The following is a 56,331-nucleotide window of genomic DNA, read 5'->3' as shown; positions in this document are numbered from 1 at the left end:
TGCTGTGGTGGGGCACGATCATCGCCGTACCGCAGATGATTCCGCTGGCATTCATCCACTCGGCGGATCTGGCGCTGGTGCTGGCGGCGCCGACCGGCCTGATGGGGGGCATTGCCACCGCCGCCTACCTGGATCTGGCAATGCGATCCTGCCCGCCCGGCCTGCAGGGCACGCTGATGATGCTGGTGGATGGCGTGCTCGCGCTGTCCGGCCGTGCCGGCGACCTGCTGGGGTCGTGGATCTACAACAGCGCGCCGTCGCACGGATTCGTGTACTGCGTGATTGCCACCACGGCCGTGTACGCGCTGATCCTGGCGATCATCCCGTTCACGCCCAGGGCGTTGATTGCGACGCGGGATGGCGAGTCCGTCGCGGACGATCCGGCGTCCGCGCCGCCAGAGACCGGGAAGCCCGCCTGAGCGACGTCACCGGCGGGCCCGAGGGCGGTCCGGGCGGGCGACGGCTCAGGCCGTGCCGCCTCCCGACCTGGATGACCTGGCCCGCGCCTTGCGCGGGGCCGGTGCGCGCGGCGCGTCGCGGTCGGGCACGAGCGAGATGGCGTGCATGCCCTCCAGCCACGACAGCGCATCGACATACGAGAGGAACTGCTCCAGATAGCCGGGCGACACCTCGCGCATCAGCGACAGCGAGCGATGCACCAGGTGATTGGTGTTCAGCGGTCCGGCGTTTTCCGGCACACCGGCCTGCGAATCGCGCAACTGGCGATCGACGCTGACGCGCGCCCAGGTGTCGCGGAAATAGTCGGCCAGCGCCGGCTCGGCGTGGCGGGCGCGATGCCCGTTGCGGGCATCCGGCGTCCGGGGCGTGCCGGGTGCCTGGGACGCGGGCAGGGCGCCCCGGTGTGTGGCCGGATGCGCGTTCGGCGGGGCGTCCTCCGGAAGGGCGTCTTCCGGATGGGCGCCCTGGCCAAGCCGCGCCGTGAGGGCGGCCAGGTCGGAGCGTGTGTCGGCCCGCCGCAGCGACTTGCCGGACGCCGGCACTTCGGTCTGGACGCGTGACAACACATCGCCATAATCGGCAACCAGTGCCGCCAGCCGCTGCTCCAGCCGTCGCCGTGCCTCGCCATCGTAGGCGGACGCGCGCCGGGCCAGCGCCTCGATAAAGCGGAAGCGCACCGGGTCGGCGCGGTCGGCGCCACTGTCGCGCCAGCCGTCGATCCGGGCGCGGGCGTCGCGGCGGTCCTCGCGCGGGTCGGGACTTGGCGCGTCGTGCGATGCGTCGCTATGCATCGGGTTTGGGCTTGCCTGCCGTGGCCCCGGCACCCGCCGATATGCGCGGCACGGGCGCAATTTCCACGCGGCGGTTCTTCGCGCGGCTTTCTTCCGTGGCATTGGGCGCAACCGGCTGCTGCGATCCGAATGCCGCCGAGAACACCGACGCAGGCGGCACGCCCGCCTCGATCAGCGCACGGGTCACGGTCAGCGCGCGCTGGGCCGACAGTTCCAGGTTGTCGGCGAACCGCCGGTTACCTTCCCGGACCTGCTGGTCGTCGGTGAAGCCGCTCACCATCAGGATCTCGTCGCGTGCGCCCAGATAGGCCGACAGCGGCGCGGCCAGGCTCTTGAGCAGCGTGCGGCCCTCGGGCTGCAATTGGTCGGAGTTCAGCGCGAACAGCACGTTGCCGCTGATATTGATGCGGCCATCCTTGAGCGTGACGCGGCCGGCTGCAAGCGGCCCGGCCAGCGCCTGTTCCAGCGTCTGGCGCCGCTTCAGTTCCTCTTGCCGCTGCCTGACCTCGTTCTCCAGCCGCGCCGACAGTTCCATCTGCACGCCGATCACGCCCAGCAGGACCAGCACGAAGGCGCCCAGCATGACCGACATCAGGTCGCCGAACACCGCCCAGGCCGGGACGGTCGGCTCCACGCCGGCGTCGATATCGTCCGTCATGCCGCCTCGACCCCGGGCTGTTGCGCGGAAAACTGCTGCAGGTTCTCCAGGATCTGCTTCTGCGACAGCATGCTGAGGTCGACCACCTCACGGGCCTGCGCCACGTAGTAGGCCAGTTGTTCGTCGCTGCGGGTCATCGACCTGTCGAGCGCGGCCTCGATGCGCGCCAGGTGCTCGGCCAGCTTGTCGTTCGAGGCGCCGAACAGTTGCACCGCCGCGCCGAACGCTTCGCCCAGGCTCGCCACTTCCACGGCGCTGCCCGTGATCTGCGCGGCGATGCCGTCCAGCTTGCCAGTCTCCTGCGCCACCTGTTCGGTGAAGCGCGTGCCCACGCGTTCCAGCAAGTCGGCCGTGGTCGTGACCAGGCCATCCACCGCCGTGCGCTGTTCGGTGGAAGCGTGGTTCACGGCGTCGAGCAGCGTGCCCAGCGTCTCCAGCAGGCGGCCACGTTCCTCCAGCATCGCGTTGTCGCGCGCCATGCCGTCGGTCAGCTTCTGGCGCAGTTCGGCGATGACGTCGGCAGCCGCCTTGGGCGCCTCGGTTGCCACCTGGGCCAGGCGGGCCACCTCGGCGATGGTGCCGCTGGCCTGCTGCTGCGTATGCGTGGCGATGTCGCGGGCGGTCTGCGACAGGGCGTCGCGGATCTCGCGCTGGTGGTCGGCCGATGCGGCGCTGGCCTGCTGCCATTCGTCGCGCATGGTCGCGGCCATGGCGGCCAGCGTATCGCGCCAGACGGACAGGCGGGCTTCGTCGCGCGATGCCAGTTCGGCCTGCAGCGAGGACGCCGCCCGCAGCAGGCGGTTGATCTCGGCCACGGTGCCCGTGGCGTGGGTCTGGGCGTGCGTGGCGATGTCGCGGGCGGTCTGCGACAGGGCGTCGCGTATCTCGCGCTGGTGATCGGCCGATGCGGCGCTGGCCTGCTGCCATTCGTCTCGCATGGTCGCGGCCATGGCGGCCAGCGTGTCGCGCCAGGCGGACAGGCGGGCTTCGTCGCGCGATGCCAGTTCGGCCTGCAGCGAGGACGCCGCCTGCAGCAGGCGGTCGATCTCGGCCACGGTGCCGGTGGCGTGGGTATGGGCGTGCGTGGCGATGTCGTGGGCGGTCTGCGACAGGGCGTCGCGGATCTCGCGCTGGTGGTTGGCCGATGCGGCGCTGGCCTGCTGCCATTCGTCGCGCATGGTCGCGGCCATGGCGGCCAGCGTATCGCGCCAGGCGGACAGGCGGGCTTCGTCGCTCGCGACCAGTGCCGACTGGCGCGCTGTCTCCTGTGCGGCCAGCTTCGATTGCAGGTCGGCGTGCGACTGGCTGACCGTGCCGGCGATACCGGCGGCGTGCTGCGCGAAGGCCGCCGATGCGTCGGCCATGGCCTGGTGGCTGGCGCCGGTAATTGCGGCACCCGATTGCTCCAGGCGCGACAGCGCCGCATCCCACGTACGGGCCGCGTCGGCGTTGGCCGCGTCGAGACGGGTGCCGACTGCGTCCACCATTGCCGACGAGCGCGCCGTGAAAGCTTCCCCGAAGCCGTCCAGCGATGCCCGCAGGTCTGACGTCAGGGCCGTGTTCGCCTGCTGGTGCAGCGCCAGGGCCTGCTGCCAGGTATCGGTCACGGCGGCGGTCGTGGCCTCGAAGCGCGCGGACAGGCTGTGCAGGTGCTGCTGCACGGTCTGCGTGACGGTGTCGCGCACGGAGGCGGCTTCGTGGGCAAGGCCCGCCATCGTGGTGTCCACGGCGGGCTGGATGGCCGCGCTGGCGGCTCGCGCGCTGTCGGCAATGCCTTCCTTCAGCGACTGTCCCACGGTGTCGGCCAGCCGCGCATAGGCGGCGTCGGTGCGTGCGTGAAAGGCCTCCTGGTTGGCCGACAGGCGCTCGCCAAGCGCGTCGTTCTGGCGGGCCATCGCGGTGGTCATGGTGTCCAGTCGATCCACGAGCGCGGGCATCAGCTCGGCCTGCCGCTGCAGCAACGCATAGACGGCGTCATGCTGGTGATGGCGCGAATGCACGCGCAGCGTGGTGGCGATGCGTTCATCGAGCATTTGCGCCGCCTGCGCCCGCTCTCGGCGGACCAGCGCGGAAAGCAGGCCGAGCATGGCGGACGTGGCCACGCCCGCCACCGACGTGCCGAACGCGAAGCCCAGTCCCTTAACCGGAGCCGCCAGCGAGGCGCGGATGGCCTGCAGGTCTGCGGCGCTTTCCAGCGCCACGCCGGTGGTGCGCAGCGTGCCGACCATGCCGAGGAAGGTGCCGAGCATGCCCAGCAACACCAGCAGGCCCACCAGATACGGCGTCATGGCCGGGCCGGGCAGTGCCACGCGCTCACCTTCCACGCGCAGGCGCACGGCGTTGCGCAGGCTCGGATGCAGGCGGTCCAGCCACGCCGCAAGGCTGGCCGGCGGCGTGGCCAGGTCGGCCAGCGCGGCGGTCAGCGTGGGCGTGGCCTCGCGGTAGCGGCGCAGTTCCAGTGCGCCGCCCACATAGAAGCCGCCGATGATCAGCGTGACGGCCAGCGCCAGCGCATTCGTGCCAGCGTAGCCGGCACCGACCCAGCCGACGACGGCCAGACCCGCGAGGAAGACCGCCAGTGGTGCGGCAACGGTTGTGGAAGGTTTCTTCATGTCGATTCAGCTTTCGCGCAGGGCAGCGAGCAGCGCGTCCACCGGCTGGAAGCGGATCTCCAGCTCGGCCAGCAGCACACTCTGCATGTCCCTGCGAAATTCGTTGAGCCACGCGCCCTCGGCGCCGCGCAGCCGTGTGAAATGCGGTTCCAGCATCCCCGGCACGGCCGCCAGCACGGCCTGTTCGCGCGGGCCGAGCACCTGCTCCATGACGGTATCCAGCATGGCGAGCCGTCCCGCCGACGTCGTGCGCGCCGCCAGGGCCGTACGCAACCGCGCACGCAGCCCGGCGATCTCGTGTTCCATCTGCTGCTGCAGCGCCACGTAGCGCTGGCGATGCACGCCGAAATCGGTTTCGGCCGGATCGGGCGCGGCGGAGCGCGCCGGCATGCGGCGGCGGGTGTCGGCCGACGTGGCCTGCCCGGTGATCGCCGCGGTCAGCATGGCGCGCACATGGGTGCCGGCGGCGTCGCCAATGGCCACGGGCCTGCCGCTGCCCGCCCGCGCGGGTGCGCTGGACGGCGCTTCCGGCGGACTGCCATTGAGCGCGGCCGACAGCGCGATGGCGTCGGTCCAGCCAAGCCACCGGCTCATCACGGCAGACAGCGATGGCGGGGCGGCAGCGGCTCCGGCATCGGTCAGGCGAGCCAGCAGGCGAAGCAGTTTCGGGCCGCTGAGACCCGTGCGCTGTGGCACTTGCATCATGTCGGCTGGATGAAAAAAACGGGGAGTTTACACGGTCGGGGCCGGGTGGAGCCGTCAAATCAGGGAAGACGATGAAGATCGCCGGCTAACGGGCGGACTCGCCACCTCGCGCGGTCGCGGAGAAAGTCGGCCAGCACATCGACACCACGGCCCGATATTCGGTGCGGCGGCCGGGAATGGCGGGGAGCCATCGAGGACGTGCCCGTCAGCCAGCCTGGCGAACCGGAGCCATCCATTGCCGAAAGCCGCGGTCGAAGCTGGCGGCGCCGGCTTCAGTCGTGAGTGAAGTGGTCCGTGCCGTAGATCTTTTCGCACCAAGCCGGACTCGCGCCCAGCAGCCTTGACAGTTTGGTGGCAGCCACCAGCTGCACGCGGGCGATCTCGGTACGGTCCGCCGCCTCCAGGCGCGAGGCCGGGCCGGAAAGCGCGAGCGCGGCGATGAACTTGTCGCCGGCGCCGAACAGCGGCGTGGCGAAAGCCGCGGTGTAGATATCGCGCACCCCGGCGGTGAACCACGGCAGCGGCTCGTCGCGCCGGGCCGACTCGTCTTCCTTGCCCCAGTACTTGAGCACCGATGCGATCGCCGTGTCGTCGAGCGGCAGGATGGTGCCCGGCAGGCGCGTCTCGCGCAGGCCTTCGCTTGGCTCGGCGCGATACGGGCACATGCGGTGCTCGTCGCCGTGCAGTACGTAGTACGACGCGCTTTCGCGGGTGGCCAGCGCCAGTTCCTGCAACACCGGTTCGATGACCGAACCGAGCTGGAACGATTGCTCGTACAGCTTGCCCAGGTAGAGCACACGCGGCCCCAGCGCATAGCGCCCATCGGCCGTGCGCACCACATAGCTCATCCGCTCCAGCGAATTCAGCAGACGAAACACCGTCGTCTTGTGCATGCCCGACGTGCTGGAAAGCTGCGCCAGCGACTGGATTTCGGCGCCCAGGCGGAAGCAGTCCAGCAAACCAAGCGCCTTTTCGACGGCGGCTACCCCGTGGTTACTCATCTTCTGATCCGGTCCGTATTTTTGGCGATTGTACTGTGTACAACGCCGTTTTGCATCGTACCGGGTAAACGCCAAGTGGAGCCGCGCCTTTTACGAACTATAGTTATCTCAAATTTATGAAACGACGTTGTACAGAGTACAACGCAGCAAGCAGCGGAGACAAACCATGCATCAAGTCCGGTCCCCCCGATCCTTCCGATCGCTTTTCGTCGCGGCATTTGCGATGACGGCGATGTCCGCGCACGCGGCCTGGCCCGACGACCGGCCCATCGAGGTCTACGTCGGCTTTGCCGCCGGCGGCGGCACGGACCTGCTGGCGCGCGCCATGGCGCCGTACCTGCAGAAGCATCTGGGCGGCAAGGCCCGCATCGTGGTGGTGAACAAGCCGGGCGCCTCGGGCGAGATCGCCTACTCGGCGCTGGCGCGGGCGGCGGCCGATGGCTACACGATCGGCATCGTATCGACGCCTTCGCTGCTGACGATTCCGATCCAGCGCAAGCCCAAGTACGACCCGGCCGGCATCGTGCCACTGGCGCGCGTGATCGACGATCCGGCCATGTTCGTGGTGGCCGGCGACAGCAAGCTGGGGTCGCTGGCCGATCTGGTGAAGCAGCTCAAGGGCAACCCCGAAGGGTTGTCGATGGGCAGCAACGGTATCGGCACCAATGGCCATATGGCCGCGCTGGCCCTGCAGCAGGCGACTGGCGCGCGCGTCAACCACATTCCGTTCGCCGGCACGTCGCAGACCAAGACGAGCCTGCTGGGCCACCACATCGACGTGATGGCCATGAGCACGACCGAATTCACCGAGGCTGACCGTGCGTCGAAGGACGTGAAGGTGCTGGCGCAACTGGGCGACGAGCGCCGCCCCGGCCTGGTGGCCGACGTGCCGACGGCCCGCGAACAGAAGCTCGACATCACGATTTCGTCCGAGCGTGGCTTCGCGGCGCCGCGTGGCCTGCCGCCGGAGATCGCCAGGCGTCTGCAGGACGCCATCGAGGCCACGACGAAAGACCCCGAATTCCTGGCCCGCGCCGTCAACGAGGCGCGCGGCATCTCCTACCTGTCCGGCGCGGCGTGGACCCAGCACATGGCCACGCAGCGCGGCAAGTTCGAAAGCCTGTGGAAGCTCGCTTCCACCAGGTAAGCCCCCTGAGCTGGACCCCTTGTTTGTCCGTCATATCTGGAGTCGTACATGAGCACCCAAGCCAAAGCATCCCCCGCCATCCGTCGTGATTTCGAGCGCGTTTCGCCCGAACTGGTGGCGCGTGCGTCGAAGTTCCAGGCCGCCATCCTGGCCGATGTGGTGGGCCGTCGCGGCACGCTGAACGCCCGCGTGCAGGGCCTGTCGCCGGCCATGAAGGTGTGCGGCCCGGCGCTGACCGTCGAGGTGCGTCCCGGCGACAACCTGATGTTCCACGTGGCCCTGGCGCTGGGCAAGCCTGGCGATGTGATCGTGGTGGACGGCAAGGGTGACCAGACGGCCGCGCTGTGCGGCGAAATCATGGCCACGCAGGCGCAGGCCTCGGGCCTGGCCGGCTTTGTGATCGATGCCGCCGTGCGGGATTCGCACGAACTGGCCCATGGCGCGTTCCCGATCTTCTCGGCCGGCACCAATCCGTGCGGCCCCACCAAGGCCATTGGCGGCCTGGTGAACTGGCCCGCATCGGTGGCGGGCGTGGCCGTCAATCCGGGCGACCTGATCGTGGGCGACGCCGATGGCGTGGTCGTCATCCCGCGCGAAGACGTGCCGGCCATCCTGGAACTGGCGCAGAAGAAGGTGGATGCCGAAGCGAAGCGTATTGCAGCGATCAAGGCCGGCGACCTGCGTCCGGGCTGGCTCGACAAGGAACTGCGCGCCGCCGGCGTGCTGGCCGAGGGGGAATCGCTGTGAGCGTCGCGAAGAAACCCGTCCTGCTGGTCACGGGCAATGACCTGGCGCCGCAGGCGCTCGAACTGCTCAAGGATTTCGAGGTGGTTTTCGCCGGCAAGCAATGCAGCGAGGAAACCGTGCTGGCATTGGCCAGGGAGAAGGACCCGGTGGCCATCATCGTGCGCTACGGCAAGGTGGGCGCGACGGTCATGGACGCCGCGCCGTCGCTGAAGGTGATCTCCAAGCACGGCAGCGGCATCGACGTGATCGACCAGAGCGCCGCCGCCCAGCGTGGCATCGCCGTGAAGGCGGCGGTGGGCGCCAATGCCGCTGCGGTGGCCGAGCACGCATGGGCGCTGATCCTGGCCTGCGCCAAGGCCGTGCCGCACCTGAACGCCCGCATGCGCGCCGGGCATTGGGACAAGTCGATCCACAAGACCATCGAGCTGAACGGCCGCACGCTGGGCATCGTGGGCCTGGGCGAGATCGGCCGTCGCGCCGCCGTGACAGGCGTGGCGCTGGGCATGCGCGTGATCGCGTTCGATCCCTATGCGAAGACCGTGCCCCAGGGCGTGACGCTGGTGGACAACCTGCCGCAGCTGTATCGCGAGGCCGATGTGGTGTCGCTGCATTGCCCGCTGACCGACGACAACCGCGGCATGCTGAACCGCGAGACGCTGGCCCAGTTCAAGGACGGCGCGATCCTGGTCAACACGGCGCGTGGCGGCCTGATCGACGAACCGGCGCTGGCCGAGGCGCTGTCCAGCGGCAAGCTTTATGCAGCCGGCCTGGACAGTTTCGCGGTCGAGCCGATGACGGTGCCGCACCCGTTCCAGCAGATCGAGAACCTGATCCTGTCGCCGCATATCGGCGGTGTCAGCGACGCGGCCTACGTGAACATGGGCGTGGGCGCGGCAAAGAACGTGCTGGCCGTGCTGCAGGACGCCGCCACGGCGGTGTAACGGTGTAACGGTGTGAGGGAAGCCCCAGGCTTCCACAGACATAAACAGGCATCGCGGCGGGTTTGGCGCCAGCCAGAACCGCCGCAGTTGCCGGGAGACAACGATGTTGCATTGCGCATTTTTCCCCTCATTCTTCCGCTCGTTTTCCCGTCTGGCGGCGCCGCTGGCCGTCGCCGCGACACTGGCCGGCCTGGGCGCGCCCGCGCTGGCGGCATATCCCGACAAGCCGGTGCGGATCGTCGTGCCCAACCCCCCGGGCGGCGCCGTCGATGTGGTGACCCGCAAGGTGGCACAGAAGCTGACCCAGCAGACGGGCCAGAGCTTCGTGGTCGAGAACAAGCCGGGTGCCTCGGGCACGATCGGCACCTCGCAGGTGGTGAACGCGCCGGCAGACGGCTACACGTTGCTGGCCAACGACAATTCGTACACCACGCTGCCCTACGTCTTCAAGAAACTGAACTGGGACCACCAGACCGCGCTGGTGCCCATCGCACCGTTTGCGTTCTCGCCGGTGGTGGTGGGCGTGAAGGCCGATTCGCGCTTCAAGGACCTGCAGTCGCTGGTCAGCTACGCCAAGGCGCATCCGGGCGAAGTGACGTTCGGCACCGGTGGTCCGGGCAGTTCCCCGCATTTCGCTGCCGAGGCGTTCCAGCAGGCCGCCGGCATCAAGCTGATGCACGTGCCGTACAAGGGTGCCGGCGAGGCCATGGTGGGCCTGCTGGGTGGCAGCGTCGACCTGCTGGTGGTATCCACGCCCACCGCGCTGGCGTCGGTCAAGGGCAACCAGATGCGCCTGCTCGCCATCAGCGGCAAGAGCCGCGTTGATGTATTCCCGAACGTGCCGACGTTTGCCGAAGCCGGCCTGCCGGCCTTCAGCCTGTTCAACTGGTCGGGGCTGGCCGCCCCTAAGGGCACGACGAAGGAAGTCGTCGACCGCCTGCAGGCCGAAATCCAGAAGGCGCTGCAGGCGCCCGACATGAAGGACTTCCTGGCGAAGATGGGTTCGCAGCCGGGCAATCTGGACAGCCCCGCGTTTGCGCAGCTGATCCAGCGGGAAACTGCTCAATGGGCCACCATTGCGCAGAAGGCCAATATCGAAAAGCAATAAGGGGTCGCGATGCTGCTGCTTCAGCCCCCCACCATCCGTGACGCCGCGGTGCTCTCCCGGCTGCCCGACGCGTTTCGCCGGCACGATCGGGCCAACGCGTGGTCGCTGGCCAATCGCGGCGGCGGCGTGGTCACCGATTCGTTCCTGGAAGGTCCCGTCTGGTCGGACGGCCATCTCTGGGTGACAGATATTCCCTACGGGCGGATCTTTCGCGTGTCCCTGCAGGGCGACTGGGAACAGGTGGCCGAGTACGACGGCGAGCCCAACGGCATGAAGCGTCTGGCCGGCGGCGATTTCCTGATTACCGACTACCGCAATGGCCTGATGCGGCTCGATGCCCGCACCGGCAACGTCACGCCGTTCCTGGAGCGGCGCAATTCCGAGCGCTTCCGGGGCGTCAACGATCTGACCTTCGATTCGGCCGGCAACCTGTATTTCACGGACCAGGGCCAGACCGGCATGCACGATCCCACCGGCCGCGTGTATCGACTGGCGCCCGATGGCAGGCTCGATGTGCTGCTGGCCAACGCGCCGAGTCCCAACGGCCTCGTGCTGTCGCCGGACGAAAAAGTGCTGTACGTGGCCATGACGCGCGGCAACTGCGTGTGGCGCGTGCCGCTGCAGGCCGATGGCTCGGTCAGCAAGGTCAGTCAGTTCTTCACGTCGTACGGCCCAAGCGGCCCCGACGGGCTGGCCATGCGCGCCGATGGCTTCCTGCTGGTGGCCAATCCGGGGCTGGGCTATGTCTGGGTGCTCAACCACCGCGCCGAACCGGTCGAAGTGATTCGCACGCCGATCGGGGCGTCGCTGACCAACCTGTGCTTCGGCGGTGCCGACGGCAAGACGCTGCTGATGACCGAATCCACGACCGGTTCCATCCTGTGCGTGCCGATGCCGGAAGGCGGTGCCCCGGTGCATGGCGGGCGTCTCGCATGACCACCGGCGCGAGCCCCGTCGCCGCCTTCGCAGGCGCATGCGACTGCCATGTGCACGTCTATGACAGTCGCTATCCGGTGGCGCCGGGCGCGAGGTTGCGGCCGCCCGATGCGTCGGCCGACGACTATCGCCAGGTCCAGCGCCTGCTGGGCACGCAGCGCGTGATCGTGGTGACGCCTTCGACCTATGGCGCCGACAACGCCAGCACGACGGACGCCATCGCGGCGCTGGGACGGGGCGCACGCGGCGTGGCCGTGGTCGCCGCCGATGTCGCCGACGACGAACTGGCGCGGCTGCACCGGGCGGGCATTCGCGGCATCCGGCTGAACCTGACGCTGCCCGCGCCGGTATCGCTGGACGATCTGCCCACGCTGGCGGCGCGGATTGCCGCATACGGATGGCATGTCCAGCTCAACCTGCCGCCCCAGTGGCTGCCCGATGCGGCCGGCATGCTGGCCGCGCTGCCGGTGCCGATGGTGTTCGATCACTACGGCCACTTGCCGGCCGGCAAGCCGGAGGCGGAGCCGGCGTTCCGTGTGATTGCCGACCTGGTGGCGGCCGGCAAGGCCTGGGTGAAGCTGTCGGGGCCCTATATCGAATCGCTGGAAGGGGCGCCGCACTACAGCGACATGCAGCCGCTGGCGGCGCGCTACCTGAAGCTGGCGCCGGAGCGCATGCTGTGGGGGTCGGACTGGCCGCACCCTACGGCGCAAGCCAGAGGCAGTCGTCCGATCGACGATGCCGCCGTGCTGCGCACGTTCCTGGACTGGTGTGGATCGCCCGATACGGCGCAGCAGGTGCTGGTTCGCAATCCGCAATCGCTTTACGGGTTCGGGGACATTGCCCCGGCCTGAGTCGTACCGCAAAAAAGAACTGGAGACATGATGTTCGCATCGCTTTACCTGTCGGCCCGCATGCGCAAGCTGGGCCTGTCGGTCTGCCTGGCCGCCGCATCGCTCGCCGCTGGCGCCGCCCACGCTCAGGCGGACTGGCCCGCCGGCAAGGTCATCAACTACATCGTGCCGTACCCGGCCGGTGGCACGACCGACATCCTGGCGCGCCTGATCGCGCAGAAGGTGGGCCAGGCACTGCACACCACGATCGTGGTCGAGAACCGGCCCGGTGCAACCGGCGCCATCGGCTCGGCCTTCGTGGCCCGCGCCGCGCCGGACGGCTACACGCTGCTCGGGGCATCGACGGCCTCGCACGCCATCAACCCGGCGCTCAACCCAAAGCTGCCGTATGACGCGGTGAAGTCGTTCACGCCAGTGGCGCTGCTTGGCACCATCCCCAGCGTGCTGATCGTCGGCCCGAACAGCCCGTACAAGAGCGTCAAGGACCTCGTGGCTGCCGCCAAGGCCAAGCCGGGCACCCTGAGCTATGCGTCGGGCGGCAACGGCACGATCCTGCAGATGTCGGCGGAACTGCTGCAGCAGCAGGAAAGCGTGCGCATGAACCACGTGCCGTACAAGGGCGACGTCCCGGCGATCCAGGACGTGATGGCGGGCCATGTCGACTTCATGTTCGCGCCCACCGCGCCGATCCTGCCGCACGTGCAGGCCGGCAAGCTGCGTGCGCTGGCCGTGGCCACCGCAGCGCGGGTGCCAAGCCTGCCAAGCGTGCCGACGATGGCCGAAGCCGGTGTGGCGAACTTCGAGGCCGAGCAATGGCAGGGCGTTTTCGCGCCGGCCGGCACGCCGCCCGCCATCGTCCAGCGACTCAACGCCGAGATCAACCGTGCGCTGCAGGACCCGGACGTCAAGGCGCAACTGGCTAAATTGGGGATCAAGGTGGTGGGCGGGGCGCCCGAGCGGCTGGCCGAGATCCAGAAGGCCGATATCGCCAAGTGGAGCCGCGTGGGCAAGGCGGCCAACATCACACTCGAATAACGCCGCGCGAGCGGTGCCGGTTTGCAGGACAACCGGAGAAGACGTGGTATGCCGCAGTGGCTATGGGCTGGCGCTGCACGGCCTGGCGGCGTGTCTTCCCCTCACCGCGAAAACACCCCCAGCCCCTCGTGGTCGTAGTACTCCAGCCACACCCGGTCGCTGCCAAAGACGGCTTGCGAGATCGTGCCGGGTGTGGCGTTTTCGTTGTGGAGCGTGAACGTGAAGATGTCGCCGTCCCAGTGCGTGAGCGGCAGCGTCAGCGGCCGCGCGCCAAGCGTCATCACCAGTGCGCCGCCTTGCTCGGTGACCTGCAGCGGCCCGTAATAGTCGTTGCGATAGGTGCCGGTGTAAGTCGACAGGGCCCGCGCCGGCAGCGGGCTGGCTGGCGGCGACTGGCCGACCAGACGGCCCTCCGGCAGCAGCAGCGACGCCAGGGCATCGGTGAAGATCGCGCCCCAGTCGCGGCGGAAGGCGCCGTATTGCACCAGGTCGAAGAACTGCGCGTTCAGTGTCTCGGGGATGCCGATGGGGTAGCCGTTGGTCAGCGTGACGATGGCCAGGTTCAGCGACGGCACGGCCGTAAAGGCGGTGGCCGCGCCCACCGCGAAGGCGCCCGAATGGCTGTAGGACGTCAGGCCCAGCTCGGTGGTGCCGACATTGAAGCCATAGCCGTACCAGCTTGCCGGCCGGCCGTTGACGGGCGGGCCGCTTTGCATCTGCTGGTCCAGCGCCGGCGCCAGCGCAGCGGCATCGACGATGCGCTGGCCGGCGAACTCGCCCTTGGCCAGCAGCATGATCAGCCATTTCGCCAGGTCGTTGACCGACGAACTGACGCCGCCGGCCGGCGATTGTGCATCGGGCATGGTTCCCAGCCCCTGCACCCAGGCGCCATTCACCTTGACGTGGCCGAGCGCGCGGTTATCGCGGGCGGCAAAGTCGGCGTAGCGCGAACTGGTGCGCGTCATGCCCAGCGGCTGGTAGATGGCCTGCTCCGACAGCGTGGCCCAGTCGATGCCAGCGGCGGTCGCCACGGCTTCCGCCCCGGCCGTCATGCCGAAGTTGGTGTACGCGTAGGCGGTGCGCAGCGGGTGGACAGGCAGGAAGCGCAGCCGCGTCAGTACCTCGCGGCGGTCGTAGCCCATGTCTTCGAGCCGGTCGCCCGCATGGTCGGGCAGGCCAGTGCGATGCGCATAGCAGTCGCCGATGGTCACGGCCTGGGTCGAATCGGCATCGGATAGCGCAAACCACGGCAATTGCGTGATGACGGGCGTGTCCCACTGGACGCTGCCGCGTCCCACCTGCCGGGCCACCACGGTGGCGCCGATCGGCTTGGAGACCGATGCCAGCTGGAACACGGTGTCGGCATCGACGGGCGCGGGGGCTGTCACCAGCCGCCGTCCGAACCCCTTGGCGTACACCGTCTGCCCACCGCGCACCACGGCGACGGCCATGCCGGGCACGCCGGAGCTGGCCATCAGGTTGGTGGCCAGCGTGTCGACCTGGGCGATGGCCCGCGTGATCTGCGCATCGGGAACGGGAGAGGGCGTCGGTGCAGGTGCCGGGGCGGGATCGTCGCCGCCGCCGCAGGCGGGCAGGGTGGGAAGCAGAACGCCGCCCAGCGCGGCACCCAGAAAGCGGCGACGATCCTGCAGTTTGCCCACGGCGGTTCTCCTGGCTGGACATGCTGAAAACGCTGAAAGGTGCTGGGCATGCGCGGCTCGCGTGCATGGATACGCATCACTGTAGGCGAAGCCGGCCGATTCCGAATGTGCCGTGTCCCACGTAGGGGCCCGCTGGCGAGGCCGATCGGTTTCATTTTCGTTACGAATCGTTGCAAAGGCCGGTTCCCGATGGGGTATGCCCAACGTATGCTTCAGGCACAACCGCGCCCTGAGGAGAGGCCTGTCATGAGAATCAGAAACCCGCTTAATGTGGCGAAAATCCTGGCCGTTACCGCGGCCATAGTGCCAGTGCCTTTCCTGGTCGTCGCATGCGGCGGCGGCGACGGCGGCAGCAGCGACAACACGACGTCCAGCAACGGCACGCTGCATGTGGCCATGACCGATGCTCCGGCCTGCGGCTTCGACCACGTCTTTGTCACGGTCAGCAAGGTGCGGGTTAACGCCAGCAACGCGGCAGGCGACAACGACGGCGGCTGGACGGACATCGCCCTGCCCACGCCGCAGCGGGTCGATCTGTTGTCCCTGACAAACGGCGTGCTGTTCGACCTTGGCCGGGCGCCGCTGCCTGCCGGGCAGTACCAGCAGGTGCGGCTGGTACTGAGCCCGAACCAGGGCAATACGCTGGCCAATGCGGTGGTGGTGTCCGGAACGACGACCGAACTGCCGCTGGCCACGCCGAGCGCCACGCAGAGCGGGTACAAGATCATCCAGTCGTTCACGGTGCCGGCCAACACGCTGGTGGACCTGATCCTGGACTTCAACGCCTGCAAGTCGATCGTCCAGCAGGGCAATGGCGGCTACAGCCTGAAGCCGGTGGTCACGGCCACGCCGATGACCGTCAGCGGGTCGATTACCGGCTTTGTGGCGCCCGCGCAGGCTGGCGCTACCGTCTACGCGGAGCAGAACGGCAAGATCGTTCGCGGCACCGTGGCCGATGGCAGCGGGAAGTTCGTGCTGACGCCGCTGGTGCAGAGCAGCACCGGGGGCAACTATGACGTGGTCATCGTCGACAACAAGCTGCCATCCGGCCACGCCACCGGCATCATCGGCGCGGTGCCGGTGACGGCCAGTGCCACGACGTCGGTCGCCACGGCCGGGTCGCCGATCACGCTGCCGACTTCGACGACCAATACGGTGTCGGGCACGGCCACGGCTTCGGCGGAGGCTGCCGTGCGCGCGCTGCAGCCCATTGGCGCGGCGTCATACGAGATTGCCTCGACCAACGCCAACCTCGGTACCGGCGCCTACTCGCTGGCCTTGCCGGCCGCCGCGCCGCTCGTCGGCACCTACAGCCCGACGCTGCCGATTGCGCTGTCGGCCGTGTCGTCAGCCGCCGGCCAGTACTCGGTGCAGGCCACCAGTGCGGGCGGCGCGACGCAGACCCATAACGTCAACGTGTTCAACGGCGGCCAGTCCGGCGTCAACTTCAGCTTTTAAAACAGGTGACTGACCGGGTCAGTCGCCCCTCCACACCATGAAAACCATCCTCATCATGCTTGTTACCAGCGCCACACTACTCGGTGGCTGCGCCTACTACGTGCCCGACAGTGGGCCGGCGGCCCGTCCCCAAGGCGGCCCCGGCAACGGATTCTGCCCGCCGGGCCAGGCGAAGAAAGGCAACTGCTGATTCCTGGCGGTGCCGCACGCAACGGATGGCCGGTCACACGACCGGCCTTTTTGTTGTGCCGCGCAGCAGCGTAGTGCAAATGAGAAGCGGCGGTTCCACTGCAACCATACGTAACCGCTGCCGTGGCGGACCGGGCGTTCGGCAGGCCACACGCGCTGCCGCAACGTCAGCCGCGAAGTGGCGGCGATAAAGGCGATGCCGCGCGCATTCGGCGCGTTGCGCCGCACCGGGGCGCCTGCGTGTCCATACAACTTCCCCGGACAGTGCTTGTCTCCCAATTCAGGGATTACACCGAGAAATTCGTCCGACGCGCCAGATACATCATGGTGTGATGCAATATGTAAGCTGCCTGGAAGCCGCATGAAAGGCCCTTGGAAGACATCGTTTGTAGATTTCCGGTTGACCCGCATGCGCGGGTATCAAGGAGACAAACGATGTTCGATCGCCGTACCCAGCCCCCGCTGCATGACCGCCGGAGGGCCGACCAATGAGTCAGGCTTATCGCTTCAAGAAGGACTACTACGGTGGCGCGCTGATGGTGCTCGTCGGTCTGGCGGCCGTGGCCGCCGGCCTGCAGTACCACACCGGCACGCTCAGCCGCATGGGCCCGGGGTTCTTTCCCGTTGCAGTGGGCGCGCTGCTGGCATTCGTCGGCGTGCTGATCGCCAGTTCGGCGCGCGGTCAGTCGGCGCCGCCCGCGGAACAGCCGGCCGGCCACGGCCATGGCCACGCGGCCCCCGACCTGCGCGGCACGGTCTGCATCGTGCTGGGCACGCTGGCGTTCCTGCTGTTCGGCGTGTACGGCGGCATGATCCCGGCGACGTTCGCCATCGTCTTCATTTCCGCGCTCGGTGATCGCAACAACAACATCAAGCAGGCGGCCGCTCTGGCCGTGGCGATGTGCGTGATTGCCGCCGTGGTGTTCTCCTGGCTGCTGCAGATCCAGTTGCCGCTGTTTACCTGGGGAGGCTGAGCCATGGTTTCCAATGCCTTGCATGATCTCTGGTTCGGCTTCGGCGTGGCGTTCCAGGGCAGCAATCTGATGTGGTCGTTCTTCGGCGTGCTGGTCGGCAACCTGATCGGCGTGCTGCCCGGCATGGGCGCGCTGTCGGCGATCTCGATCCTGCTGCCGCTGACGTACGTGATGCATCCGGTGCCCGCCATCCTGATGCTGGCCGGCATCTTCTACGGGTCGCAATACGGCGGTGCCATCGGCGCCATCCTGCTCAACCTGCCATCGCATCCCCCGCACGCGGTCACGTGCCTGGACGGCTATCCGATGACGCGCGCAGGCAAGGGCGGCACCGCGCTGGGTATCACGATGATCTGCTCGTTCTTTGCCGCGTCGGTGGGCATCCTGGTGATGATCTTCGCGTCGCCGCTGCTGACCGCCATCGCGTTCAAGTTCGGCCCGGCCGAGATCTTCTCGATCATGCTGCTGGGGCTGCTGGCGGGTTCGACCATGTCGCGCGGATCGCCGCTCAAGGGCGTGGCCATGACGCTGTTCGGCCTGCTGTGCGGCGTGGTGGGCACCGACGTGAACACCGGCACGTTCCGCTTCGCGCTGGGCATTCCCGAGCTTAGTGATGGCCTGGAACTGGTGGCCATCGCCATGGGCCTGTTCGGCGTGGCCGACTTCATCCTCAACGTCAACCGCATGACGGCGGTCACCAGCAATGCCAAGCTGCGAATTCGCGACATGCGCCCGAGCATGGCCGAACTGAAACAGGCGTTCTGGCCGATGGTACGCGGCACCGGCGTGGGCACACTGTTCGGCGCCATGCCCGGGACCGGCCCGACGATCACGACGTTCGTGGCCTACGCGCTGGAGCGCAAGATCTCCAGGACGCCCGAGAAGTTCGGCACGGGCATGATCGCCGGCGTGGCGGCGCCCGAGGCATCGTCGCATTCGAAGACGCAGGTCGACTTCATCCCGACCATGAGCCTGGGCATTCCGGGCGATGCGGTGATGGCGCTGATCCTGGGCGCGCTGATGATCCAGGGCATTGCGCCGGGGCCGCAGCTGATCAGCGATCACCCGGACATCTTCTGGGGCCTGATCGCCAGCTTCTGGATTGGCAACGTGATCCTGATGATCCTGAACGTGCCGATGATCGGCGTATGGGTCAAGCTGCTGCAGGTGCCGTATCGCTACCTGTTCCCGTCGGCCATGTTCTTTATCGCCGTTGGCGTGTTCAGCACGCAGAGCAGCCTGTTCCAGATCTGGGAAGTGCTGGCCTTCGGCCTGATCGGCGCGCTGCTGATGTACCTGGAGTTCTCGGTCGCCCCGATCCTGCTGGGCTTCGTGCTCGGGCCGATGGTGGAGGAAAACTTCCGCCGCGCGCTGTTGCTGTCGCGCGGCGACATGACCGTGTTCATCGATCGCCCGATCAGCTGCACCTTCGTCGTGATCTCCGCGCTGCTGGTGACTGCCGTGACGTGGTCGGCATGGCGCGGTCGTCGCGGCGGCAGGAAAAAGCCGGCCGTAGCGGTGCCCGATTCCGGAATGGCCGTGAGCGAATAGAGGGCAGGGGGGACGGATGCGGCCGGGCGTTGCGCAGGCAGCGCCCGTTTTCTTTTGGGAGGCGCCGCCGGGGCGGTGTGATGCTTGCGACTCTTACCCACAGGGTGGGTAGACGCAAGACGACGTGTTCCGTGTCAATCGCTGGATCGCCGCAAAAGAGAATGATTACTGTTGCGTATTGGGCACGCCGGCGCGGGCCCGGCGCTGGCGATGGTACAAAGTATTGCAATCGCTACATGTAATATGGTTACAATCTAAACGTTTGCTTACAATGCGACGTTGTAGCAAAACGAATAAAAACTAAACAAGATTTCGGGGTGGTCGTTTCATGCGCGTTTTTGCTCCTTTGTTATTTACGGCAATTGCCGGCCTGGCTGCCTGTGCCCAGACGCCGGAATCGCAGTTGTCGCGGTCGCCTACCGTACGCCTGTGCAACGGCAACGCCTGCGCCGAGCAGGACCGCCGTGTCGCCACCTTCACTCCGGCAGGCCCCACCGAATCGGATCGGCGCATGCAGGCGCTGGCGGAAAAGGCGGAAGGCAATCCGAACGCTGCCTATGACCTGGGACTGCGCCTGCTGCGCGGCGACGGCGTAGAGCGCAACACCTACCAGGCGCTGGAATGGATGCGCAAGGCCGGCGACAACGGCCACGTGCAGGCGCAACTGGCCCTGGGCCGCCTCTATCTCATGGGCTTCGAGGAAATGGGCGCCGACCCGGCCGAAGCCGAGGCGTGGCTGATCCGTGCCGCTTCCAAGGGCAACAAGGAAGCCGCGGCGCTGATTCCGCAGGCCCAGGCCGCCAAGAAGGACGAACATGCCTTGTACCGGGTGCGCGAAGCCTATCGCACGTCGTGGTACGCGTGGTACAGCGGCTATCCGTATTACTGGGTCTGGGGCCCCTCCGGCTGGTACCAGCGTTAAGCGCCGGTCGCCATTTCTTCCCTCCCCGATTTTTCCTTTTACTTCCGACAACAGGAACGCGAATTCATGTCCAAGAAGATCTCTCTGCGCGCGGCGGCATTGGCCGCGTCGATGGTGCTGGCCGGCTGTGCCAACATGGGTGGTGGCTCGATCAGCACCGGCACGGCGCCGACGGCGGCCACCGGCGCGGCAGGCGGCGCAACCAGCGTGAACGCCAACCCGACGCTGGAGCGTTGCGACACGCCGCTGGGCACGCTGGCCGTTGACGATGGCCGTGGCAAGGAATGGTATGCAAGCTTTGGCGCCGCCACGAAGATCACGACCATCGAGCCGCTGATCCGCCTGGCCGTGCAGCAGTCGAACTGCTTCGTGATCACGTCGGTGGGCAACAACCGCACGGAAAGCAAGCTGTCGAACATCACCGACAAGCAGCGCAACTCGGGCGAATTCCGCGCCGGTTCGAAGCAGCAGAAGGGCCAGCGCGTGGCCGCCGACTACTACATGGAGCCGGCCATCATCATCGACAACGACGCCACGGGCCAGCTTGCCGCCGGCGTGGGCAGCCTGTTCGGCGGCGTCGGCGCGCTGGTGGGCGGCGCCATGGCCAGCAAGGCTTCGGTCGTGACGCTGACCATGTTCGACATCCGCTCGGGCGTGCAGCTGTCGATCTCGGAAGGCAATGCCACGGCGACGAACTTCGGCGCCGCAGTGGGCGCGTTTGGCGGCGGTGCGGCCGGCGGCCTGGGCGGTTTCTCGCGCACGCCGGAAGGCAAGGCCACCGTGGCAGCGTTCATGGACGCCTACAACAACATGGTGGTGTCGCTGCGCAACTACAAGGCGCAGGAAGTCAAGGGTGGCCTGGGTCGCGGCGGCCAGCTGAAGGTGGGCTCGTAATCCAGCCGGACGCCTCTCCCGCGCGGGTCCCGGCTGGCAGCAACCGGGACACCGGGCGGGGGGGCTGCCAGGGCCACGCCCTGGCTTCCCGCATCCCTTCCTTGCAGTTTCCGTTTCAGCCTTCCGCCGGGGCCACGTTGGCACCCTGGATGTTGTGCGCCCGCAAGGCAGCGGCCACCTGGCCCGACGCCTTCATCTCCTCGACGAATTTCGCCAGATAGGCCGCAGCGGCCTCGCCGCGCGACTTGTGCACGCCCATCGCCTGGCGGATCACCATGAACCGCTCGTCCAGCAGGCGCAGGCCGGTCATGCCGGCGGTGTCGGCCTCCAACTGCTGCTTCACGCCGGCGGCCACGTCGAGCGACGCTTCCAGGAAGGTCTTCACCACGGTCTGCGACGACGGCGCACGCACGATCTCGGCGTGTTGCAGTTCGCGGGTCAGGTAGAGGTCGTAGGCGCTGCCCTTGCCAACCACCACGCGCGTACCGGCACGGTCCACGTCGGCGTTGGCGCGCACCGGCGAGTCGTCGCGCACCATGTAGTAGCCCTCGATCAGCACATACGGCGCCGTGAATGCAATGGTCGCACCGCGCTTTGGGTCGATGGCGAAGAAGCCGATGTCGGCTTCCTCGTTCGATACCACGTCGACGGACTTGCCGGCCGTTTCCACCACCACCAGCTCAAGCTTCACGCCAAGCCGTGCGGCCAGCGCCGTGGCCAGGTCGACGGAGACGCCGCCGGCACTGTTGCCATCCTTGCGATGCGCCAGCACAGGGTTACCCAGATTGATCGATGCACGTAGCGCGCCGGTCGGCGCGAAGGCATCGAGAATGGCCTTGTCAGTCATGTCGTTCCTCTCGGTTGTCGCTTTCACTGTCGATGGTTACGGTTCCAGGATGTCGGTGATGCGGGCCAGGGCCGTCAGCGTGTGGCCCAGATGGTCGCGCATGGCCTGCGACGCGTCTTCGTTGCGCCCGCGCTCCAGCAGATCCAGCAGATGCAGGTGCTGCCGCGCGTGGTCCGCATAGCGCGATCGCTCGCGCATCGACCGGTACGACAGCAGGCGGCGCACGCGGTTGACGCGACGGATCGCATCGATGAAGAAAGCATTGCCCGACGCCTCGACCAGGGCTTCGTGAAACCGCACGCCACGGTCGTGCAGCTGGTCGGCGGTATCGGTTTCGATGCCGCCTTCGAGCAGGTGGACTTCGGCGGCCCGCAGTTGCGCGATGGTGCGCGGGTCCAGGCGGTAGTCGGGTTCCAGCAGCGCGGCAGGTTCCAGCGCCAGGCGCATGCGGTACGACTGCAGCAGCGAATCTGGCGTGGTGAGCATGGTCGAGAACTGCCAGCCGTAGCCGGGCTTGCGCTCGCCCCAGCCTTCCTGCGCGATGCGTGACAGCACCGCATTGAGTTGCGTGGCGGTCAGCGTGTAGCGGGTGCGGAGGGCTTGTTCCGACACCTCGGTGGGGAGTGCGCCCCTGAGCAGGTCGTCGGCGATCTGGAAGTAGGCGGTGCCCACCATGTCCGGCCCGGACAGGCCTAGTTCGGCGGCCGGCACCGGCACAGGCGCCGCCAGGAAGAAGCCCCGGTTCTTCTCGCGCGTGACGATGCCTTTTTCGTGCAGCAGGCCGAGCGCGTCGTTCACGGGCGTACGCGACACGCGCAGCCGGTCGGCCAGTGCCTGGGCGCGCAGATGCGTGCCCACGGGCAGTTGCTCGCGCTGGATCAGCTCGACGATCTGTGCCGCGATGGATCGGTCGTGGTTCATGGTCTTCGGCCGCAGGATGCAGGGTGGGGCGGTTACGCAGCGGGTGCGTCCGTGCCTTGCCGCGCCAGCGTCCTGTGCAGGATCGACGGAATGACGCCGCCGCGCCGCAGCAACTCGACTTCGAGCCGGGTTTCCACGGCGGCGGTGGCCTCGAACGCTTCCACCGAACCGTCCTTGCGCACCACGCGCACCGGCACCTTGCAGCGCGGCGCCAGGGTGCGGGCATCGGCGCCGACGTGCACCGTGTCGCCGGGCGCCATTGCCAGCGTTTGCGGGTGCATGCCGTCCGGCATCCGCAGCGGCAGGATGCCCATGCCGATCAGGTTGGAGCGGTGGATTCGCTCGAAGCTTACCGCAATCACGGCCCGGATCCCCAGCAGGCGCTGGCCCTTGGCCGCCCAGTCGCGCGACGACCCTGTGCCATAGCGCTCGCCGGCGATCAGCACCACCGACTGGCCATCGTCGCGATAGCGCCGCGCCACCTCGAAGATCGGCGCCACATCGCCGGTGGGTCCGTGCACGGTGTGGGCCGTGGGCGCATCCGGCAACAGCAGGTTGACGAGTGTGCGGCTGTAGAAGGCCGCGCGCAGCATCACCTCCCAGTTGCCGCGCCGCGAGGCAAACACGTTGAGATCGGCGCGGTCATCGCCGCGGCTGACCAGAAAGTCGGCCACGAAGCTGTCTGGCGGGATGGCGCTGGCGGGTGAGATATGGTCGGTGGTGATGTCGTCGCCCAACACCAGCAGCGGCCAGGCGCGGTATTCCCCAAGCAGCGAGCCCTGGTCCAGCGCCGCGAACGGCGGGCGCCGGAGCGCGGTGGAGCGGTCATCCCACGGATAGCGTGCGGCATCGACCGTGGGCAGGGCGGCCCAGACCGGGTTGGCCGACGCCAGGGCAAAACTTCGGCGATAGTCGGCGGGCTCGGCGCCGGCGGCCAGTGCTGCCGCCATGTCGTCGCGCGTCGGCCAGAGGTCCTTGAGGAAGACCGGCGTGCCGTCGGGTGCAATCTGCACGGGTTCGCGGCACAGGTCACGCTCGGCGTCGCCGGCCAGCGCGAACGCCACCACCAGCGGCGGCGACATGATGAAGCCCAGCGACAGGTCCGGGTGGATGCGTCCCGGGAAATTGCGGTTGCCCGACAGCATGGCCACTGGCCACACCGCGCCAGCCGTGGTGGCGTCGCGGATCGCCGGCGTCAGCGGACCGGAGTTGCCGATGCACGTGGTACAGCCAAAGCCGACGATGTCGAAGCCCAGGGCCGACAGGTCGTCGCGCAGTCCGCTGCGGGCCAGATAGCTGGCAGCGGCCGGTGATCCCGGGGCCAGCGAGGTCTTGATCCACGGCGCCACGGTCAGGCCGCGCGCGCGGGCCTTGCGCGCGACGATGCCGGCGGCCATCAGCAGCGCGGGATCGGACGTGTTCGTGCAACTGGTGATCGCGGCAATGGCCACCGGGTAGCGCGGCATGCCGTGGTGCCCGGCGCCGGCGTCGAACGGAAACTGCGCCAGCGCGGCGGCCGTGTCGCCATAGGTGTGCAGATCCTGCGGCCGGCGCGGGCCGGCCACATGCATGCCGATGCCGGCCAGGTCGATCTCGATCGTGCGGGTGTAGCGCGGCGTGGCGACGGGATCGAACCAGAGCCCGGCGTGCCGCGCGTAGGTGCCGGTCAGCGCGATACTGGCCTCGCTGCGCCCGGTGGCGCGCAGATAGGCCAGCGTTTGCGCGTCGATCGGAAAAAAACCGGTGGTGGCGCCGTACTCGGGCGCCATGTTGGCGACGACGGCGCGGTCGCCGGCGGTCAGCGTGCTCACGCCACGGCCGAAGAATTCGACGAACTCGCCGGACACCCCGATGGCGCGCAACCGCTGCGTTACGGTCAGCGCCAGGTCGGTGGCCAGCACGCCGGGCTGTAGCGCGTTGGCCAGCCGTACACCGATGACGTCGGGGATGCGCTGCATCACCGGCATGCCGAACATGACGGTCTGTGCTTCGAGCCCGCCCACGCCCCAGCCCAGCACGCCGATGCCGTTGATCATCGGGGTATGGCTGTCGGTGCCGATCAGCGTGTCGGGTACTGCCCACAGCGCACCATCGCGCTGCTGGGACGTGACAACGGTGGCCAGCTGCTCCAGGTTGAGCGTATGCATGATGCCCGTGCCGGGCGGGTGAATGCGCACGCCCTTGAGCGCTTTCGCGGCCCAGCGCAGGAAGCTGTAGCGTTCCGCGTTGCGCCGGGCCTCGATGCGAAGGTTCTCGGCGGCCGCATCGGGCCGCGCGAATGCCTCGACGGCCAGCGAGTGGTCGACCGACGCATCCACGGGCAGCACAGGGTTGAGCGCGGCGGGGTCGGCGCCGGCCTCGGCCAGCGCATCGCGCATCGCGGCGATATCGACCAGGGCCGGCGTGCTGGTGGTGTCGTGCATCAGCACGCGGCCCGGCTGGAAGGCGATTTCCGCCTCGCTCGTGCCGCTGTCGAGCCACGTCGTGATGGCCGCGATGGCGGTCGTGCGCTCGTCTCCCTCCATATTGCGCGCCACGTTTTCCAGCAGCAGTCTCAAGACGACCGGCAGCCGCGTCAGGGATGTACCCAGCATCGCCGGCAGATCGACATACCGGTAAGTGACGCCATCAGCGCAAAACTGGCCTGCGGGAAAGGGAGGGTTCGTGTCCATCGCGCTATATTGCATATTAATAAATAAAAATGCAATGCAGGTTGGCCTTCAGGCCAATGGAGTGCCGCCCGGGTGGGCAGTAGAGTGCATCGCATCAAAGGCGCCCAACGTGCGGGAGATATCGATGATCCGGCCCTTGCGCTTCACCCTTCTGGCGTGTCTGGCTCCCGTGCTGCTGGCGGGGTGCAATACCGCGCCTATTCCACCGGGCAAGTCGGTATCCGTGCAGGCAGCGCTCGACAACATTACGCGCGACATGTGCGCGTTCCGCCAGAAGTTCGCGCAATCGCCGCAGGGTGCCGCGATGGACAGCTATACCGTCGAACTGGTGCTGACCGTCGATGCCGAGCGGCAGCCGCCGGTGGCCGTGGCGCCCGATATCGCGTTCATGCCGACCGTGACCTACGGCAACACGCTGATGATGGCCAAGGACAGCCGGCTGGTGGTGACCTTCCGCAATACCGACCAGGGCGGGGCGGGGAGCTGCCCGCCGGCTCAGTAAGGTGGGGCGTCGGGCTGTGCCACGACCGGCACGGCGACCGACGTCACGCGCCACGCCACGCCATGGCCTGACAGCGTGGTGAGCGTCATCGGCGCGATATCGATCTGCATGGCGGCTCGCGCCGGCGCGCCCAGTGCATGCGCGACGACGGCACGGATCACGCTGGCGTGGGTGACGGCCAGGGTATGGCCGGGCGCGCGCCGCGACAGCCACAGCCCGGCACGTTCGTAGACCCGCGCCAGCGATTCGCCGCCGTGCGCGTGCATGTCCGGATCGGATAGCCACGCCGCCAGCGCCTCCGGCTCGGTCGTGCCGATATCCTTGAGCGACTGGCCGCGCCAGCGGCCGTAGTCCACTTCCCGCAACGATTGTTCCTCCGTCACGGTCAGGCCCAGGGCCCGCACGGTGTCGCGGGCACAGGTCGTCGGGCTGCACAGCACGCGGTCTGGCTGCCCGAGCTTGTCTGTCCAGCGGGCGGTCGGGACGGCGGCGCCTTCATCGAGGGCGTCATCGGCCGGAAAGCGCCCGGCGCGCAGGGCGGCCGTGGCGGGTACGCAGAGCAGGGTGAGGCGGCGGGTCATGTCGGCGGGCAAAGGTCTGGCTGATGCGGATGGCTGAGGGCTGATGCGCAAGGGCGGCGGCGATTAGGCGGATCGGCAGCCCCTCGACTAGAATGCACGGATTCCGAAGAGAGGAAGCCGGTGAGATGCCGGCACGGTCGCGCCACTGTATCCCGGGCTGCCCGCGTGTGATCGCGGGAGGCACCGGCAAGTCAGACCTTCTCCTCGGGCACAACCATCCGTCTCGGGACGCGTCATCCTCAAGGAGAATCCTCATGCACGCAAGCGCCAACCTTGCGCCGGCCATCGCGCCGACCATCGCGCCGGTCACGATCCCTGTCCGGGAACTGCTGCCCTGGGCCATCTTCGGCGGCATGCTGCTGCTCCTGGCCATCTATTTCGTAGGTGTGGAAGAGGGCGCCGCCGCCATCTTCAACACCATGTACGTGCATGAGTTCGTGCACGACGGCCGCCATCTGCTTGGCTTTCCCTGCCACTGACAAGGCCCCCTCATGGTGAGAAGTCTGCTGGTCCGCGGCATGATCGCGGGCCTTCTGGCCAGCCTGCTGGCCTTTGCGTTCGCGCGCGTGGTGGGTGAGCCGCAGGTGGAGGCGGCCATCGCCTTCGAGGAACAGGCGACCCACGCGATGGGCGGCAGCCATGCGCACGAGATGCCGGAACTGGTCAGTCGCGACACGCAGTCGGGCGTCGGCCTGTTTGTCGGGCTGGGCGTGTTCGGCGCCGCGCTGGGCGGCCTGTTCGCGCTGGTCTTCGCGTTTGTCCATGGCCGTCTGGGCGCCCTGGGCGTCCGGGCCACCTCGGGCCTGCTGGCGCTGCTGGGCTATATCGCGATCGTGCTGGTGCCGTTCTTCAAGTACCCGCCGAATCCGCCGGCCATCGGCGATCCGTCCACCATCGGGCTGCGCACGGCGCTGTTCTTCACGATGATCGGTGTGTCGCTGGCGGCCATGGTGGTATCGGTGGTGGCGGCGCGCCGGCTGGGCGCGCAGCGCGACGGCTGGACGGTGGGCCTTGCGGCCGGCGCGATCTTCGTGGTGCTGGCCGCGCTGGCGCATGCGCTGCTGCCGGGGATCAACGAGGTGCCCGCGCATTTCCCGGCCACGCTGCTGTGGCAGTACCGCGTGGCGGCGTTCGGCATCCAGGCGGTGCTGTGGGCGGCGCTGGGCATCGTGTTCGCCCATCTGGCCGGTCCGGTCATGGCGCCGGGCCGTCGCGCTTCGCGCGCGTAAGGTCGGCCCGCAGGCCGCTCAGCCCGCGCTGTACACCTCGCTCGGAGCCACGTGGATGTAGACGCCGCTGGCCTGTTGCGTGCCAGGCATCAGCACGCGCAGCGGCATCGTGGCGCCGTTCAGTGCCTCAAGAAAGGTCCAGTTGACGGTCTGGCCGCCAGCCCGGATGGCCACCGATTCGCCCGATGCCACGGTGACAAAGCGGGTGTCCGGGCCGATGGTGAGGGTACGGCCGACGGTCTGCGCGGTCGCCGGACTGCCGAACAAAGCGGCGTCATGGCTGACGGGGGTGGGCGCGGGGGCGCTCCAGGCCAGTACAGGGGCGAGAAGCAGGGCAGGCGTCAGGAGAGTCTTCGAGGTCATCATGGTGTGGTTGTGATCGGCTCCGTTTGAACCGTACAGAAAGCCTACGCCTCGGCCATCAATTCCCAAAATGACTTGCATCCACGAAATCAAGTCGAAAAAGGAATGAAAAACGCGGGATTTGTGCGCTGTACCCCCCGAAAGACGGGTGTGGATGCGATACAACCCGGCCGCAAGACATCTTCGATACATTTGGCATTTTCCGGGCGCACACGCATGACTGGACGGGACCGGTCGGGCGCCTCGGACACCATCAAGAACAAAAAAGAGGCGGGTCAATGGTTCGTGGGATGAACGCGCAGGCGCGCGCGCAGTCGCAGCGGCAATGGGGGCGGCATTCAGTCGTCGGCACGCTGATCGAGGCGCCGTGGTGGATGACGGCGCTGCTGGGCGCCGCCTGCTTCTTTACGCTCTACGCGGTCATGCCGGGCGTCATCGGGTTTCTGGTTCAGGCGCGCGCGTTGCCCCACGCCGCGTCGGGCCTGTCCGGCTTGCTCCGCCTGGCGGCGTCCGTGGTGGCGGCGATGACCGCGATCCTGGCCTGGAAGGCGCACCGCCACGCCGGAGAGCGCCGCCAGCAGGAAGCACACCGGCGGATGGCGCCGCGTCGCCGCCCCGTGGCGCCGCCGGCCGGGCTGCGTCCCTATGCCGATACGGTCAGGACGGTGCCGCCGGCCCGCGCCGCGGCCAACGCTGCAGCCGGGGCACCGCTACCGGCGGGGCCACGGCCGATCCCCCCATCCGTCCGCGAATGGTCGCTCGACGCGCTCCGCCAACTCGAATGGAAACGCTTCGAGCTGCTATGCGTGGCGTACTACGAAGCCATGGGTTTCAAGGTGAAGACCGTGCCGAATGGCCCGGACGGGGGCGTCGATGCCACGCTGTACAAACGCGGCCAGCGCGCGCCGCTGGCGGTCGTGCAATGCAAGGCGTGGAACCGGCCGGTCAAGGTGGAACAGGTGCGGGCGCTGGGCGGCGCGATGCTGGAGCGCCAGGTGCGGCGGGGCGTGTTCTGGTCGCTGTCCGGCTACGTGGGCCGGCCCGTGCAGGCGTCGGCCGAACGCGCGGGCATCCAGCTGCTCGATGGCGAGGCCATCGTCGCCCGCATCCGGGCGCTGCCGGCCGAGACGCAGGCCATGCTGATGGAGTCGGCGTTCGCCGGCGATTTCCACACGCCCAGCTGCGCGGCCTGTGGCGTCAAGCTGGTGGCGCGCCACGGCAAGGCCGGCCCGTTCTGGGGCTGCCTGAATTTCCCGCGCTGCCGGGTGATCCTGCCGCGCGCCGCGTAATATCGATCTGCATCCGCTGACCCCCGGGTTCGCGGGCAACGGTGTAGTATCCGGGGCCCAACCCGATTCAAGCTGGAGAGCCAACATGATCGTATTCGTCACCGGAGCCACTGCCGGATTCGGCGCCGCCATCGCCCGCCGCTTCGTCAACGCCGGCCACCGCGTCATCGCCGCCGGCCGCCGTGAAGACCGGCTGCGGGCCCTTGTCGACGAACTGGGCCGCGACAACGTGCTGCCGCTGGTACTGGACGTGCGGGACCGCGATGCCGTGTTTGCCGCCGTGGCCGACCTGCCCGCCGACTACGCCCAGATCGACCTGCTGGTGAACAACGCCGGCCTGGCCCTGGGCCTGGAGCCCGCGCACCGCGCCGACCTGGACCAGTGGGAAACAATGATCGACACCAACGTCACGGGCCTGGTGACCATGACCCGCGCGGTGCTGCCGGGCATGGTCGAGCGCAACCGTGGCCATGTGATCAATATCGGTTCGGTGGCCGGCGCCTATTCCTACCCGGGCGGCAACGTGTACGGCGCCACCAAGGCCTTCGTGCACCAGTTCTCGCTGAACCTGCGTGCCGACCTGACCGGCACCCGCGTGCGCGTGACCGATGTGGCCCCGGGGCTGGTAGGCGGCACGGAATTCTCCAATGTGCGCTTCAGCGGCGACCAGTCGCGCGTGGACAAGGTCTACGAAGGCGCCGACGCGCTGACGCCCGACGATATTGCCGAGACCGTGTTCTGGGCCGCCACGCTGCCGGCGCGGGTCAATATCAACTACCTCGAAGTGATGCCGGTGACACAGTCGTTCAGCGCACTGTCGATTACCCGCGAGAAACCGTAAGCGGTTTCGGATTCGCCCGGCAGCCGGACGCAGCCGGGCGATTTTTTTTCGGGCGGGTGGAATACTCCCCCGGCGTTGCGCGTATACCGGATGAGTCCTCACGCACCGGGAGTACGCATTGACCGACAACACCCCCACATCACAATCGGGCACGCGCATCTGCGTGCCCTGCCGCCTGGGCGCCATCGGCGCCGTGGTGCTCGTCCTGGCCGGCGGCTTTGCCTACACGGGCGGGTGGATCGCGCCGCACCGGCTATCCACCCAGGCCATCGTCAACCAGTTCCAGCGCAACGACGGGCTGCACGAAGGGTTCCGGCGCAATCACGCCAAGGGCGTCTGCGTCGAAGGCTATTTCGAGAGCACGGGAGCGGCCGCGCAGCTGTCGAAGGCCGGCGTGTTTGCCCAGGGCCGTACGCCCGTGATCGGGCGCCTGGCCATTCCGGGCGGCAATCCGCAGGCGCCCGACGGCAGCGTGCCGATCCGCAGCTTCGCGCTGATGTTCAGGCAGGCGGACGGCCAGCAGTGGCGCACCGGCATGAACTCGGTGCCGCTGTTCCCGGTGCATACGCCAGAGCAGTTCTACGGGCTGCTGCAGGCCAGCCAGCCCGATCCGGCCACGCACAAGCCCGATCCCGCCCGCATCAAGGCCTTCGCAGAAGCCAACCCCACACTTGGCGCGTTCCAGGGCTGGGTCAAGAGCCATCCGCCGTCGTCGAGCTTCGCCAATGGCGCCTATTACAGCGTCAACGCGTTCTATCTGGTCGACGGGTCGGGCAAGCGGCAGGCCGTGCGCTGGTCGGTGCAGCCCGAGCTGCCTTATGCCCCGCTGACCGACGCCGAGAAGGGCGAGGCGTCGTTCCTGGCCGCCGACCTCACCCGGAAGCTGGCTGCTGGCCCGCTGCGCTGGCGCCTGATGCTGACGCTGGGCGCGCCCGGCGACCCCACCGACGATGCCACGCAGGCCTGGCCCGATGACCGCCAGCAGCTGGACGCCGGCACGCTTGTGATCGAGCGCGCCAGTACGCAGGCCGATGGCGGCGTTTGCCGCGACGTCAATTTCGATCCCACCGTGCTGCCATCGGGCATTGCCGCGTCGAACGACCCGCTGCTGGCCGCGCGCTCGGCGGCCTATGCGGTGTCTTACCAGCGCCGCACGCGCGAAGAAGCCCTCGACGCGCACGGACAGCAGGCATCCCGATAAAAGGAACCAGGCATGAAGGCTACGCATACGCAATTCAGCGGCTTGCAGAAGCTGCTGCACTGGCTGATGGCCGTGCTGATCCTGTCGATGCTGTTTGTCGGGGTCGGGATGGTCTTTACCGTTTCGCGCGCGCACGACACGCTCGTGGCGCTGCACCGGCCGCTGGGCATCGCCTTGCTGCTGCTGGTGATCGTCCGCCTGGCGGTGCGCCTGCGGCGTGGCGCGCCGCCGCTGCCGGACAGCATTCCCGCCGCGCAGCGCGTCATCGCCAAGGCATCGCACTACGTGCTCTACGCGCTGATGCTGGCCATGCCGCTGGTCGGCTGGGGCATGCTGTCGGCGGGCGGCTATCCGGTGACGATGGCCGGCGGCTTCCACCTGCCGCCGATCCTGCCGGCCAACGTGACGCTGTTTGCATTGCTGCGGACCTTGCACACGTGGCTGGGGCTGACGCTGTTCGCGGTGGTGCTGCTGCATCTGGCCGCCGCGCTGCTGCATGCGCTGGTGCTGCGCGACGGGGTGTTCCAGGCGATGGCACCGGGTGGACGCCGGCAGTATCGATGATCCGGCTGTTGTCTTCCCTCTGCCGCCGCACGGGAGAGGGAAGCAACACTATCTCGGCGGTTACACCGCGGTCTCGCCCCCGAAGGCCGCCAGTTCCTTGACCAGGCTGCTGGCGGCCAGCTCCACCAGGGCGCGGCCCTTTTCCGGCGTGGCCTGGTTCGGGTCCGAACCCATGCGGCCGTCGGGAAAGCGGGCACGGAAGTCCAGCGCCTCGCGGATCGGCCCGGACGGCGCGATGCGCGGCGCGTAGTCGGCGTGCTTGATCGCATGCGCGTACGCGTACTGCGTGACGGCGATCTCCGACGGCGTGGCGTGCGCGCCGTGGCCAGTCGGGAACATCTCCCTGGCCAGTTCGTTCACGCCTTCGAGGTCCCACCAGTTGGTGAGTTTCATCGCAAAGCCGGCACGGCGCCCCGCGAAGCTCGACTCGGCGTAGATCTCGGAAAACGCCGCCTCGATCGAGGCGATATTGCCGCCGTGGCCGTTCAGGAACAGGATCTTCTCGAAGCCATGGCGGGCCAGCGAGCGCGTCCAGTCGACGATGGCCGCAATGAACGTCGTCGGGCGCAGCGAGATGGTGCCCGCAAAGCCCAGGTGGTGCTGGGCCATGCCGATGTTGAAGGTGGGTGCCACCAGGATGTCGGCCTGCTGCTCGGCCGCGCGGCAGATGATCTCCGGGCACATCCAGTCGGTACCCAGCAGGCCCGTGGGCCCGTGCTGCTCGTTGGAGCCGATCGGGATGACGATGGTCCGGCTGCGCTTCAGGTACTGCTCGATTTCAGACCAGGTGGACAGGTACAGCAGCATGATTGACTCCTAGTTGTACGTGGGGTGTTGCGGGGAGGGCTTCGGATGGGATGCGGCTCAGTGCCGGGCGGGCAGCCGGTTGGCCAGGATGATCAGCGCGGCAGCGAGCGGCATGGCGGCGATGATCAGCACACCGGGATGCAGGCTGCCGCTGGCCGACTTGGCCCAGCCGATGATGGCGGGGCCCCAGAAGCCGCCCGACAGCCCGATGGTGTTGATCAGCGCGATGCCGCCGGCAGCCGCGGGCCCCTTGATGTATTCGGACGGCATGGCCCAGAACACCGTGTAGGTCATCCACAGCGTGGTGGTGCCCAGCGTCAGCAGGGCGATGGTGGCCGCGAGGTTGCCGTCGGCCAGGGTCGACCCGGCCAGCAGCGCGGCACCGGCCAGCGCCGGCACGGCGGCGTGGTAGCGGCGCTCGCGCTTGCGGTCCGAGCGGCGCCCCATGTAGAGCATGCCGATGGCACCGCCCACATAGGGCAGGGCCGTGTACCAGCCCAGCTGCACGGTGTCGTTGACGCCCTGTGCCTTGATCAGCGTCGGCAGCCAGAAGCTCAGCGCATAGATGGCGGCGATCACGCAGAAGTACGCAAACGCCAGCACATAGACCTTGGGGTCGCGCGCCACGGCGCCAAACGAGTGCCTGTGCGCGGCGGGCACGGCCAGTTCCTGTTCCAGCAGGCGTTTTTCGTCGGCGGTGAGCCAGTTGGCGTCGGCGGGCCGGTCGGGCACCAGCTTCCAGGCCAGCACGCCCAGCACCAGGCAGGGCAGGCCCTCGACCAGGAACATCCATTGCCAGCCGGCCAGCCCGGCATGGCCAGCCAGCGCGGTCATCAGCCCCGCCGACAGCGGGCCGCCGACGATGCCGCCGATCGGACCGGCCAGGAACACGATGGCGATGGCGCGTGCCATGCGCTGCGGGCCGTACCAGCACGACAGGTAATAGATCATGCCCGGCGCAAAGCCGGCTTCGAACACGCCCAGCAGGAAGCGCATGGCGTAGAACGTGGGTACGTCCCGCACGAACAGCATGCAGGCCGACGTGATGCCCCAGAGCACCAGGATGCGACTGAACGTCTTGCGCGCGCCGATGCGCGGCAGCATCAGGTTGCTCGGGATCTCGAACAGCACGTAGCCGATGAAGAAGATGCCGGCGCCCACGCCGTAGGCGGCATCGGAAAAGCCCAGGTCGCCCTGCATCTGGAGCTTGGCAAAGCCGACATTGACGCGGTCCAGGTACGCAAACAGGTAGCAGACCAGCAGGAACGGCAGCAGCCGCAGGTTGATCTTCTGGTACAGCGCTGCGGTGCCGTCTACGGCGGCGGGGTTCGACATCACTAACATTTGCCAGTCTCCAGAGCGTTGTGATGGTTGTGGGATTGGCTTCGATAGTGGCAGCCGCGTAGACTGACACCAACAGCAACAAAGTTCACACTTCGTTCTTCTGAAGGCAACGCAGCGACATATGGCGCACTAAAAGTGGCTTTTGGATAACAAAAAGGCAAGGCGATGCGCGAAATCAACCAGCAGCGGCTGCGATATTTCCGGGAAGTGCTGGCCCATGGCACGATCCGGGGCGCGGCCGAGAGCCTCAATACGTCGCCGTCGGTCATCACGCGCCAGATCCGGCTGCTGGAAGAGGAACTGGGCACGACGCTGTTCGAGCGGCAGGCGCGCGGCGTGCGGCCCACCGAGGCGGCCGCGCACCTGCTGGAGTTCTGGCGCGGCTACCGCTCGCACCAGGAAAAGCTTGAAGACCAGCTACACGCGCTGATGGGGCTGCAGCAGGGCATGGTGCAGATCGTGCTGAGCGAGGGTTACGTCGATGCGCTGGTCAACGAGGTGGTGGCGCCGTTCTGCGCGCAGTACCCCATGGTCGATATCCGCATGGAAATCCTGCCCGTGGACGACGTGCTCAACGAGGTGGCCGAAAGCCGGGCCCATATCGGCCTGGCCTACAACCCGCCGCTGCACCCGCGCATCGAATACCGCGCCAGCTCGGCGCAGCCGATCGTGCTGCTGACGCGTCACGATCACCCGCTGGCGCTGCGGGGCGGACCGGTCACCATCCAGGACGTGATGGACTATCCGCTGGCGCTGATGCCCGAGTCCTACGGCATCGGGCACGCGGCCAGGATGCTGGAATTCGCCGAGAACATCCGCATCCGGCCCACGCTGGTCACCAATTCGCTGTCGGCGCTCAAGCAGTTCGTGGCCTGCGACGATTTCGTGACGCTGATCGGCCAGTTCGCCGCCTACCGCGAGGTGGCCGCCGGCAGCCTGGCCACCGTGCCGATCGACCATCCGCTGTTCCGGGGCACGCAGGCCCGGCTGCTGGTCAAGGCAGGGCGCCCGCTGCCGGCGGCGGCGCTGGAGGTGCTGGCCTATATCCAGCATCGCATGGGCATCTTCGCCGAGGGCGGCTGAGCGGGGCCGCGGAATCGCCGCCCAGCCCGCACGGCGTCAGGCGCCGGTGGTGTCGGCCGTCGGGGCGGTTGTCGCCTTCCTCGCCGCCGACCATCGCGCAATCCACGCATACAGCAGCGGAATCACCAGCGTGCCCAGCAGGGTGGCGCCCAGCATGCCGCCCAGCACGCCGGTGCCCACCGCGCGCTGCGCGCCGGCGCCGGGGCCGGTGCTGATGGCCAACGGCACCACGCCGAGGATGAACGCCAGCGATGTCATGACCACGGGCCGCAGCCGCTGACGGGCCGCCTGGGTTGCGGCCTGCACGCGCTCCATGCCGCCGCGCCGCAGCTGCTCGGCGTACTCGACTATCAGGATCGCGTTCTTGGCCGCCAGTCCCATGATGACGACCACGCCCACCTTGAAGTAGACGTCGTTGGGCAGCCCGCGCAGCCAGACGGCGGCGGCCGCGCCCATCAGGCCGGTGGGCACGATGGCCAGTACGGCCAGCGGCAGCGTCCAGCTTTCATAGAGCGCCACCAGGCACAGGAAGATGAACAGCAGCGACAGCGCAAACAGCCACGGCGCCTGCGTGCCGCTTTGCTGCTGCTCGAACGCGCGGCCATTCCAGCGTACCTCGTAGTCGGGGCCCAGTTCCCGGACCATGGCTTCGAGTCTGGCCATCGCCGCGCCGGTGCTGACGCCGGGCGCCGTATCGGCGTTGATCCGCACCGATGTCAGGCCGTTGTAGCGTTCCAGCGTCGATTCGCTGTTGCCCCATTCCAGCGTGGCGAATGCGCCCAGCGACACCATCTGGCCGCTGGCGTTGCGCACGTGCACGCGCGCCAGGTGGGCGGCCTGCATGCGGAAGGGCGCATCGGCCTGCAGGATCACCCGGCGCACGCGGCCTTCGCGGGCCAGTTCGTCGATATAGCGCGAGCCGATCGTGGCCGACAGCGCGTGATGGATCGCCTCGGCGTCCACGCCGAAGCTCTCGGCCTTGCGATAGTCGATGGCCAGGTCCAGCGCCGGCGTGGGCTGGCCGGCGGTGGCGCGCACCTCGCCAAACAGCGGATCGGCCTTGGCGCGCGCGATCAGTTTGTCGCGGGCGGCGTAAAGGTCCTGCCGGCCGCCTTCGCGGCGCGTCACCAGCCGCATGTCGAGGCCGCTGGTGCTGCCCAGTTCGGGCAGGGCGGTGCCGTTGTACGGGTAGAGCTGCGCTTCACCCCGGCCGGGCCACGCTTCCAGGCCCTTGCTCAGGCGCGCCAGCACGACGTCGGCTGCATTGGCGCGGCCGCGCCGCTGCCAGTCGTCCAGCGACAGGAACACGCTCGCGCGCTGCTCGCCGGAGCCGCCGTTGTTCCAGCCCAGCAGCGAGAACGTGGTCTTGATCGGGAATTTCTCCTGCGTCATCCACTGTTCCAGCCGGGCGATGGTCTCGCGCGTCTGGGCCTGGGTGCTGCCCGGCGGCAGTTCCACGTCGATCACCAGTTCGCCGGTGTCTTCTTCGGGCAGGAAGCCGCCCGGCAACTGCCAGAGCATCAGCGCGCAGGCCGCCGTCATGGCCAGGTAGACCGCCAGCCAGCGCAGGCGCCGTTGCTGCAGCCGGTGGATCCAGCCGGCATAGCGCGTGGTGAAGGCGGCAAAGCGGGCTTCGAACCAGGCCAGCGGACCCCGCGCGGGCGCGGCGCCGTGACGCAGCAGCGTGGCGCACATGGCCGGCGCCAGCGTCAGCGCAAAGAACAGCGAGAACGCGATCGAGATCGCCAGCGTCATGGCGAAATGGCGGTAGATCACGCCCACCGCGCTGTCCATGAATGTCATCGGCACGAACACCGCGCACAGCACCAGCGTGACGGCCAGCAGCGCGCCCGAGACCTCGCGCATCGAGCGCGACGCGGCTGTGAACGCATCCACGCCGTCCTCGCGCATGATGCGCTCGACGTTTTCCACGACCACGATGGCGTCGTCGACCAGGATGCCGATGGCCAGCACCACGCCAAACAGCGTGATCACGTTCAGCGACAGCCCGAACGCCTGCAGGCAGGCCACCGTGCCCAGCAGCGACACCGGCACCACGACGCACGGGATCAGCGTGGCGCGCAGGTTGCCAAGGAACAGCCACAGGATCAGGAACACCAGCACCGTGGCCTCGCCCAGCGTCACCAGCACGCGCGTGATCGAGTTCTGCACGAAGTGGGCGGTGTCGTAGGAGATGTCGTACGCCACGCCGGCCGGAAAACCCCGCGCAGCCTCGTCCAGCGCCGCGCGCACGGTGCGCGAGGTGGCCAGCACGTTGGCGCCATCGGCCAGTTTCAGGCCCATCGACGCGGCCTCGCGGCCATTGAGCGACGAGGTGTAGCGGAAGTCCGCGGCGGCCATTTCCACGCGCGCCACATCGCGCAGCAGTACCGCCGAGCCGTCCCTGGCCGGCCGCAGCACGATGCGTTCGAACGATTCCGCACTGGCCAGCGGCGCGGGCGGCCTCACGATGGCCTGGAACGGTTGGCCGGGCGCGGCGGGCGCGCCGCCAAGCTGGCCGGGCGTGACGCTGCCGTTGCGGCCGCGGATGGCCGTTTCGACATCGGCGGTGGTCAGGCCGTAGGCGTGCAGCTGGTCGGGGTTGAACCAGACACGCAGCGCGTATTCGGCACTGTACGGTTCCACCTTGCCGATGCCGGGCAGGCGACGCAGCATGGGCAGCACCGTGCCCGCCGCATAGTCGGCCAGCGCGGTTTCCGACATCGTGCCGGTCTTCGAGATCAGCGACACGTACATGAACGGGCTGGCGCTGGCCTGGTCGACGTAGACGCCGCTGCGTCGCACCACCTCGGGCAGCAGCGGCTCGGCCTGCGCCACGCGGTTGCGCACGTTGACCTGCGCCAGTTGCGGATCGGTGCCCTGTTTGAACCCGATGGTGACCGTGGCCGTGCCGGCCTCGCTGTTCGAGTCGATGTAGAGCAGCCCGGGAATGCCGTGCATCTGCTGCTCCAGCACGGCCGTCACGCGGTCTTCCACGGTGCGCGCGGTGGCGCCGGGGTAGTCGGCGTACAGGATCACCATCGGCGGGGCCACGGCCGGGTATTGCGCCACCGGGATGCGGTTTAGCGCGACCAGGCCCGCAACCATGGTCAGGATGGCCAGCACCCACGCAAACGCGGGGCGGCGGAGGAAGAAATGCGCCATAGATGACGAACGACTGCTAACACCGTGCATCGCGCCCGGCCATGCGGCGGCGCGCCGAGACTCGGCGTGGGTTGGGTAGGTATCGCAATATCTGCCGCCGCGGGGCGGTGGGAATGCCGGGCGGTCGGTGGGCCGGTGAGGCCCGGTGGCACGGTCAACGCGGCCCGATGGCTCGGTCGGGCGGCGCAGCGCGCGCTTTTGGGTATGACGCTCCGGCCGCGTCGGGCCGGTGGCGAGTGTGGCGAATTATAAACATCGCCCCTTGTTGGTGCAATCAAAGGAAATGCTATGCATCAGCGGAGGCCGGCATGGCCGTTTCCGGATTTGCCCATGGCACACCCGCGACCTATCGTTACAGGTGCAGACCTCGGCGCAGGACTTCCATACGGCCACCCCCAAAGGAGACGTCATGAGCAAGAAGTCAAATATCACGACCTGGATCCTGATTGCGATGATCCTGGGCGCAGTGGTCGGCTATGCATGCAACACGGCGTTCCCCGATCCGAAGGTGGCCAAGGATATCGCCGGGTATATCTCGATCATCACCGACGTCTTCCTGCGGCTGATCAAGATGATCATCGCGCCACTGGTGTTCTCGACGCTGGTGATCGGTATCGCGCACATGGGTGATGCCAGTACGGTGGGGCGCGTCGGGGTGAAGGCGCTGGGGTGGTTCATCACCGCGTCGCTGGTATCGCTGACGCTGGGCCTGGTCATGGCCACGCTGCTGCATCCGGGCGTGAATATCGGCCTGCCGCTGCCCGACGTGGGTGCCGCCACCAACCTGAAGACCAACGCGTTCACGCTCAAGGATTTCGTGGCCCACCTGGTGCCCAAATCGGTGGCCGAGGCCATGGCCAACAACGAAATCCTGCAGATCGTGGTGTTTTCGATCTTCTTCGGCACGGCGATTGCCACGCTGGGCGAGCGCGGCGCACGCATGGCCGCCGTGATCGAGGATCTGGCGCAGATCATGCTGAAGATCACCGGCGCGGTGATGTGGCTGGCCCCCGTCGCGGTGTTCGCGGCGATTGCATCGACGGTGACCACGCAGGGGCTGGGCATCCTGATCACGTTCGCCAAGTTCATGGGCAGTTTCTACCTGGCGCTGTTCGTGCTCTGGGGGCTGCTGACGCTGGCCGGCTTCCTGTTCCTGGGCAAGCGCGTGTTCGAACTGGTGCGGCTGATCCGCGAGCCGTTCCTGCTGTCGTTCTCGACGGCCAGTTCCGAGGCCGCCTATCCGAAGCTGCTCGACTCGCTCGACCGCTTCGGCGTGAATCGCAAAATCTCCAGTTTTGTGCTGCCGCTGGGCTACTCGTTCAACCTGGACGGCTCGATGATGTACTGCACGTTCGCGGTGCTGTTCATCGCGCAGGCCTATGACATCCATCTGCCGATGGGCACGCAGATCACGATGCTGCTGTTGCTGATGCTGACCTCGAAGGGCATGGCGGGCGTGCCGCGCGCGTCGCTGGTGGTGATCGCGGCGACGCTGAACCAGTTCGGCATCCCCGAGGCCGGGCTGCTGCTGATCATGGGCGTGGACCAGTTCCTGGACATGGGCCGCTCGGCCACCAACGCTGTGGGCAATTCGATTGCGGCCGCCGTGGTGGCCAAGTGGGAAGGGCAACTGGCCAGCGGGCCGGTGCCCGAGACCGAGAAGGACATACCGGGAGAGGAGCCCCGCACGCCCGGCACCGCGGAGGCCTGACGCCATGCGCGCATCCGTCCGGAAGCTGGTGGCAAGGGGCCTGGCCGCGCTGATGCTGCTGGGCTGGGGCGCGATGGCTGCCCACGCGCAGGACGCCGTGGCGCTGTCCGGCACGCTGAAGAAGGCCAGGGACACCGGCGTGCTGACCATCGGCTACCGGGAGTCGTCGCTGCCGTTCTCGTATCTGAATCAGGCAAAGCGGCCGATCGGCTATTCGATCGATATCTGCCAGGCCATCGTCGAAGCCGCCGCCGCGGAGATCAGCCGCAACCTGACCGTGCAATGGGTGCCGGTGACGTCCGAAAATCGCTTCGACGCCATCACGTCGGGCAAGGCCGACCTGGAATGCGGATCGACCACGCGCAATGCCGAACGCATGCGCACGGTGGCGTTTTCGCCGGTGATCTTCGTGGCGGGCACCAAGCTGATGGTGCCGCGCAATTCGCCGGTGAAGACCTTCCGCGACCTCAAGGGCAAGACCGTGGTGGCCACGGCCGGCACCACCAATGCCAGCGCCATCGAGGACCTGTCCACGCGCTTCAACCTGGGCATCAAGCTGATCCGCGCCCGCGACCACGCCGATGCCTTCGAGGTGATGCGCCACGGCGGCGCCGATGCCTACGCCGGCGACGACGTGCTGCTGTACGGCTTCCTGGCCCACTACAACGCCGGCAAGCAGTTCATCGTGACCAGTGAATTCCTGTCCTACGACCCCTACGGCATCATGCTGCGCCGGGGCGATCCGCAGTTCGCGGCCGTGGTCGACAAGGCCGTGCGCGACCTGATCACCTCGGGCGAGCTGGGCCGCCTTTACAAGCAGTGGTTCCTGAACCGGCTACCCACCGGCGAGCGCCTGGGCATCCCGATGAGCGCGCAGCTGGAGGACATCATCGATGCCACGCCGCAGCAGCCGGAGTAGCGGAAAGGGGGGCGCTGCCGCTTCTTATCACAAGCCTATTCCCTGAAATATGCCGTGTAAGGCATATTGTCCGCCGACTAAATCATGAGGATGCGGTGTGGATGCACCACACTCATGCAGAATCAGTAAGCACAGTTAAGCGTTTGTGCACTGCGATGGCGCAAACTGTACTCTTCCGGCGGTACCTGTTCTGTACGTCCCTCGCGTCACATTCCGGGCCTAGTCTGCAACCATCGCAGCGAGCGTCCGGACATCACACGGAAAACCGGGCCGGGCACTCGGGCTTTTGTTCTGGAAGTCGCCCCCATGAGTACTCCCACGCCCGAAAAGGGGCATATCGCCCCCTACACGCACCCGGCCGCCGGCTGGGGTGCGCTCAAGCAGGTCGCCATCAACCTGGTCAAGGAAAAGGTTGCCGGCGGCAAATACAGGACGCTGTTCAAGCAGAACCAGCCGGACGGTTTCGACTGTCCGGGCTGCGCCTGGCCCGACCGCCAGCACGCGTCCACGTTCGAGTTTTGCGAGAACGGCGTCAAGGCCGTGGCTGCCGAGGCCACCAGCAAGCGCGTGACCAACGAGTTTTTCGCGAAATACACGGTCACGGAGCTGATGCAGCAGTCGGACTACGAACTGGAACAGCACGGCCGCCTGACCTATCCGGTGCGGTACGACGCCGCCACCGACAAGTACGTGCCGGTGGCGTGGGACGACGCGTTCCGCCTGATCGCCGATCACCTGCGCCGCCTGGACAGCCCCGACGCCGCCACGTTCTACACCTCGGGCCGCGCCAGCAACGAAGCCGCGTTCCTGTTCCAGCTGTTCGTGCGCATGTACGGCACCAACAACTTCCCGGACTGCTCGAACATGTGTCACGAGGCCACCAGCCGGGGCCTGCCGGTGACGGTGGGCGTGGGCAAGGCCACGGTGCTGCTCGACGACTTCCAGCTGGCCGACACGATCATGGTGTGGGGCCAGAACCCGGCCACCAACCATCCGCGCATGCTCAACGAACTGCGCGATGCGTCAAGGCGCGGCGCGAAGATCGTGTCGATCAACCCGCTCAAGGAGCGCGGCCTGGAGCGTTTTGTCAGTCCGCAGCATGTGACGGAAATGCTCGGTGGCAGCGGCACCCAGATTGCGTCGATGTTCGTGCGGCCCAAGCTGGCTGGCGACTTCGCGCTGCTCAAGGGCATTGGCAAGCGCGTGATCGAGCTTGACGACGCGGCCGTGGCCACCGGCGGCAAGCGCGTGGTCGATATCGCCTTCGTCAACGACCACACGGCCGGCTTCGAGGCATTCGCCGCCGACCTGCGCGCCGAGAGCTGGGCCGACATCGTGGCCGAATCGGGCGTGACGCGCGAGGATATCGACGCGCTGGCCGACGTCTACGTCAACAGCGAGCGCACCATCATGTGCTGGGGCATGGGCCTGACGCAGCACAAGGAGAGCGTGCGCACGATCCAGCTGCTGTCCAACGTGATGATGCTGCGCGGCAATATCGGCCGGCCCGGTGCGGGCCTGATGCCGGTGCGCGGCCATTCGAACGTGCAGGGCGACCGCACGATGGGCATCGAGGAACAGCCCGACGACGCCTTCCTGGACCGCCTGGGCGCCACGTTCGGCTTCGAGCCGCCGCGCCACCATGGCCAGGATGTGGTGGCCGCCATCAACGCGATGCTCGAAGGCAAGGTCAAGGTGTTCGTGGGCCTGGGCGGCAATTTCTCGATCGCCACCCCGGACACGCCCCGTACCTGGCAGGCGCTGCGCCAGTGCGACCTGACCGTCAATATCGCCACCAAGCTGAACCGCAGCCACCTGGTGATCGGGCGCGATGCGCTGCTGCTGCCGACGCTGGGCCGCACCGAGGTGGACGAGCAGGGCGGCGTGCCGCAGGGCGTGACCGTGGAAGATTCGGTCTGCATGGTGCATATCTCGTATGGGATGAACAAGCCGGCGTCGCCGCACCTGCTGTCGGAAACCATGATCGTGGCGAGGATGGCGGACGCCACGCTGGGATCGAACAAGGTGGACTGGCTGTGGTTCGCGCAGGATTACGCGCGCATCCGCGACGCCATCGAAAAGGTGATTCCGGGCTTCGAGCGCTACAACGAGCGCGTGGCGCAGCCGGGCGGCTTCCACCTGACGCCGGCCTCGCGTAACCGCGTGTGGCGCACGGCGTCGGGCAAGGCGCAGTTCCTGGTGCACGCGATCGACCGCGACACGCCGATCAAGCGCGCCCGCGCCAAGTACGGCGACGACCTGCTGGTGATGATGACCACGCGCTCGCACGACCAGTACAACACCACGATCTATGGCCTGGACGACCGCTATCGCGGCGTGTTCGGCCTGCGCCGCGTGGTGTTCATCAACCGCGCTGATCGCGAGCGGCTCGGGTTTGCAGAGGGCGAACGTGTAAATATCACCAGTGTCTGGGAAGACGACGTGACGCGCCATGTGCAAGACTTCCTGCTCGTCGACTACGACATTCCGGCCGGTTGCCTGGGCGCGTACTATCCGGAGACGAATCCGCTGGTGCCGCTGGAAAGCATCGGCGACCGGTCGGGCACGCCCACGTCGAAGTCGATCCCGGTGCTGCTGCAGCGCGCCGGGTAAGGCTGAAGTCCACCGCAGGGGGTAGTACATGGCCGAACGCGGCTACATCACGCGCGAGGTTCGCCGCCACCAGGGCGACGCCGTCGCGCTGGAGATCGACAACGTGGCCGAGGAAATACCGGTCGCGCTGGTCTACAACGACATCTCGCATGCGGTGATGATGGCCACGCCGCTGGACCTGGAGGCGTTCGCGGTCGGCTTTTCGCTGACCGAGGGCATTGTCGACAGCGTGCGCGAGATCTACGACGTCGAGGTGCAGCCCGGCTGCGATGGCATCGAGGTACGCCTGCAGATCAGCCAGCGAGCCTTCATGGCCATGAAGGAACGCCGCCGCACGCTGGCCGGCCGTACCGGCTGCGGCGTCTGCGGCATCGAGAGCCTGGCCCTGCTCGACCTGGTGCCCGAGCCGCTGGCAACGGCGCGCACCATCGCGCCGACGGCGGCCATGATCCGGCACGCGGCCGATGCGCTGCGCGCCCGCCAGCAGCTGATGGCGGCCACCGGCGGCGTTCACGCCGCGGCGTGGTGCGGGGCCGATGGCCAGTTGCGTGCGGTGTTCGAGGACGTGGGGCGCCACAACGCGCTGGACAAGCTGATCGGCCATCTGGCCCGGGCGCGCGAAGCCTTCGGCGACGGGTTCGTATTCCTGTCCAGCCGGGCCAGCTACGAACTGGTGCGCAAGGCCGCACGCATGCAGATTCCGATGCTGGCGACGATCTCGGCGCCGACCTCGCTGGCCATCCGCATCGCGGAACAGGCCGGCGTGCGGCTGCTGAGCTTTTGCCGCCAGGATGGCTTCGTCGAATACACTTCGCCTGAATCCGTATTAGCATCCGATTCGCTGGTGGCCGCAGGCTGACGCCTGGGTCGTCCGGCGCCCCCGGACCATCCAGAAAAGGCGAAGACCCGTTGGCAACCGCAACCCTGTACGAAAAGCTCGCGGCCGATATCGAGGCGCTGGTGCAGCAGGGCGTGCTGCTGCCCGGCGAAAAGATCCCGTCAGTGCGCCAGGCGGCCCAGCACCACCGGCTGAGCATCACCACGGTCATCCGCGCCTATCTGCTGCTGGAATCGCGTGGCATCCTGGAAAGCCGGCCCCAATCCGGCTACTTTGTGCGGGCCCGGCCCGGCGAGCCGGCCATCGACCTGCAGCCCACGCGCCCGGCCGCGCGGCCGTCGGCCGTGGATGTCAGCGCGCTGGTGCTGTCCACGCTGCGCTCGATCCGCGCCGATGACGCCGTGCCGCTGGGCTCGCCATACCCTGACCCGAAGCTGTATCCGTGGCAGCGCATCATCCAGTACGCCAACGCCATCGGCAAACGCTATGACACCTGGAGCGTGCTCGATGACCTGCCGCCGGGGTCGCCGGAGCTGATCCGGCAGATCACGCGCCGCTATCTGGAAAACGGCTACACGGCCGATCCGAACGAGGTTGTCGTGACGATTGGCGCGACCGAGGCCATCAACCTGTGCCTGCAGGCCGTGGCAAGGCCGGGCGACACGATCGCCGTGGAGTCGCCCACCTACTACGCGATGCTGCACGCCATCGAACGGCTGGGCATGCGCGCCGTGGAGGTGGCCACCGATCCCGTGGAAGGCATCGACGTGCAGGCGCTGGCCCGGCTGATCGACGAGCGGCCCGTAGCCGCCTGCATGGTCATGCCGAATTTCCAGAATCCGCTGGGCTTCCAGATGTCCGACGCGCGCAAGCAGGCGCTGGTGACCCTGCTGACCGAGCGCGACATCCCGGTCATCGAGAACGACGTCTATGGCGAGCTGTACTACGGCGATGCCCATCCAACTTCGCTGAAATCCTATGACACGGCCGGCATCGTGCTGCACTGCTCGTCGTTCTCGAAGACGCTGACCAATGCCTACCGCATTGGCTGGGCGCTGCCCGGGCGGTACAAGGAGAAAGTGGAGCGGCTCAAGTTCCTGAACACGCTGACCACCTCGACGATTCCGCAGCTGGCCATCGCCGAGTTCCTGCGCCGCGATGGCTACGACTATCACCTGCGCCGCGTGCGCAAGGCCTACGCCCAGCAGGCCAACATCATGGCGGCCTCCGTGCGGCGGTTTTTCCCGGCGGGCACGCGGGTGTCGCGCCCGGCCGGCGGCTATGTGCTGTGGGTGGAACTGCCCGAAGAGGTGGACGCCATGGCGCTGTACCACGCCGCGCTGGAGCGGCGCATCACGGTGGCGCCGGGGCACATCTTCTCGCCGGTGCCCAGCTACACGAACTGCATCCGCCTGAACTACAGCGGCGCCTGGTCGGAAGAGGTGGAAGCCGCCGTGATCACGCTGGGCAAGCTCGTGGCGACATTACAAGAAAGGGAGACGACATGACGAACGACGCGGCAGACGACATGCCGGAAGGCGAGGACGATGACCTGGACCCCGTGGTAGGGGCGATCCTCAAGACGCTGTGGGACCACGGCCAGAGCGGGGCCGACAAGGATCTGTCCCTGGCCCGGCTGAGCAAGCGTGCCAGCGTGCAGATGAGCGTACTGCGGCGCGTGCTGACCCAGTTGGGGGCCGCCGATCTGGTCGACACGGTCATCGAGGAAGACGGGCGCGGCACGGCGCGGCTGACCGACGAAGGTCAGGCGGTGTGCGGCCAGCTGTTTGGCGAGCCGGATGGCGGCGACGCGGCGCCGCCGGTGCTGCATTGAAGGCGTTGATGGCTCCCCCTCTCCCATGCACGGGGGAAGGGGGGCGATATACCGTCACACTACCTTGCCGGGATTCATCAGTCTCTGCGGGTCCAGCGCCTGCTTGATCGCGCGCATCATGGCCAGTTCGACGTCGCTCTTGTAGCGGCGGTTTTCCTCCAGCTTGAGCTGGCCCAGGCCGTGTTCGGCCGAGATCGATCCGTTATGGGCGTGGACGCTGTTGTGGACGATCAGGTTGATGGCGTCCTGGTGCTTCAGGAACTGATCGTTGTCCACGCCGACCGGCGGCGACACGTTGTAGTGCAGGTTGCCGTCGCCCAGGTGGCCGAACGTGACCATGCGCGACCCGGGGAAGGCGTCCTGCAGCAGCGCGTCGGTGGTTTCAATGAAATCGGCCACGCGCGAGATGGGCACGGCGATGTCGTGCTTGACGTTCTTGCCTTCTTCCACCTGGGCCAGCGGAATATGCTCGCGCAGGTTCCAGAAATCGCGCGACTGCTGCACCGATTCCGCCACCACCGCGTCGGTCACCACGCCGGCGTCGAAGGCCGCTTCCATCATGGTCTCGAAGATGTGCCGCGCGTGGTCCTCGCTCTCGCTGTCGGACAGTTCCAGCAACACCAGTTGCGGATGGTGCTCGCTGAACGGATAGCGCAGCTGCGGAAAGTGCTTGGTCACCAGGTCGATGCACATGGCCGACATCAGCTCGAAGCCGGTGAGCATGGCGCTGGCGTGCGACTGGGCGATGGCCAGCAGGGCCAGCGCGGCGCGCGGGCTCTTGACCGCGGCCAGCGCCGTCACGCGGGCGCGCGGCGCCGGGAACAGCTTCATCACGGCGGCGGTGATGATGCCGAGCGTGCCTTCGGCGCCGATGAACAGATCGCGCAGGTCGTAGCCGGTATTGTCCTTGCGCAGCCCGCGCAAGCCGTCCCAGACCTCGCCGCGTACGTTGACCACCTCCAGCCCCAGGCACAGTTCGCGCGTATTGCCATAGCGCAGCACGGCCGTGCCGCCCGCATTGGTGGACAGGTTGCCGCCGATGGTGCAGCTGCCCTCGGCCGCCAGCGACAGCGGAAACAGGCGCCCATGCTCGCGCGCCACGTCCTGCAGCTGCTGCAGGATCACGCCGGCTTCCACGGTGATCGTGTTGTTGAGCGGGTCCACCTGGCGCACGCGGTTCATGCGCTGCAGCGACAGCACCACCGCGCCCCTTGCGGCCGATTCGCCGGCCCCGGGCGTGGCGCCGCCGCACAGCCCGGTGTTGCCGCCCTGCGGCACCACGGCCAGCTTGTGCGCGTGGCAGGCATGCATCACGGCGGCCACTTCCTCGGTGGTGCCGGGACGCAGCACGGCCAGCGCGTCGCCGGTATAGCGGCGGCGCCAGTCCGTCAGGTATGGCGCCTTGTCGGCCGCATCGGTCAGCACGTTTTGCGGACCGATGGCGGCGCGGCAGAGATCGAGGAACGAGTCGGAATGCACGGCGGTCATGGCAATCAGGAGGGTTGGGACGTTTTGGCGATGGCCTTGGCGCGGCGCTTGTAGGGCCGCAGGTACAGGATCGTGGCGACGAAGAACACCAGCGTCAGGGCCACCTCGCCCCATGCCAGCCACGACGACGGGGCGCGGTCGCTGGTGGCGCGCACGATGCCTTCGGTGAAGTACAGCAGGATCAGCATCGACGACCATTGCATGGTGTAGCGGTTGCGCGTCCAGACGCCGCGCACCACCGGCAGCAGCAGCACGCACTTCAGGACCAGCCACGATCCGCCCGGGCGCAGGGGCGCCAGCACCCATTCCCAGGCGATGCATAGCGCGATCAGCGCGATCAGGCTGGCCAGGCTCAGGCGCCAGAGCGGCGGGCTGTGCAGCGAGCGATCGTCGGGCGTCTTCATCGTGCGGCCAGCTTCAAGGCCGTCTGCGCCAGCCGGCGGCCCATGGCCGTGGCCAGCGCGGCTTCCTGGTCGGTGACCGGGCCGTGGTTGTCGACGTGAGCGTGATGGCTGGGTCCGTAAGGCGTGCCGCCGGCCGTGGTGGTCATCAGGCCGGCCTCGGAATAAGGCAGGCCGACGATCACCATGCCGTGGTGCAGCAACGGCAGCATCATCGACAGCAGCGTGGTTTCCTGGCCGCCATGCAGGCTACCGGTCGACGTGAACACGCAGGCCGGCTTGCCCGTCAGCGCGCCGGACAGCCACTGGGCGACCGTGCCATCGAGGAAATACTTCATCGGCGCGGCCATGTTGCCGAAGCGGGTGGGGCTGCCCAGCGCCAGGCCGGCGCATTCTTCGAGGTCTCGCAGTTCCGCGTAGGGCGCGCCTTCCGGCGGAATGTCGGGCGCGGTGGCCTCGCAGACGGTGGATACGGGCGGCACGGTACGCAGCCGGGCCTGGGCGCCGGGAACGCTTTCGATGCCGGTGGCGATCAGTTCGGCGAGTCTGCGGGTGGCGCCGTGGCGGCTGTAGTAAAGGACGAGGATGTCGGTCATGAGCGGGACAGGCGCGCCGGGCAGGGACCGGCAGGGGCCGGCGCCATGGATCAAGGTGGAGAACGGCGGAAACGGCGCCGCAGGACGATCCGCGTATTATAGTTGGGGCGCTGCCGGAAGTGACGCCCCCGATGCCGCGCACTGCCGTGCCGGTGCCCGGCCCCGGCGCGCAGCGACGGATCGGCGTCGCATCCTTATTTGACATCCACGGAGAAAGCCCCCGCATGTCCGCTGTCCGCATTGCCCGCCTGCGCAGGGAATGGAACCTGCAGAAGGTGCGCGCACTGGCCCGCTACGCGCTGCGCCGCGCTGGCGAAAACCGGCTGCCGCAGGTGGCCGCCAGCCTGACATTTACGACGTTCCTGTCCGTAGTGCCCGTGCTGACCGTGGCATTCGCGCTGCTGGCCGCGTTTCCGGTGTTTCGCGAGTTTCGGGGCCAGATCGAAGGCTTCCTGTTCCAGAACCTGATCCCGGGCGGCAATATCAGCGATTCGGTGTCGCGCTACCTTGGGCAGTTTTCCAAGAGCGCGCGCGGGCTGACCGCACTGGGGCTGGGCGGCCTGATGGTGACGTCGGTGCTGACCATGCTGACCGTGGAAGACGCGCTCAACGCCATCTGGCGTGTCAAGCGGCGGCGCCCGCTGGCCCAGCGGGTACTGGTGTTCTGGGCCGTGCTGACGCTGGGCCCGGTGCTGATCGGCGGCAGCCTGTCGGTCAGTTCGTACCTGATCTCGGTCTCGATGGGCTACGTCGGCAACCTGCCGTTCGGCATGAGCCTGGTGGTCGGCCTGATCCCGATCGGCCTGACCGCGCTGGCCTTTGCCTTCCTCTACATGGCTGTGCCGTATGCGTACGTGGATTGGCGCGACGCGATCTTCGCCGGCATCGTGGCCGCCGTGGCATTCGAGGTGGCCAAACGCGCCTTTGGCTATTTCATTACCCATATTCCGACCTACACGGCCGTCTACGGCACCTTTGCCGTGCTGCCGCTGTTCCTGCTGTGGATGTATGTGAGCTGGCTGGTGACGCTGCTGGGCGCCACCATCGCGGCGAACCTGCCGGTCATCCGCGAGGGCCACTGGCGCCGTCGCACGTTCGCGGGCAGCGAGTTCTTCGACGCGCTGGGCGTGCTCTACGTGCTGTACCGCGCCCGCGAGGAAGTGCCGCGCAGCGTGGGCGAGCTGGACATGGGGCGCAAGCTGCGGGTGGAGGCCGACTACCTGGCCGGGCTGCTGGCCAAGCTCAAGGCGCTGCACCTGGTGGGCAAGCTGCAGCAGGACCATGGCCAGGCACACTGGGCGCTGCTGTGCGACCCGTCGCAGGTGACGCTGCGCACGCTGCACGACCGGCTGGTGCTGAACATGGCGCGCCTGCCGCGCACGGCGCTGGCGCAGCAGATGCAGGGGGTGGAAGTGCTGCGCGGCATCCTGGACAACCCGCAGCTGGACCAGTCGCTGGAAGCCGTGTTTCGCGCCCAGACCGCCGATGCGGCCGCCAACGAAGCGGCAGGGCCGGTGATCCAGGCGGTGCCGCCGGGCCGGCACGGGCAGGGCTGAGCGCGCCGCTCAGGGCCCGCAAGCCGGCACGGATTCAGAACGGAATCTTGCCGCGCAGGATATCGGCATACATCACCCAGTCACCCATCAGGCTGTAGAACGGGTGCCGGAAGGTGGCCGGGCGGTTCTTCTCGAAGCCGAAATGCCCGACCCAGGCAAAGGCATAGCCCGATACCAGCGCGGCCAGCAGCCACCAGGCGTTGCCGGTGACCACCAGCGTGACCAGGCAGGCCAGCGCCAGCGTGGATCCGGCGAAATGCAGGCGCCGGCAGGTGCGGTCGCGGTGCTCGCTCAGGTAGTACGGATAGAAATCGGCAAAGCTGGCGAATTCCTTGGCATGGGCCTGGGCCATCGCAGTCTCCTGATTTTTGGTCTTTTTCCGATCCTTCTACAGTGTAGACCTTGCAAACGCGGCCAGCGCGTCGAGCACCTCGTCGGGTTTTTCGCCCATCATCGCGTGGCCGCTCGGCACTGTCACGACGCGGGCCCTGGGCATCTTGCCGGCCAGCGCCTGGGCCGCCTTCGGCGAGGTCATCATGTCCTTGCTGCCGACGATGAACAGTGCCGGACAGGCCACGGCCGCGGCGGCTTCGTCGCCATGTGCATAGCCGTTGCAGGCGGAGAAATCGGTGTGGAACACATGGGCGCCGGGGTTGCGGGCGCTCACGCGCTCCATCAGCCGCTGGCTGCCGCCGTGCATCCATGCGCCCGGCCCCGGCGACGACGGCTTGCTGGCCAGGCTGGAAATGGACCACTGGTTGACCATCGCGATGGCATCGCCTTCGCGGTGCAGCGCGGCGTCGAGCAGGGCGTCGGATACCTTCATGGGATAGGCGGTGGCCAGCAGCCCGATGCCGCGCACGGCCTGCGGATGGCGGGCCGCGCATTCGAGCGCGATCAGCGACCCCATGCTGTGGCCGACCACCAGCGCCGGGGCCGTGACGCCGGCTGCGCCGGCCAACGCCATGACCCAGTCGGCCATGTCCTCGACGGTGGTCAGCGGCGCGCCCGCGCTGCGGTTGTGGCCGGGCAGGTCCACGGCCAGCACCGAGAAGCCGTGATTGGCGAACCAGCGCGTCTGCAGCGCCCAGACACTGTGATCGTTCTGGGCGCCGTGGACGAAGATGGCGCAGGGCAGGGCGGGGTCGAACGGCTTGCCGCCCGTGTAGGCATAGGCCGCGTGGCCGGAGACGGTCAGTTTCATTACGCCTTGCCCCCCATGGCCTTTTCGGCGGCCTTGAGACCGCGTTTCAGGTCGTCGATCAGGTCGTCCGGATCTTCCAGGCCGATCGACAGCCGGATCGTACCTTCGCCAATGCCGGCGGCTTTCAGCGCAGCGGCGTCCATGCGGAAGTGCGTGGTCGACGCCGGGTGGATCACCAGCGAGCGGGCATCGCCCACATTGGCCAGATGCGAGAACAGCGCCAGGCTTTCGATAAAGCGTTGCCCGGCCTTGCGGTCGGCCTTCAGGTTGAAGCTGAACACGGCGCCGCAGCCGCGTGGCAGTAGCCGTTTCGCCAGTTCGTGGTCGGGGTGAGATTCCAGTTCGGGGTAGGCCACCGATTCCACCATCGGATGTCCGGCCAGGAACTGCACCACGCGGCGCGTATTGTCGACGTGGCGGCTCATGCGCAGCGGCAGCGTCTCGATGCCCTGCAGCAGTTGCCAGGCGGCCATCGGATTCATGCACGCGCCAAAGTCGCGCAGCCCTTCGCGGCGCGCGCGCAGCAGGAATGGCGCCACCGTGCTTTCCTCGGTGAAGACCATGTTGTGGAAGCCCTCGTACGGTTCGGACAATTCCGGGAATTTGCCTGATGCCTCGAAATCGAACGTGCCGCCTTCGGCCAGCACGCCGCCGATGGTGGTGCCGTGGCCGCCCAGGAACTTGGTGGCCGAGTGGTAGAGCAGGCCGGCGCCATGGTCGAACGGGCGCAGCAGGTAGGGCGTGGTGAACGTGGAATCCACCAGCAGCGGAATGCGGTGCTCCTGGCCAAGCTGGGCCACGGTGGCGATGTCCAGCACGTCCAGGCCGGGGTTGCCCAGCGTCTCGCCAAACAGCAGCTTCGTCTCCGGACGGATGGCGGCGCGCCAGGCATCGATATCGCGCGGATTGACGAAGGTGGTCTCGATGCCGAAGCGGCGCAGCGTGTAGTGCAACAAATTGTGCGAGCCGCCATACAGCGCGGTGGACGCCACGATATGCGAGCCGGCCCCCATCAGCGTGGCCACGGCGAGGTGCAGAGCGGCCTGGCCCGAGGCCGTGCCGATGGCTCCGGCGCCGTTTTCCAGCGCGGCCACGCGTTCCTCGAACACGGCGACGGTGGGGTTGCTGATGCGCGAATAGACGTGACCCGCGCGTTCCATGTTGAACAGCGACGCCGCGTGCTCGCTGTCGCGGAACACGAACGACGTGGTCAGGTGGATCGGTGTGGCACGGGCCCCGGTGGCGGGGTCGGGCGCGGCGCCGGCGTGCAGGGCCAGCGTGTCGAAACGGCTGCCAGACGATGTGGACATGGCGGGAAGGGGCCCGTTTGGCCGGGCCGCGAGTGGTTGTCTCCGACGGCATCCTAGCACCATGCGCCACTCGGGGCAGCCCGGGTTTTTCCCGCCGGATGGCGGCCCCGGGCCCGCCTGGCAGGCCTCTGGAGGCCACGCTCGCTTTACTTGAGACGGCGGTTTGGGCTAGCATCGACCATCAAACCTGAGCCACAGACCCTGCAATACAAGGCAGCCCCGGAGACACCATCATGAAAGTCAGCGACATCCTGCAGATCAAGGGCAATACGCTCTTTACCGTCACGCCGGATACGCCGCTGCAGCAGGCGATCCAGACCATGGCAGAGCACGACATCGGCTCGCTGGTGGTCATGGAGTACGGCGACCTCGTCGGCATGCTGACCTTCCGCGAAATCATCGAGGTGCTGGCCGCCAACAACGGCACGCTGGGCCCCGTGGGCATCCGCAAGGTCATGGACGACGCGCCGCTGACCTGCACGCCCGAAACCGACGTCAACGAGGTGCGCCGGATGATGCTCGAGCGCCACACCCGCTACCTGCCGGTCCTCGAAAAACGCACGTTGATGGGCGTGATCTCGTTCTACGACGTGGCCAAGGCCGTGGTCGAGGAGCAGAGCTTCGAGAACAAGATGCTCAAGGCGTACATCCGCGACTGGCCGGAAGAAAAGGAACAGCCGGCGCGCTGAGCTTGCGCCCGGTCCGGTGCCGCCCCCGGCATCGGACTCCCTCCGGCGTGAGACTTGTCTAATTTAGGCGCATCCCCATAGCCGATCCTGCCCGCTGCTGGCATGATGGCGGCGAACTGATGCCCCGGCGGGTCACCGGGGTCCACATCCTGTTTGCCATCGATGAGCCAACAAAGCCAGTTTCGCCTGCTTGGCGTGCGCCGTTTCGCCCCGTTTTTCTGGACGCAGTTCCTGGGGGCCATGAACGACAACGTCTTCAAGGTCGCCTTCACCTCGCTGGTCACCTATCACGCCGCGCTGTTCGACGGCGTCGATCCGCATAGCGCCGCCTTCCTGATTTCCGCCATCTTTATCGCGCCGTTCGTGCTGTTTTCGGCCACCAGCGGGCAGATCGCCGACAAGATCGAGAAATCGCGGCTGATCCGGCTGGTGAAGTCGCTGGAGATCGGCATCATGCTGCTGGGCCTGGCCGGCTTCTACCTGCACAGCGCCACGCTGCTCTACATGGGCACGTTCCTGATGGGGCTGCACTCCACGCTGTTCGGGCCGGTCAAGTTCGCCTATCTGCCCCAGCATCTGGACCAGACCGAACTGGTGGGCGGCAACGGGCTCGTGGAAATGGGCACCTTCGTCGCCATCCTGCTGGGCACGCTGCTGGGCGGCGAACTGGCGGGCCTGACTGGCGCCGATGGCAAGGTGGTCGGGCCGCTCTACGTGGGTATCGTCTGCGTGGTCATCGCGGTGGCCGGGCGCACCGTGTCGCAGGGCGTGCCGCTGTCGCCAGCGCCCCAGCCGGACCTGCGCATCAACTGGAATCCGTTTACCGAGACCTGGCGCAACCTGATCCTGGCGCGCCAGAGCCGCGTGGCGTTCCAGAGCCTGCTGGGCATTTCCTGGCTCTGGTTCCTGGGTGCCACCTTCCTGACGTCGTTCTTCAGTTTTGCCAAGGATGTGCTGGGCGGCGACCAGAACGTGGTCACGCTGCTGCTGGCCGTGTTCTCGGTCGGCATCGGCATCGGGTCGCTGCTGTGCGAGCGGCTGTCGGGGCGCCATGTGGAAATCGGCCTTGTGCCATTCGGGTCGATCGGCATGACGGTGTTCGCGGTGGATCTCTATTTCGCCACGCAGGGCCATGCCACGAGCGGCACGCTCAGCGGCGTGGGGGGCTTCCTCGCGCAGTCCGGCCACTGGCGCGTGCTGATCGACCTGTTCTGCGTGGCGATGTTCGGCGGCTTCTACAGCGTGCCGCTCTACGCGTTGATCCAGAGCCGCTCGGCGCCCACGCACCGGGCGCGCATCATCGCCGCCAACAACATCCTGAACAGCTTCTTCATGATCGGCGCGTCGCTGCTGGGCGTGTTCATGACGCAGGCCGGCTATTCGATCCCGCAGCTGTTCCTGGTGGTGGGGCTGCTCAATGCCGTGGTGGCCATCTATATCTATACGCTGGTGCCCGAGTTCCTGTTGCGCTTCATCGCCTGGCTGCTCGTGCATACGATCTACCGGCTGCGCCGCGTGAATGCCGAGCGGATTCCGGAAGAGGGCGCCGCCGTACTGGTCTGCAATCACGTGAGCTTTGCCGATGCCGTGGTGCTGATGGCGGCCAGTCCGCGTCCGGTGCGCTTCGTGATGGATCACAATATCTTCAAGGTGCCGGGGCTGTCGTGGTTTTTCCGCCAGGCCAAGGCCATTCCGATTGCGCCGGCGCGCGAGAATCCCGCACTGCTGGCGCGCGCCTACGACGCCGTGGCAGCCGCGCTGGAAGACGGCGAACTGGTCTGCATCTTCCCGGAGGGCAAGATCACGGCCACCGGCGAGATCAATCCGTTCAAGACCGGTGTCACGCAGATCATCCAGCGCACGCCGGTGCCGGTGGTGCCGATGGCGCTGCGCGGCCTGTGGGGCAGCTTCTTCTCACGCAAGGGCGCGCCGGCCATGACCCGGCCGTTCCGGCGCGGCCTGCTGAGCAAGCTCGAACTGGTGGTAGGCGAGCCGGTGCCACCGGAGGCAGCGACCCCCGAAAGTCTGCAACAGATGGTGCTTGCCCTGCGCGGCGACTGGAAATAACGATGATCACCCTGTTCACGTTTGGTCCCGCGTTCGGCCTGCCCGACGCCAGCCCGTTCGTCATCAAGGCCGAGATGCTGCTGAAGCTGGCCGGTCTGCCCTACCAGACAAAGCGCGGCAACGTGCGCCGGGCGCCCAAGGGCAAGCTGCCGTACCTGGACGACATGGGGCGGCAGGTGGCCGATTCGACGCTGATCCGCTGGCATATCGAGAAGACCTATCACGTGGATTTCGACGAGGGGCTGACGCCGGCCGAGCGCGGCGCGGCCTGGGCGGTGGAAAAGCTGCTCGAAGACAATCTTTACTGGGCCGTGGCGCGCGTGCGCTGGCTGGAAGGCGACAACTTCGAGCGCGGGCCGGCGCAATTTTTCAACGTGGTGCCGGGGCCGCTGCGCGGCATGGTCAAGGCGCTGGTCAAGCGCCGCGTGCGCCAGATGCTGTGGTCGCAGGGCCTGGGGCGCCATAGCGTGGACGACATGACGGCCATCGCGGTACAGGGCGTGCAGGCCGTGGTCGACATCCTCGGCGACAAGCCGTACCTGATGGGCGACCGGCCATGCGGCGCCGACGCCACCCTGTTCGCGTTTGCGTCCAGCCTCCAGTCGCCGGTGTTTGAGACGCCCATCCGTGCCGCCGCGCAGTCGCACGCCAACCTGCAGGGCTATCTGGCACGGATGCGGGCGCAGTTTTATCCCGATTTCGTCGGCAGCGGCGTGTTCGCACCGGATTTCGGCAAGCCGGCGGCCGGCATTGGCGCCACCGCCGCCGCAGGCGCCTGAGCTGGCGTCGGGCCGGCATCCGGCGTGGGAATGCGGCCGGCGAGGCGTCTGTCCGGACGCTAATGGCCGTACAATGTAGCCCGTCCCCCAATTCCTGCGCATTTCAACCATGTCTGGCAATACCCTCGGCCTGCTTTTCACAGTCACCACGTTCGGCGAATCGCACGGACCGGCCATTGGCGCGGTTGTGGATGGCTGCCCGCCGGGCATGTCGCTGACCGAAGCCGACATCCAGATCGATCTGGACCGCCGCAAGCCCGGCACGTCGCGCCAT

General features: G+C 67.6%; 52 protein-coding genes and 1 riboswitch (2 of these 53 cut by a window edge). Of the genes, 32 read left to right on the top strand and 20 right to left on the bottom strand.

The genetic code is table 11. The annotated features are described in order from the left end of the window. A protein-coding gene (locus BLQ58_RS07905) for an MFS transporter (protein WP_092596058.1) crosses the window boundary here: on the top strand, window positions 1-419 show its 3' portion. Its footprint begins 886 nt before the window's first position; only the last 419 of its 1,305 coding nucleotides appear in the window; its start codon lies off the left edge, out of view; the stop codon is at window positions 417-419. Window positions 420-464: 45 nt separating this feature from the next. Here BLQ58_RS07905 and BLQ58_RS07900 read toward each other — a convergent pair whose 3' ends face one another. From BLQ58_RS07900 to BLQ58_RS07880, 5 genes are all read right to left on the bottom strand, one after another. Then, the gene (locus BLQ58_RS07900) at window positions 465-1,250 is read right to left on the bottom strand and encodes a DUF2894 domain-containing protein (RefSeq protein WP_092596055.1); all 786 of its coding nucleotides are present in this window, start codon (window positions 1,248-1,250) and stop codon (window positions 465-467) included. Further along, the gene (locus tag BLQ58_RS07895; protein ID WP_092596054.1) at window positions 1,243-1,908 is read right to left on the bottom strand and encodes an OmpA family protein; all 666 of its coding nucleotides are present in this window, start codon (window positions 1,906-1,908) and stop codon (window positions 1,243-1,245) included. Before BLQ58_RS07895 ends, BLQ58_RS07900 begins: the two co-directional genes overlap by 8 nt. Beyond that, entirely contained in the window at window positions 1,905-4,520 is a 2,616-nt protein-coding gene (locus tag BLQ58_RS07890) for a DUF802 domain-containing protein (protein ID WP_092596053.1), read from the bottom strand. The genes BLQ58_RS07895 and BLQ58_RS07890 overlap by 4 nt, the downstream gene beginning before the upstream one ends. Before the next feature lie 6 nt (window positions 4,521-4,526). Continuing rightward, entirely contained in the window at window positions 4,527-5,225 is a 699-nt protein-coding gene (locus BLQ58_RS07885; RefSeq protein WP_092596052.1) for a DUF3348 domain-containing protein, read from the bottom strand. Window positions 5,226-5,497: 272 nt separating this feature from the next. Continuing rightward, window positions 5,498-6,226 (bottom strand): IclR family transcriptional regulator, encoded by a 729-nt coding sequence (locus tag BLQ58_RS07880; protein WP_092596051.1) that lies wholly within the window; start codon window positions 6,224-6,226, stop codon window positions 5,498-5,500. Window positions 6,227-6,449: 223 nt separating this feature from the next. Between BLQ58_RS07880 and BLQ58_RS07875 the strand changes: the two genes are divergently transcribed. From BLQ58_RS07875 to BLQ58_RS07845, 7 genes are all read left to right on the top strand, one after another. Beyond that, window positions 6,450-7,373: a tripartite tricarboxylate transporter substrate binding protein gene (locus BLQ58_RS07875; protein WP_092596050.1), complete on the top strand. Its 924-nt coding sequence runs from the start codon at window positions 6,450-6,452 to the stop codon at window positions 7,371-7,373. Between the two features lie 48 nt (window positions 7,374-7,421). Next, complete coding sequence (locus tag BLQ58_RS07870; RefSeq protein WP_092596049.1) at window positions 7,422-8,120, top strand: RraA family protein; 699 nt, start codon at window positions 7,422-7,424, stop codon at window positions 8,118-8,120. Beyond that, complete coding sequence (locus BLQ58_RS07865; protein WP_092596042.1) at window positions 8,117-9,061, top strand: hydroxyacid dehydrogenase; 945 nt, start codon at window positions 8,117-8,119, stop codon at window positions 9,059-9,061. The genes BLQ58_RS07870 and BLQ58_RS07865 overlap by 4 nt, the downstream gene beginning before the upstream one ends. Window positions 9,062-9,164: 103 nt before the next feature. Next, window positions 9,165-10,169: a Bug family tripartite tricarboxylate transporter substrate binding protein gene (locus BLQ58_RS07860; RefSeq protein ID WP_254775839.1), complete on the top strand. Its 1,005-nt coding sequence runs from the start codon at window positions 9,165-9,167 to the stop codon at window positions 10,167-10,169. Between the two features lie 9 nt (window positions 10,170-10,178). Then, window positions 10,179-11,105 carry an SMP-30/gluconolactonase/LRE family protein gene (locus BLQ58_RS07855; RefSeq protein WP_092596028.1) on the top strand — a complete coding sequence of 309 codons (927 nt, stop codon included), beginning with the start codon at window positions 10,179-10,181 and terminating at the stop codon, window positions 11,103-11,105. After that, entirely contained in the window at window positions 11,102-11,959 is an 858-nt protein-coding gene (locus BLQ58_RS07850; protein ID WP_092596025.1) for an amidohydrolase family protein, read from the top strand. The genes BLQ58_RS07855 and BLQ58_RS07850 overlap by 4 nt, the downstream gene beginning before the upstream one ends. A gap of 60 nt (window positions 11,960-12,019) precedes the next feature. Then, entirely contained in the window at window positions 12,020-12,994 is a 975-nt protein-coding gene (locus BLQ58_RS07845; protein ID WP_254775852.1) for a Bug family tripartite tricarboxylate transporter substrate binding protein, read from the top strand. Between the two features lie 101 nt (window positions 12,995-13,095). Here BLQ58_RS07845 and BLQ58_RS07840 read toward each other — a convergent pair whose 3' ends face one another. Then, window positions 13,096-14,655, bottom strand: coding sequence for a serine hydrolase (locus BLQ58_RS07840; RefSeq protein WP_092596019.1), 1,560 nt, complete (start codon window positions 14,653-14,655; stop codon window positions 13,096-13,098). 246 nt (window positions 14,656-14,901) lie between these two features. Between BLQ58_RS07840 and BLQ58_RS07835 the strand changes: the two genes are divergently transcribed. The 5 genes from BLQ58_RS07835 (at window position 14,902) to BLQ58_RS07810 (ending at window position 20,643) form a co-directional block, all read left to right on the top strand. Then, complete coding sequence (locus BLQ58_RS07835; RefSeq protein ID WP_092596017.1) at window positions 14,902-16,113, top strand: DUF4382 domain-containing protein; 1,212 nt, start codon at window positions 14,902-14,904, stop codon at window positions 16,111-16,113. Window positions 16,114-16,790: 677 nt separating this feature from the next. Continuing rightward, window positions 16,791-17,276 carry a tripartite tricarboxylate transporter TctB family protein gene (locus BLQ58_RS07825; RefSeq protein WP_175459859.1) on the top strand — a complete coding sequence of 162 codons (486 nt, stop codon included), beginning with the start codon at window positions 16,791-16,793 and terminating at the stop codon, window positions 17,274-17,276. Between the two features lie 3 nt (window positions 17,277-17,279). Further along, entirely contained in the window at window positions 17,280-18,827 is a 1,548-nt protein-coding gene (locus BLQ58_RS07820) for a tripartite tricarboxylate transporter permease (RefSeq protein WP_092596012.1), read from the top strand. Between the two features lie 328 nt (window positions 18,828-19,155). Continuing rightward, entirely contained in the window at window positions 19,156-19,749 is a 594-nt protein-coding gene (locus BLQ58_RS07815) for a tetratricopeptide repeat protein (RefSeq protein WP_092596008.1), read from the top strand. A 66-nt stretch (window positions 19,750-19,815) separates the two neighbouring features. Further along, window positions 19,816-20,643: a hypothetical protein gene (locus tag BLQ58_RS07810; protein ID WP_092596003.1), complete on the top strand. Its 828-nt coding sequence runs from the start codon at window positions 19,816-19,818 to the stop codon at window positions 20,641-20,643. A 115-nt stretch (window positions 20,644-20,758) separates the two neighbouring features. Here BLQ58_RS07810 and BLQ58_RS07805 read toward each other — a convergent pair whose 3' ends face one another. The 3 genes from BLQ58_RS07805 to acnA are packed head-to-tail and all read right to left on the bottom strand — an operon-like array spanning window position 20,759 to window position 25,083. Continuing rightward, on the bottom strand, window positions 20,759-21,490 hold the full coding sequence (locus BLQ58_RS07805) for an ABC transporter substrate-binding protein (protein WP_092596001.1): 732 nt from the start codon (window positions 21,488-21,490) through the stop codon (window positions 20,759-20,761). A gap of 36 nt (window positions 21,491-21,526) precedes the next feature. After that, window positions 21,527-22,411 (bottom strand): GntR family transcriptional regulator, encoded by an 885-nt coding sequence (locus tag BLQ58_RS07800; protein ID WP_092595987.1) that lies wholly within the window; start codon window positions 22,409-22,411, stop codon window positions 21,527-21,529. A 32-nt stretch (window positions 22,412-22,443) separates the two neighbouring features. After that, on the bottom strand, window positions 22,444-25,083 hold the full coding sequence (gene acnA, locus BLQ58_RS07795; RefSeq protein ID WP_092595985.1) for an aconitate hydratase AcnA: 2,640 nt from the start codon (window positions 25,081-25,083) through the stop codon (window positions 22,444-22,446). 124 nt (window positions 25,084-25,207) lie between these two features. Here acnA and BLQ58_RS07790 point away from each other — a divergent pair, with 124 nt between their 5' ends. After that, window positions 25,208-25,585: a hypothetical protein gene (locus tag BLQ58_RS07790; protein ID WP_175459858.1), complete on the top strand. Its 378-nt coding sequence runs from the start codon at window positions 25,208-25,210 to the stop codon at window positions 25,583-25,585. Here BLQ58_RS07790 and BLQ58_RS07785 read toward each other — a convergent pair. After that, a complete protein-coding gene (locus BLQ58_RS07785) occupies window positions 25,579-26,166 on the bottom strand; it encodes a histidine phosphatase family protein (protein ID WP_139186075.1) in 588 nt (195 codons plus the stop codon). The two genes, BLQ58_RS07790 and BLQ58_RS07785, sit on opposite strands and share 7 nt — an antisense overlap. A 71-nt stretch (window positions 26,167-26,237) precedes the next feature. Next, window positions 26,238-26,386: riboswitch (cobalamin riboswitch) on the top strand. Window positions 26,387-26,420: 34 nt separating this feature from the next. On the opposite strand from BLQ58_RS07785, the gene BLQ58_RS07780 reads away from it, so the two are divergent. Together BLQ58_RS07780 and BLQ58_RS07775 are read left to right on the top strand one after the other, a co-directional pair. Beyond that, window positions 26,421-26,645, top strand: a complete 225-nt coding sequence (locus BLQ58_RS07780) for a CbtB domain-containing protein (protein WP_092595979.1) — start codon at window positions 26,421-26,423, stop codon at window positions 26,643-26,645. A gap of 12 nt (window positions 26,646-26,657) precedes the next feature. Beyond that, a complete protein-coding gene (locus BLQ58_RS07775; RefSeq protein ID WP_092595962.1) occupies window positions 26,658-27,395 on the top strand; it encodes a CbtA family protein in 738 nt (245 codons plus the stop codon). An 18-nt stretch (window positions 27,396-27,413) separates the two neighbouring features. Here the strand turns inward: BLQ58_RS07775 and BLQ58_RS07770 are convergent, their stop codons facing one another. Then, the gene (locus tag BLQ58_RS07770; RefSeq protein WP_139186074.1) at window positions 27,414-27,761 is read right to left on the bottom strand and encodes a CzcE family metal-binding protein; all 348 of its coding nucleotides are present in this window, start codon (window positions 27,759-27,761) and stop codon (window positions 27,414-27,416) included. Between the two features lie 287 nt (window positions 27,762-28,048). Between BLQ58_RS07770 and BLQ58_RS07765 the strand changes: the two genes are divergently transcribed. The 4 genes from BLQ58_RS07765 to BLQ58_RS07750 all read left to right on the top strand — a co-directional run bounded on the left by BLQ58_RS07765 (window position 28,049) and on the right by BLQ58_RS07750 (window position 31,653). Next, entirely contained in the window at window positions 28,049-29,047 is a 999-nt protein-coding gene (locus BLQ58_RS07765; RefSeq protein ID WP_254775838.1) for a restriction endonuclease, read from the top strand. Window positions 29,048-29,132: 85 nt separating this feature from the next. After that, on the top strand, window positions 29,133-29,888 hold the full coding sequence (ydfG, locus tag BLQ58_RS07760; protein WP_092595959.1) for a bifunctional NADP-dependent 3-hydroxy acid dehydrogenase/3-hydroxypropionate dehydrogenase YdfG: 756 nt from the start codon (window positions 29,133-29,135) through the stop codon (window positions 29,886-29,888). Between the two features lie 157 nt (window positions 29,889-30,045). After that, window positions 30,046-31,089: a catalase family peroxidase gene (locus BLQ58_RS07755; RefSeq protein WP_302847631.1), complete on the top strand. Its 1,044-nt coding sequence runs from the start codon at window positions 30,046-30,048 to the stop codon at window positions 31,087-31,089. 12 nt (window positions 31,090-31,101) lie between these two features. Next, a complete protein-coding gene (locus BLQ58_RS07750; protein WP_092595956.1) occupies window positions 31,102-31,653 on the top strand; it encodes a cytochrome b in 552 nt (183 codons plus the stop codon). A 60-nt stretch (window positions 31,654-31,713) separates the two neighbouring features. On the opposite strand, the gene BLQ58_RS07745 is transcribed toward BLQ58_RS07750, so the two are convergent. Both BLQ58_RS07745 and BLQ58_RS07740 read right to left on the bottom strand, forming a co-directional pair. After that, the gene (locus BLQ58_RS07745; RefSeq protein WP_092595953.1) at window positions 31,714-32,460 is read right to left on the bottom strand and encodes a creatininase family protein; all 747 of its coding nucleotides are present in this window, start codon (window positions 32,458-32,460) and stop codon (window positions 31,714-31,716) included. Between the two features lie 57 nt (window positions 32,461-32,517). Next, window positions 32,518-33,804 (bottom strand): MFS transporter, encoded by a 1,287-nt coding sequence (locus tag BLQ58_RS07740; RefSeq protein ID WP_092595950.1) that lies wholly within the window; start codon window positions 33,802-33,804, stop codon window positions 32,518-32,520. A gap of 165 nt (window positions 33,805-33,969) precedes the next feature. Here BLQ58_RS07740 and BLQ58_RS07735 point away from each other — a divergent pair, with 165 nt between their 5' ends. Further along, window positions 33,970-34,887: a LysR family transcriptional regulator gene (locus BLQ58_RS07735; RefSeq protein WP_092595947.1), complete on the top strand. Its 918-nt coding sequence runs from the start codon at window positions 33,970-33,972 to the stop codon at window positions 34,885-34,887. Between the two features lie 36 nt (window positions 34,888-34,923). On the opposite strand, the gene BLQ58_RS07730 is transcribed toward BLQ58_RS07735, so the two are convergent. Beyond that, window positions 34,924-38,052: an efflux RND transporter permease subunit gene (locus BLQ58_RS07730; RefSeq protein WP_092595944.1), complete on the bottom strand. Its 3,129-nt coding sequence runs from the start codon at window positions 38,050-38,052 to the stop codon at window positions 34,924-34,926. Between the two features lie 409 nt (window positions 38,053-38,461). Between BLQ58_RS07730 and BLQ58_RS07725 the strand changes: the two genes are divergently transcribed. The 6 genes from BLQ58_RS07725 to BLQ58_RS07700 all read left to right on the top strand — a co-directional run bounded on the left by BLQ58_RS07725 (window position 38,462) and on the right by BLQ58_RS07700 (window position 45,967). After that, window positions 38,462-39,763, top strand: coding sequence for a dicarboxylate/amino acid:cation symporter (locus BLQ58_RS07725; protein WP_092595941.1), 1,302 nt, complete (start codon window positions 38,462-38,464; stop codon window positions 39,761-39,763). 4 nt (window positions 39,764-39,767) lie between these two features. Beyond that, on the top strand, window positions 39,768-40,682 hold the full coding sequence (locus BLQ58_RS07720; RefSeq protein WP_175459857.1) for an amino acid ABC transporter substrate-binding protein: 915 nt from the start codon (window positions 39,768-39,770) through the stop codon (window positions 40,680-40,682). 306 nt (window positions 40,683-40,988) lie between these two features. Further along, a complete protein-coding gene (locus tag BLQ58_RS07715; RefSeq protein WP_092595938.1) occupies window positions 40,989-43,295 on the top strand; it encodes an FdhF/YdeP family oxidoreductase in 2,307 nt (768 codons plus the stop codon). Window positions 43,296-43,323: 28 nt separating this feature from the next. Further along, window positions 43,324-44,154 (top strand): formate dehydrogenase accessory sulfurtransferase FdhD, encoded by an 831-nt coding sequence (gene fdhD, locus BLQ58_RS07710; RefSeq protein WP_092595935.1) that lies wholly within the window; start codon window positions 43,324-43,326, stop codon window positions 44,152-44,154. Between the two features lie 50 nt (window positions 44,155-44,204). Beyond that, window positions 44,205-45,641, top strand: coding sequence for an aminotransferase-like domain-containing protein (locus BLQ58_RS07705; RefSeq protein ID WP_092595932.1), 1,437 nt, complete (start codon window positions 44,205-44,207; stop codon window positions 45,639-45,641). Beyond that, on the top strand, window positions 45,638-45,967 hold the full coding sequence (locus BLQ58_RS07700) for an ArsR family transcriptional regulator (protein ID WP_254775836.1): 330 nt from the start codon (window positions 45,638-45,640) through the stop codon (window positions 45,965-45,967). Before BLQ58_RS07705 ends, BLQ58_RS07700 begins: the two co-directional genes overlap by 4 nt. A gap of 54 nt (window positions 45,968-46,021) precedes the next feature. Here BLQ58_RS07700 and BLQ58_RS07695 read toward each other — a convergent pair whose 3' ends face one another. From BLQ58_RS07695 to wrbA, 3 genes are read right to left on the bottom strand one after another with little or no spacing between them, the layout of a single operon-like run. Further along, entirely contained in the window at window positions 46,022-47,446 is a 1,425-nt protein-coding gene (locus BLQ58_RS07695; RefSeq protein WP_092596464.1) for an FAD-binding oxidoreductase, read from the bottom strand. A 14-nt stretch (window positions 47,447-47,460) separates the two neighbouring features. Further along, the gene (locus tag BLQ58_RS07690) at window positions 47,461-47,859 is read right to left on the bottom strand and encodes a DUF2069 domain-containing protein (protein WP_092595929.1); all 399 of its coding nucleotides are present in this window, start codon (window positions 47,857-47,859) and stop codon (window positions 47,461-47,463) included. After that, complete coding sequence (gene wrbA / locus BLQ58_RS07685) at window positions 47,856-48,452, bottom strand: NAD(P)H:quinone oxidoreductase (protein ID WP_092595927.1); 597 nt, start codon at window positions 48,450-48,452, stop codon at window positions 47,856-47,858. The genes BLQ58_RS07690 and wrbA overlap by 4 nt, the downstream gene beginning before the upstream one ends. Window positions 48,453-48,676: 224 nt before the next feature. Between wrbA and BLQ58_RS07680 the strand changes: the two genes are divergently transcribed. Beyond that, window positions 48,677-50,008 carry a YihY family inner membrane protein gene (locus BLQ58_RS07680; protein ID WP_092595924.1) on the top strand — a complete coding sequence of 444 codons (1,332 nt, stop codon included), beginning with the start codon at window positions 48,677-48,679 and terminating at the stop codon, window positions 50,006-50,008. Window positions 50,009-50,042: 34 nt separating this feature from the next. On the opposite strand, the gene BLQ58_RS07675 is transcribed toward BLQ58_RS07680, so the two are convergent. From BLQ58_RS07675 to BLQ58_RS07665, 3 genes are read right to left on the bottom strand one after another with little or no spacing between them, the layout of a single operon-like run. After that, window positions 50,043-50,360, bottom strand: coding sequence for an Mpo1-like protein (locus BLQ58_RS07675; RefSeq protein WP_092595921.1), 318 nt, complete (start codon window positions 50,358-50,360; stop codon window positions 50,043-50,045). 36 nt (window positions 50,361-50,396) lie between these two features. Continuing rightward, entirely contained in the window at window positions 50,397-51,212 is an 816-nt protein-coding gene (locus BLQ58_RS07670; RefSeq protein WP_092595918.1) for an alpha/beta fold hydrolase, read from the bottom strand. After that, entirely contained in the window at window positions 51,212-52,522 is a 1,311-nt protein-coding gene (locus BLQ58_RS07665; protein WP_092595915.1) for an O-acetylhomoserine aminocarboxypropyltransferase, read from the bottom strand. The genes BLQ58_RS07670 and BLQ58_RS07665 overlap by 1 nt, the downstream gene beginning before the upstream one ends. 233 nt (window positions 52,523-52,755) lie before the next feature. On the opposite strand from BLQ58_RS07665, the gene BLQ58_RS07660 reads away from it, so the two are divergent. From BLQ58_RS07660 to aroC, 4 genes are all read left to right on the top strand, one after another. Continuing rightward, window positions 52,756-53,211, top strand: coding sequence for a CBS domain-containing protein (locus tag BLQ58_RS07660; RefSeq protein ID WP_092595912.1), 456 nt, complete (start codon window positions 52,756-52,758; stop codon window positions 53,209-53,211). A gap of 162 nt (window positions 53,212-53,373) precedes the next feature. Beyond that, window positions 53,374-55,278 (top strand): MFS transporter, encoded by a 1,905-nt coding sequence (locus tag BLQ58_RS07655; protein WP_092595909.1) that lies wholly within the window; start codon window positions 53,374-53,376, stop codon window positions 55,276-55,278. Between the two features lie 2 nt (window positions 55,279-55,280). Further along, window positions 55,281-56,057, top strand: a complete 777-nt coding sequence (locus BLQ58_RS07650; RefSeq protein ID WP_092595906.1) for a glutathione S-transferase family protein — start codon at window positions 55,281-55,283, stop codon at window positions 56,055-56,057. A 109-nt stretch (window positions 56,058-56,166) separates the two neighbouring features. Then, window positions 56,167-56,331: the 5' portion of a chorismate synthase gene (gene aroC, locus BLQ58_RS07645; RefSeq protein ID WP_092595903.1), read on the top strand. It continues 939 nt past the right edge of the window; only the first 165 of its 1,104 coding nucleotides appear in the window; the start codon lies at window positions 56,167-56,169; the stop codon falls past the right edge of the window.

It is taken from the genome of Ralstonia sp. 25mfcol4.1, assembly GCF_900104095.1.
Classification (GTDB): domain Bacteria; phylum Pseudomonadota; class Gammaproteobacteria; order Burkholderiales; family Burkholderiaceae; genus Cupriavidus.
The sequence above is the reverse complement of the archived record's forward strand: the minus strand, read 5'-3'. Positions and strand labels throughout refer to the sequence as shown.

Coding starts and splice junctions, on each gene's coding strand:
- wrbA (WP_092595927.1), bottom strand. CDS start 48,452: ATGACCGACATCCTCGTCCTTTACTACAGCCGCCACGGCGCCACCCGC.
- BLQ58_RS07775 (WP_092595962.1), top strand. CDS start 26,658: ATGGTGAGAAGTCTGCTGGTCCGCGGCATGATCGCGGGCCTTCTGGCC.
- BLQ58_RS07810 (WP_092596003.1), top strand. CDS start 19,816: ATGTCCAAGAAGATCTCTCTGCGCGCGGCGGCATTGGCCGCGTCGATG.
- BLQ58_RS07650 (WP_092595906.1), top strand. CDS start 55,281: ATGATCACCCTGTTCACGTTTGGTCCCGCGTTCGGCCTGCCCGACGCC.
- BLQ58_RS07730 (WP_092595944.1), bottom strand. CDS start 38,052: ATGGCGCATTTCTTCCTCCGCCGCCCCGCGTTTGCGTGGGTGCTGGCC.
- BLQ58_RS07660 (WP_092595912.1), top strand. CDS start 52,756: ATGAAAGTCAGCGACATCCTGCAGATCAAGGGCAATACGCTCTTTACC.
- BLQ58_RS07670 (WP_092595918.1), bottom strand. CDS start 51,212: ATGAAACTGACCGTCTCCGGCCACGCGGCCTATGCCTACACGGGCGGC.
- BLQ58_RS07900 (WP_092596055.1), bottom strand. CDS start 1,250: ATGCATAGCGACGCATCGCACGACGCGCCAAGTCCCGACCCGCGCGAG.
- BLQ58_RS07875 (WP_092596050.1), top strand. CDS start 6,450: ATGACGGCGATGTCCGCGCACGCGGCCTGGCCCGACGACCGGCCCATC.
- BLQ58_RS07700 (WP_254775836.1), top strand. CDS start 45,638: ATGACGAACGACGCGGCAGACGACATGCCGGAAGGCGAGGACGATGAC.
- BLQ58_RS07845 (WP_254775852.1), top strand. CDS start 12,020: ATGCGCAAGCTGGGCCTGTCGGTCTGCCTGGCCGCCGCATCGCTCGCC.
- BLQ58_RS07720 (WP_175459857.1), top strand. CDS start 39,768: ATGCGCGCATCCGTCCGGAAGCTGGTGGCAAGGGGCCTGGCCGCGCTG.
- BLQ58_RS07860 (WP_254775839.1), top strand. CDS start 9,165: ATGTTGCATTGCGCATTTTTCCCCTCATTCTTCCGCTCGTTTTCCCGT.
- BLQ58_RS07790 (WP_175459858.1), top strand. CDS start 25,208: ATGATCCGGCCCTTGCGCTTCACCCTTCTGGCGTGTCTGGCTCCCGTG.
- BLQ58_RS07890 (WP_092596053.1), bottom strand. CDS start 4,520: ATGAAGAAACCTTCCACAACCGTTGCCGCACCACTGGCGGTCTTCCTC.
- BLQ58_RS07855 (WP_092596028.1), top strand. CDS start 10,179: ATGCTGCTGCTTCAGCCCCCCACCATCCGTGACGCCGCGGTGCTCTCC.
- acnA (WP_092595985.1), bottom strand. CDS start 25,083: ATGGACACGAACCCTCCCTTTCCCGCAGGCCAGTTTTGCGCTGATGGC.
- BLQ58_RS07690 (WP_092595929.1), bottom strand. CDS start 47,859: ATGAAGACGCCCGACGATCGCTCGCTGCACAGCCCGCCGCTCTGGCGC.
- BLQ58_RS07835 (WP_092596017.1), top strand. CDS start 14,902: ATGAGAATCAGAAACCCGCTTAATGTGGCGAAAATCCTGGCCGTTACC.
- BLQ58_RS07800 (WP_092595987.1), bottom strand. CDS start 22,411: ATGAACCACGACCGATCCATCGCGGCACAGATCGTCGAGCTGATCCAG.
- BLQ58_RS07675 (WP_092595921.1), bottom strand. CDS start 50,360: ATGGCCCAGGCCCATGCCAAGGAATTCGCCAGCTTTGCCGATTTCTAT.
- BLQ58_RS07735 (WP_092595947.1), top strand. CDS start 33,970: ATGCGCGAAATCAACCAGCAGCGGCTGCGATATTTCCGGGAAGTGCTG.
- BLQ58_RS07680 (WP_092595924.1), top strand. CDS start 48,677: ATGTCCGCTGTCCGCATTGCCCGCCTGCGCAGGGAATGGAACCTGCAG.
- BLQ58_RS07880 (WP_092596051.1), bottom strand. CDS start 6,226: ATGAGTAACCACGGGGTAGCCGCCGTCGAAAAGGCGCTTGGTTTGCTG.
- fdhD (WP_092595935.1), top strand. CDS start 43,324: ATGGCCGAACGCGGCTACATCACGCGCGAGGTTCGCCGCCACCAGGGC.
- BLQ58_RS07885 (WP_092596052.1), bottom strand. CDS start 5,225: ATGATGCAAGTGCCACAGCGCACGGGTCTCAGCGGCCCGAAACTGCTT.
- BLQ58_RS07780 (WP_092595979.1), top strand. CDS start 26,421: ATGCACGCAAGCGCCAACCTTGCGCCGGCCATCGCGCCGACCATCGCG.
- BLQ58_RS07820 (WP_092596012.1), top strand. CDS start 17,280: ATGGTTTCCAATGCCTTGCATGATCTCTGGTTCGGCTTCGGCGTGGCG.
- BLQ58_RS07740 (WP_092595950.1), bottom strand. CDS start 33,804: ATGTTAGTGATGTCGAACCCCGCCGCCGTAGACGGCACCGCAGCGCTG.
- BLQ58_RS07815 (WP_092596008.1), top strand. CDS start 19,156: ATGCGCGTTTTTGCTCCTTTGTTATTTACGGCAATTGCCGGCCTGGCT.
- BLQ58_RS07665 (WP_092595915.1), bottom strand. CDS start 52,522: ATGTCCACATCGTCTGGCAGCCGTTTCGACACGCTGGCCCTGCACGCC.
- BLQ58_RS07725 (WP_092595941.1), top strand. CDS start 38,462: ATGAGCAAGAAGTCAAATATCACGACCTGGATCCTGATTGCGATGATC.
- BLQ58_RS07765 (WP_254775838.1), top strand. CDS start 28,049: ATGAACGCGCAGGCGCGCGCGCAGTCGCAGCGGCAATGGGGGCGGCAT.
- BLQ58_RS07770 (WP_139186074.1), bottom strand. CDS start 27,761: ATGATGACCTCGAAGACTCTCCTGACGCCTGCCCTGCTTCTCGCCCCT.
- ydfG (WP_092595959.1), top strand. CDS start 29,133: ATGATCGTATTCGTCACCGGAGCCACTGCCGGATTCGGCGCCGCCATC.
- BLQ58_RS07870 (WP_092596049.1), top strand. CDS start 7,422: ATGAGCACCCAAGCCAAAGCATCCCCCGCCATCCGTCGTGATTTCGAG.
- BLQ58_RS07895 (WP_092596054.1), bottom strand. CDS start 1,908: ATGACGGACGATATCGACGCCGGCGTGGAGCCGACCGTCCCGGCCTGG.
- BLQ58_RS07825 (WP_175459859.1), top strand. CDS start 16,791: ATGAGTCAGGCTTATCGCTTCAAGAAGGACTACTACGGTGGCGCGCTG.
- BLQ58_RS07850 (WP_092596025.1), top strand. CDS start 11,102: ATGACCACCGGCGCGAGCCCCGTCGCCGCCTTCGCAGGCGCATGCGAC.
- BLQ58_RS07750 (WP_092595956.1), top strand. CDS start 31,102: ATGAAGGCTACGCATACGCAATTCAGCGGCTTGCAGAAGCTGCTGCAC.
- BLQ58_RS07745 (WP_092595953.1), bottom strand. CDS start 32,460: ATGCTGCTGTACCTGTCCACCTGGTCTGAAATCGAGCAGTACCTGAAG.
- BLQ58_RS07655 (WP_092595909.1), top strand. CDS start 53,374: ATGAGCCAACAAAGCCAGTTTCGCCTGCTTGGCGTGCGCCGTTTCGCC.
- BLQ58_RS07805 (WP_092596001.1), bottom strand. CDS start 21,490: ATGACTGACAAGGCCATTCTCGATGCCTTCGCGCCGACCGGCGCGCTA.
- BLQ58_RS07785 (WP_139186075.1), bottom strand. CDS start 26,166: ATGACCCGCCGCCTCACCCTGCTCTGCGTACCCGCCACGGCCGCCCTG.
- BLQ58_RS07715 (WP_092595938.1), top strand. CDS start 40,989: ATGAGTACTCCCACGCCCGAAAAGGGGCATATCGCCCCCTACACGCAC.